At 60.6% G+C, this 55,695-nt stretch carries 65 protein-coding genes (2 of these 65 running past the window's edge); 40 read left to right on the plus strand and 25 right to left on the minus strand.

Translation table 11 applies throughout. The features are described 5' to 3' along the window. The 27 genes from YUA_RS0128705 to YUA_RS0128830 all read left to right on the plus strand — a co-directional run. Positions 1-544: the 3' portion of a DUF1441 family protein gene (locus YUA_RS0128705; RefSeq protein ID WP_198029524.1), read on the plus strand. 50 nt of this gene lie to the left of the window's left edge; only the last 544 of its 594 coding nucleotides appear in the window; the start codon falls outside the window, past its left edge; its stop codon occupies positions 542-544. 215 nt (positions 545-759) lie between these two features. Continuing rightward, complete coding sequence (locus YUA_RS45305; RefSeq protein ID WP_035972117.1) at positions 760-2,814, plus strand: phage terminase large subunit family protein; 2,055 nt, start codon at positions 760-762, stop codon at positions 2,812-2,814. Between the two features lie 9 nt (positions 2,815-2,823). Then, positions 2,824-3,036: a gpW family head-tail joining protein gene (gene gpW, locus YUA_RS45310; RefSeq protein ID WP_035972119.1), complete on the plus strand. Its 213-nt coding sequence runs from the start codon at positions 2,824-2,826 to the stop codon at positions 3,034-3,036. Further along, entirely contained in the window at positions 3,036-4,709 is a 1,674-nt protein-coding gene (locus tag YUA_RS0128720; protein ID WP_156947294.1) for a phage portal protein, read from the plus strand. The genes gpW and YUA_RS0128720 overlap by 1 nt, the downstream gene beginning before the upstream one ends. Next, complete coding sequence (locus YUA_RS45315) at positions 4,702-6,030, plus strand: S49 family peptidase (protein WP_051383428.1); 1,329 nt, start codon at positions 4,702-4,704, stop codon at positions 6,028-6,030. The genes YUA_RS0128720 and YUA_RS45315 overlap by 8 nt, the downstream gene beginning before the upstream one ends. Before the next feature lie 75 nt (positions 6,031-6,105). Beyond that, entirely contained in the window at positions 6,106-6,888 is a 783-nt protein-coding gene (locus YUA_RS47105) for a hypothetical protein (RefSeq protein ID WP_051383429.1), read from the plus strand. A 57-nt stretch (positions 6,889-6,945) separates the two neighbouring features. Further along, positions 6,946-7,995 carry a major capsid protein gene (locus YUA_RS0128735; protein ID WP_027533800.1) on the plus strand — a complete coding sequence of 350 codons (1,050 nt, stop codon included), beginning with the start codon at positions 6,946-6,948 and terminating at the stop codon, positions 7,993-7,995. A gap of 76 nt (positions 7,996-8,071) precedes the next feature. Beyond that, positions 8,072-8,410, plus strand: coding sequence for a hypothetical protein (locus YUA_RS45325; protein ID WP_035972121.1), 339 nt, complete (start codon positions 8,072-8,074; stop codon positions 8,408-8,410). A 110-nt stretch (positions 8,411-8,520) separates the two neighbouring features. Beyond that, the gene (locus YUA_RS0128740) at positions 8,521-8,793 is read left to right on the plus strand and encodes a hypothetical protein (RefSeq protein ID WP_156947296.1); all 273 of its coding nucleotides are present in this window, start codon (positions 8,521-8,523) and stop codon (positions 8,791-8,793) included. Beyond that, positions 8,793-9,401 carry a hypothetical protein gene (locus YUA_RS0128745; protein ID WP_051383431.1) on the plus strand — a complete coding sequence of 203 codons (609 nt, stop codon included), beginning with the start codon at positions 8,793-8,795 and terminating at the stop codon, positions 9,399-9,401. Before YUA_RS0128740 ends, YUA_RS0128745 begins: the two co-directional genes overlap by 1 nt. Further along, positions 9,398-9,898, plus strand: coding sequence for a hypothetical protein (locus tag YUA_RS0128750; protein WP_027533803.1), 501 nt, complete (start codon positions 9,398-9,400; stop codon positions 9,896-9,898). Before YUA_RS0128745 ends, YUA_RS0128750 begins: the two co-directional genes overlap by 4 nt. 45 nt (positions 9,899-9,943) lie before the next feature. Next, positions 9,944-10,744 carry a hypothetical protein gene (locus YUA_RS0128755; RefSeq protein WP_035972124.1) on the plus strand — a complete coding sequence of 267 codons (801 nt, stop codon included), beginning with the start codon at positions 9,944-9,946 and terminating at the stop codon, positions 10,742-10,744. 32 nt (positions 10,745-10,776) lie between these two features. Continuing rightward, on the plus strand, positions 10,777-11,232 hold the full coding sequence (locus tag YUA_RS0128760; protein ID WP_027533805.1) for a hypothetical protein: 456 nt from the start codon (positions 10,777-10,779) through the stop codon (positions 11,230-11,232). A gap of 104 nt (positions 11,233-11,336) precedes the next feature. Next, complete coding sequence (locus YUA_RS52380; protein ID WP_256375388.1) at positions 11,337-11,468, plus strand: hypothetical protein; 132 nt, start codon at positions 11,337-11,339, stop codon at positions 11,466-11,468. Between the two features lies 1 nt (position 11,469). Then, positions 11,470-16,359 (plus strand): tape measure protein, encoded by a 4,890-nt coding sequence (locus YUA_RS0128770; protein ID WP_027533806.1) that lies wholly within the window; start codon positions 11,470-11,472, stop codon positions 16,357-16,359. Beyond that, positions 16,356-19,739: a hypothetical protein gene (locus YUA_RS0128775; protein WP_027533807.1), complete on the plus strand. Its 3,384-nt coding sequence runs from the start codon at positions 16,356-16,358 to the stop codon at positions 19,737-19,739. The genes YUA_RS0128770 and YUA_RS0128775 overlap by 4 nt, the downstream gene beginning before the upstream one ends. After that, on the plus strand, positions 19,736-22,204 hold the full coding sequence (locus tag YUA_RS47110; RefSeq protein WP_156947298.1) for a hypothetical protein: 2,469 nt from the start codon (positions 19,736-19,738) through the stop codon (positions 22,202-22,204). Before YUA_RS0128775 ends, YUA_RS47110 begins: the two co-directional genes overlap by 4 nt. A 2-nt stretch (positions 22,205-22,206) precedes the next feature. Beyond that, positions 22,207-23,037, plus strand: a complete 831-nt coding sequence (locus tag YUA_RS0128785; protein WP_027533808.1) for a phage BR0599 family protein — start codon at positions 22,207-22,209, stop codon at positions 23,035-23,037. Between the two features lie 37 nt (positions 23,038-23,074). After that, on the plus strand, positions 23,075-23,311 hold the full coding sequence (locus YUA_RS0128790; RefSeq protein WP_245285284.1) for a hypothetical protein: 237 nt from the start codon (positions 23,075-23,077) through the stop codon (positions 23,309-23,311). Continuing rightward, positions 23,308-23,544 (plus strand): hypothetical protein, encoded by a 237-nt coding sequence (locus YUA_RS45335; RefSeq protein ID WP_035972126.1) that lies wholly within the window; start codon positions 23,308-23,310, stop codon positions 23,542-23,544. Before YUA_RS0128790 ends, YUA_RS45335 begins: the two co-directional genes overlap by 4 nt. Beyond that, positions 23,544-25,886, plus strand: coding sequence for a phage tail protein (locus tag YUA_RS0128800; RefSeq protein ID WP_027533811.1), 2,343 nt, complete (start codon positions 23,544-23,546; stop codon positions 25,884-25,886). Before YUA_RS45335 ends, YUA_RS0128800 begins: the two co-directional genes overlap by 1 nt. Beyond that, entirely contained in the window at positions 25,886-26,605 is a 720-nt protein-coding gene (locus tag YUA_RS47115; RefSeq protein WP_084292937.1) for a DUF2793 domain-containing protein, read from the plus strand. Before YUA_RS0128800 ends, YUA_RS47115 begins: the two co-directional genes overlap by 1 nt. 70 nt (positions 26,606-26,675) lie before the next feature. Beyond that, positions 26,676-27,650, plus strand: a complete 975-nt coding sequence (locus YUA_RS47120; protein WP_051383434.1) for a hypothetical protein — start codon at positions 26,676-26,678, stop codon at positions 27,648-27,650. Further along, positions 27,650-27,937 (plus strand): DUF6527 family protein, encoded by a 288-nt coding sequence (locus YUA_RS45350; protein WP_051383435.1) that lies wholly within the window; start codon positions 27,650-27,652, stop codon positions 27,935-27,937. The genes YUA_RS47120 and YUA_RS45350 overlap by 1 nt, the downstream gene beginning before the upstream one ends. Positions 27,938-27,939: 2 nt before the next feature. Then, positions 27,940-28,203 carry a hypothetical protein gene (locus tag YUA_RS0128820; RefSeq protein ID WP_035972128.1) on the plus strand — a complete coding sequence of 88 codons (264 nt, stop codon included), beginning with the start codon at positions 27,940-27,942 and terminating at the stop codon, positions 28,201-28,203. Beyond that, a complete protein-coding gene (locus YUA_RS0128825; protein ID WP_156947300.1) occupies positions 28,121-28,474 on the plus strand; it encodes a hypothetical protein in 354 nt (117 codons plus the stop codon). The genes YUA_RS0128820 and YUA_RS0128825 overlap by 83 nt, the downstream gene beginning before the upstream one ends. A 131-nt stretch (positions 28,475-28,605) precedes the next feature. Then, positions 28,606-28,896 (plus strand): hypothetical protein, encoded by a 291-nt coding sequence (locus tag YUA_RS0128830; RefSeq protein ID WP_156947302.1) that lies wholly within the window; start codon positions 28,606-28,608, stop codon positions 28,894-28,896. Here the strand turns inward: YUA_RS0128830 and YUA_RS0128835 are convergent. The 10 genes from YUA_RS0128835 to YUA_RS0128885 all read right to left on the minus strand — a co-directional run bounded on the left by YUA_RS0128835 (position 28,893) and on the right by YUA_RS0128885 (position 33,347). Continuing rightward, entirely contained in the window at positions 28,893-29,153 is a 261-nt protein-coding gene (locus tag YUA_RS0128835; protein ID WP_027533815.1) for a hypothetical protein, read from the minus strand. The two genes, YUA_RS0128830 and YUA_RS0128835, sit on opposite strands and share 4 nt — an antisense overlap. A gap of 210 nt (positions 29,154-29,363) precedes the next feature. Next, positions 29,364-29,681 (minus strand): hypothetical protein, encoded by a 318-nt coding sequence (locus tag YUA_RS0128840; RefSeq protein ID WP_156947332.1) that lies wholly within the window; start codon positions 29,679-29,681, stop codon positions 29,364-29,366. A gap of 23 nt (positions 29,682-29,704) precedes the next feature. Then, the gene (locus tag YUA_RS45355; protein ID WP_245285285.1) at positions 29,705-30,904 is read right to left on the minus strand and encodes a site-specific DNA-methyltransferase; all 1,200 of its coding nucleotides are present in this window, start codon (positions 30,902-30,904) and stop codon (positions 29,705-29,707) included. 2 nt (positions 30,905-30,906) lie between these two features. Further along, positions 30,907-31,239 (minus strand): hypothetical protein, encoded by a 333-nt coding sequence (locus YUA_RS0128850; RefSeq protein ID WP_027533817.1) that lies wholly within the window; start codon positions 31,237-31,239, stop codon positions 30,907-30,909. A gap of 2 nt (positions 31,240-31,241) precedes the next feature. After that, complete coding sequence (locus tag YUA_RS0128855; RefSeq protein ID WP_156947304.1) at positions 31,242-31,532, minus strand: hypothetical protein; 291 nt, start codon at positions 31,530-31,532, stop codon at positions 31,242-31,244. After that, positions 31,532-31,843 carry a DUF2312 domain-containing protein gene (locus tag YUA_RS0128860; RefSeq protein ID WP_084292938.1) on the minus strand — a complete coding sequence of 104 codons (312 nt, stop codon included), beginning with the start codon at positions 31,841-31,843 and terminating at the stop codon, positions 31,532-31,534. Before YUA_RS0128860 ends, YUA_RS0128855 begins: the two co-directional genes overlap by 1 nt. Positions 31,844-32,084: 241 nt before the next feature. Then, the gene (locus YUA_RS0128870; protein WP_027533821.1) at positions 32,085-32,279 is read right to left on the minus strand and encodes a hypothetical protein; all 195 of its coding nucleotides are present in this window, start codon (positions 32,277-32,279) and stop codon (positions 32,085-32,087) included. 8 nt (positions 32,280-32,287) lie between these two features. After that, positions 32,288-32,434, minus strand: a complete 147-nt coding sequence (locus tag YUA_RS50310; protein ID WP_156947306.1) for a hypothetical protein — start codon at positions 32,432-32,434, stop codon at positions 32,288-32,290. A gap of 89 nt (positions 32,435-32,523) precedes the next feature. Continuing rightward, entirely contained in the window at positions 32,524-33,018 is a 495-nt protein-coding gene (locus YUA_RS0128880; protein WP_156947308.1) for a hypothetical protein, read from the minus strand. Between the two features lie 53 nt (positions 33,019-33,071). After that, complete coding sequence (locus tag YUA_RS0128885) at positions 33,072-33,347, minus strand: hypothetical protein (protein WP_027533824.1); 276 nt, start codon at positions 33,345-33,347, stop codon at positions 33,072-33,074. Positions 33,348-33,679: 332 nt separating this feature from the next. Here YUA_RS0128885 and YUA_RS48830 point away from each other — a divergent pair, with 332 nt between their 5' ends. Together YUA_RS48830 and YUA_RS50315 are read left to right on the plus strand one after the other, a co-directional pair. Next, positions 33,680-34,348 carry a PEPxxWA-CTERM sorting domain-containing protein gene (locus YUA_RS48830; protein WP_084292939.1) on the plus strand — a complete coding sequence of 223 codons (669 nt, stop codon included), beginning with the start codon at positions 33,680-33,682 and terminating at the stop codon, positions 34,346-34,348. 119 nt (positions 34,349-34,467) lie between these two features. After that, a complete protein-coding gene (locus tag YUA_RS50315; protein ID WP_156947310.1) occupies positions 34,468-35,025 on the plus strand; it encodes a hypothetical protein in 558 nt (185 codons plus the stop codon). A gap of 1 nt (position 35,026) precedes the next feature. Here YUA_RS50315 and YUA_RS0128890 read toward each other — a convergent pair whose 3' ends face one another. The 13 genes from YUA_RS0128890 to YUA_RS47130 form a co-directional block, all read right to left on the minus strand. After that, positions 35,027-36,811, minus strand: coding sequence for a sialate O-acetylesterase (locus YUA_RS0128890; protein ID WP_027533825.1), 1,785 nt, complete (start codon positions 36,809-36,811; stop codon positions 35,027-35,029). Further along, positions 36,811-37,296 (minus strand): hypothetical protein, encoded by a 486-nt coding sequence (locus YUA_RS0128895; RefSeq protein ID WP_027533826.1) that lies wholly within the window; start codon positions 37,294-37,296, stop codon positions 36,811-36,813. Before YUA_RS0128895 ends, YUA_RS0128890 begins: the two co-directional genes overlap by 1 nt. Before the next feature lie 110 nt (positions 37,297-37,406). Further along, positions 37,407-38,015, minus strand: a complete 609-nt coding sequence (locus YUA_RS0128900) for a hypothetical protein (protein ID WP_027533827.1) — start codon at positions 38,013-38,015, stop codon at positions 37,407-37,409. A 292-nt stretch (positions 38,016-38,307) separates the two neighbouring features. Beyond that, a complete protein-coding gene (locus YUA_RS0128905; protein ID WP_156947313.1) occupies positions 38,308-38,715 on the minus strand; it encodes a hypothetical protein in 408 nt (135 codons plus the stop codon). A gap of 30 nt (positions 38,716-38,745) precedes the next feature. Continuing rightward, a complete protein-coding gene (locus YUA_RS48835) occupies positions 38,746-40,068 on the minus strand; it encodes a YecA family protein (RefSeq protein WP_084292940.1) in 1,323 nt (440 codons plus the stop codon). 29 nt (positions 40,069-40,097) lie between these two features. Further along, entirely contained in the window at positions 40,098-40,274 is a 177-nt protein-coding gene (locus tag YUA_RS50320; RefSeq protein ID WP_156947315.1) for a hypothetical protein, read from the minus strand. Between the two features lie 588 nt (positions 40,275-40,862). After that, positions 40,863-42,233 carry a helicase HerA-like domain-containing protein gene (locus tag YUA_RS45360; RefSeq protein WP_051383437.1) on the minus strand — a complete coding sequence of 457 codons (1,371 nt, stop codon included), beginning with the start codon at positions 42,231-42,233 and terminating at the stop codon, positions 40,863-40,865. Then, positions 42,230-42,454 carry a hypothetical protein gene (locus YUA_RS0128920; protein WP_027533829.1) on the minus strand — a complete coding sequence of 75 codons (225 nt, stop codon included), beginning with the start codon at positions 42,452-42,454 and terminating at the stop codon, positions 42,230-42,232. The genes YUA_RS45360 and YUA_RS0128920 overlap by 4 nt, the downstream gene beginning before the upstream one ends. Then, positions 42,447-42,620: a hypothetical protein gene (locus YUA_RS50325; protein WP_156947317.1), complete on the minus strand. Its 174-nt coding sequence runs from the start codon at positions 42,618-42,620 to the stop codon at positions 42,447-42,449. The genes YUA_RS0128920 and YUA_RS50325 overlap by 8 nt, the downstream gene beginning before the upstream one ends. A gap of 3 nt (positions 42,621-42,623) precedes the next feature. Further along, entirely contained in the window at positions 42,624-43,145 is a 522-nt protein-coding gene (locus YUA_RS0128930; RefSeq protein WP_027533830.1) for a hypothetical protein, read from the minus strand. Between the two features lie 39 nt (positions 43,146-43,184). Further along, on the minus strand, positions 43,185-43,631 hold the full coding sequence (locus YUA_RS50330; RefSeq protein WP_156947319.1) for a hypothetical protein: 447 nt from the start codon (positions 43,629-43,631) through the stop codon (positions 43,185-43,187). Positions 43,632-43,774: 143 nt separating this feature from the next. Beyond that, positions 43,775-44,428 (minus strand): hypothetical protein, encoded by a 654-nt coding sequence (locus tag YUA_RS47125; RefSeq protein WP_051383438.1) that lies wholly within the window; start codon positions 44,426-44,428, stop codon positions 43,775-43,777. Positions 44,429-44,601: 173 nt separating this feature from the next. After that, complete coding sequence (locus tag YUA_RS47130) at positions 44,602-45,639, minus strand: hypothetical protein (RefSeq protein ID WP_051383439.1); 1,038 nt, start codon at positions 45,637-45,639, stop codon at positions 44,602-44,604. 1,186 nt (positions 45,640-46,825) lie between these two features. Here YUA_RS47130 and YUA_RS0128960 point away from each other — a divergent pair. Next, positions 46,826-47,608: a hypothetical protein gene (locus YUA_RS0128960; RefSeq protein ID WP_027533832.1), complete on the plus strand. Its 783-nt coding sequence runs from the start codon at positions 46,826-46,828 to the stop codon at positions 47,606-47,608. Positions 47,609-47,705: 97 nt separating this feature from the next. Here YUA_RS0128960 and YUA_RS47135 read toward each other — a convergent pair whose 3' ends face one another. Further along, entirely contained in the window at positions 47,706-50,099 is a 2,394-nt protein-coding gene (locus tag YUA_RS47135; protein ID WP_027533833.1) for a DUF5906 domain-containing protein, read from the minus strand. Positions 50,100-50,108: 9 nt separating this feature from the next. Then, positions 50,109-50,411 carry a hypothetical protein gene (locus tag YUA_RS0128970; protein WP_156947320.1) on the minus strand — a complete coding sequence of 101 codons (303 nt, stop codon included), beginning with the start codon at positions 50,409-50,411 and terminating at the stop codon, positions 50,109-50,111. A 149-nt stretch (positions 50,412-50,560) separates the two neighbouring features. On the opposite strand from YUA_RS0128970, the gene YUA_RS0128975 reads away from it, so the two are divergent. The 10 genes from YUA_RS0128975 to YUA_RS45395 all read left to right on the plus strand — a co-directional run. Continuing rightward, positions 50,561-51,010, plus strand: coding sequence for a hypothetical protein (locus YUA_RS0128975; protein WP_027533835.1), 450 nt, complete (start codon positions 50,561-50,563; stop codon positions 51,008-51,010). A 164-nt stretch (positions 51,011-51,174) separates the two neighbouring features. Then, positions 51,175-51,432 carry a hypothetical protein gene (locus YUA_RS0128980; RefSeq protein ID WP_156947322.1) on the plus strand — a complete coding sequence of 86 codons (258 nt, stop codon included), beginning with the start codon at positions 51,175-51,177 and terminating at the stop codon, positions 51,430-51,432. Next, on the plus strand, positions 51,432-51,836 hold the full coding sequence (locus YUA_RS0128985) for a hypothetical protein (RefSeq protein ID WP_027533837.1): 405 nt from the start codon (positions 51,432-51,434) through the stop codon (positions 51,834-51,836). Before YUA_RS0128980 ends, YUA_RS0128985 begins: the two co-directional genes overlap by 1 nt. Next, positions 51,836-52,060 carry a hypothetical protein gene (locus YUA_RS0128990; protein ID WP_027533838.1) on the plus strand — a complete coding sequence of 75 codons (225 nt, stop codon included), beginning with the start codon at positions 51,836-51,838 and terminating at the stop codon, positions 52,058-52,060. Before YUA_RS0128985 ends, YUA_RS0128990 begins: the two co-directional genes overlap by 1 nt. 5 nt (positions 52,061-52,065) lie before the next feature. Further along, complete coding sequence (locus tag YUA_RS0128995; protein ID WP_027533839.1) at positions 52,066-52,302, plus strand: hypothetical protein; 237 nt, start codon at positions 52,066-52,068, stop codon at positions 52,300-52,302. Positions 52,303-52,472: 170 nt separating this feature from the next. Continuing rightward, positions 52,473-52,619: a hypothetical protein gene (locus YUA_RS0129000; protein ID WP_156947324.1), complete on the plus strand. Its 147-nt coding sequence runs from the start codon at positions 52,473-52,475 to the stop codon at positions 52,617-52,619. Further along, a complete protein-coding gene (locus YUA_RS45385; RefSeq protein WP_051383440.1) occupies positions 52,616-53,827 on the plus strand; it encodes a DUF2800 domain-containing protein in 1,212 nt (403 codons plus the stop codon). Before YUA_RS0129000 ends, YUA_RS45385 begins: the two co-directional genes overlap by 4 nt. Positions 53,828-53,847: 20 nt before the next feature. Continuing rightward, positions 53,848-54,492 (plus strand): DUF2815 family protein, encoded by a 645-nt coding sequence (locus YUA_RS45390; protein ID WP_051383441.1) that lies wholly within the window; start codon positions 53,848-53,850, stop codon positions 54,490-54,492. A 59-nt stretch (positions 54,493-54,551) separates the two neighbouring features. Then, positions 54,552-54,773 (plus strand): hypothetical protein, encoded by a 222-nt coding sequence (locus tag YUA_RS0129015; protein ID WP_027533841.1) that lies wholly within the window; start codon positions 54,552-54,554, stop codon positions 54,771-54,773. Beyond that, positions 54,770-55,695: the beginning of a hypothetical protein gene (locus YUA_RS45395; RefSeq protein WP_051383442.1), read on the plus strand. Its footprint extends 997 nt past the window's final position; only the first 926 of its 1,923 coding nucleotides appear in the window; its start codon is at positions 54,770-54,772; the stop codon falls past the right edge of the window. The genes YUA_RS0129015 and YUA_RS45395 overlap by 4 nt, the downstream gene beginning before the upstream one ends.

Raw genomic sequence — 55,695 nt, forward strand, 5'->3', positions numbered from 1 at the left:
CGAAATCTTCAACATGGATCTGCGCAACATCAGCCGCGGCGTGTCGATCACGTGGCTGATGCAAGCGTTCGAGATGGACCGCAACACCATCAAGAAGCGCCTGGCCGACTGTCCGCCGATCAAGATGGGCGCGGGTCAGCAGCCGTTGTTCAAGCTGTCGCAGGCCGCGGCGTATCTGGTCAAGCCGCGCTTCGACACCAAGACCTACATCAAGAATATGAACATCAACGATCTCCCGCCCTTCCTTCGCAAGGAAGTCTGGGAAGCTCGATTGAAGGAGCAGCGGTGGAAGGAAAAGGCCGGAGATCTCTGGCACACGGCCGACGTCACCGAGACTTTCGCTGAGGTTTTCAAGCTGATCAAAAACCAGATGCAGCTTTGGGTCGACAACCTAGCGCGCACGGAAGCGATGAGCGACGCGCAGAACAAGCATTTCGTCGGCGCCGTCGATCAGTTGCAGCAAGACCTTCATCGCGAACTGATCGAGCTGCCGAAGGCGCGCAAGACGAGTCCACAATCGGCTGATGCAGAGGACGACGAATGAGCGAGGGCGCAGAAGCAAAGCAGCAACGATACCGCGAGCGCGTCAGGGTACAGACCCTGACTTGGGCCATGGGGCGATCGGTTCACAACCGGGTCGACAACGAATGCTGCCCCGACTTCTCGTGCTGTCATCCCGATCTGTTCGAGCAGGACTCAGCCAAGCGCTGGGAAACCTACCACCGGGAACACGGGCAGCGATCCTGATCGAAATGTGCAATGCCTGAATTTCTCGAACAGATAATCGTCGAAACGGCCGAGATGGTCCGGCCGCCCGAACGCCTGACCGTCTCCCAGGCGGCTGTAAAGTATCGCAAGCTCAACAACCCGGGAAGCTATGTCGGAGATTGGGACAACTCTATCGCGCCGTACATGGTTGAGCCGATGGATGAGCTTACGTCGCTCGACTACACTGGCTTGATCTTCGCCGGGCCTGCCCGCTGCGGAAAATCCGACATTTATTTCAATTGGCTCGGCCACACCGCGATCTGCGATCCCGCAGACATGATGGTCGTCCACATGACGCAGAACACCGCGCGCGACTGGTCAAAGGGCGATCTACAAAAGGTCTTCCGTCATTCCCCTGATATTGGCGCGAAGGTGACGCACGGCCGACAGAGCCTCAACACCCACGACATCGCGTTCCAATCCGGAATGCGCGTGCTCGTGAAATGGCCGACCATCACGGAACTGTCGGGCAAGACGGTCCCTCGCCTGTTCCTGATGGACTACGATCGAATGCCGCTCGACGTGGACAAGGAAGGCACGCCGTTCGATCTCGCGCGCAAGCGCACCACCACGTTCCAGCGCTACGGCATGACGGTGGCCGAGAGCTCGCCGGGTTGGCAGGTCGAGAACCCGAAGTGGCTGTCGACCAGCCCGCACGAAGCGCCGCCGACGCCGGGTATTCTCGCCCTATATAATCGCGGTGATCGGCGCCGTTGGTACTGGCGCTGCATCAGTTGCAAGGAGGCGTTCGAACCGACCTTCCAGTGTCTCAGCTATCCCGACTCGGCTGACAAAATGGAAGCGGCCGAAATGGCAACGCTGAAGTGCCCCATCTGTTCGTTCGATATCGAGCACGAGCGCAAGCGGGAACTGAACTTCAACGGCAAGTGGATCAAGGACCGCATGAAGTGGCTGCCAGACGGATCGGTGGTGGGCACGCCGATCCGGTCGAGCATTGCTTCGTTCTGGCTGAAAGGCGTCGCGGCGGCGTTCGCCGACTGGAAGCTGCTGGTGCACAACTATCTAAGCGCCATGGAGGAATTCGAGCGCACCGGCAGCGAGGAGTCGCTGAAGACAACGACCAACACCGACCAGGGCGAACCGTACGTCCCGCAGAGCTCTGAGGGCGAGCGCCTGCCGGAAGACCTGAAAAGCCGCGCCTACGATCTCGGCGAGCGCGTCGTGCCCGAGGGCGTGCGCTTCCTGATTGCGACGATCGACGTGCAGAAGAACCGCTTCGTGGTGCAGATCCACGGCATCGGCGAACACGGCGACATCTTCATTGTGGACCGCTACGACGTCCGCAAATCCGAGCGCACCGACGACGACGGCGAGCGCTATTGGATTAGCCCGGGGTCCTATGAGGAAGACTGGCGCCTGCTCGTCGACGCGGTGATCTTGAAGACTTACCCGCTCGCGGATGGCAGCGGGCGACACATGCAGATCAAGGTCACGGGTTGCGACTCCGGTGGCCGCGAGGGCGTGACTGCGAACGCCTACAAGTTCTGGCGATGGCTCCGCGACAAGCAGCCCGGCAATCTGCATCGGCGCTTCCAGCTCGTGAAGGGCTCCCCACTGAAGTCGGTACCGCGGGTGCAGATCAGTTACCCTGACGCCGAGCGCAAGGACCGTCGCGCCGGCGCCAAGGGCGAAGTCCCGATCCTGATCATCAACTCCAACCAGGTGAAGGATCAGGTCAATAAGCTGCTCGATCGCGAGATACCCGGCGGCGGGCGAATCAGCTTTCCGGAATGGCTGCCGGATTGGTTCTATACCGAGCTCACGGTCGAAGTGCGCACCGCGAAGGGCTGGGAAAACCCGAAGAACCAGCGCAACGAGTCCTGGGACTTGCTGTGCTACGCCATCGCGGTCGGCCTGTCGCCGCGCCACGTGAACATCGAGCGAATCGATTGGGCCAACCCGCCGTCCTGGGCCGCCGAGTGGGACAAAAACGACTTGATACTCGCTCCCGGCGTCGATCAACGATTTGAATCTCAACCAAATAGTGATATTGGACTTGAGCGACTCGGCGCAGAATTGGCGTGATCCCCACATATGGCCTCGACTTCTGACCTGCTGGCAGATGCAAAAACCGCCTACCATTCCCTTCTAACGGGCAAACAGGCGGTGGAGTTTCGCGACTCCAATGGCGAGACGGTCCGGTACAACGTCGCCAACATTTCGAAGCTCGCGGCCTACATCGCGGATCTGGAACGGCAGTTGTCCACGACGTCGTGCACGTCGGGTCCGATGCGGGTTTGGTTCTGATGCAGGCTGACCCCGAAATCGACGCGCTGCTTGGGAATGCCCTCCCCGCGGTGGTCGCGCCTTCAACGGGCAAGGCGATGGGATTTGTCGGCGGCCCGTACGATGGCGCCAACAGGTATTCGACTGAGTTGGCGACCTGGCAGCCTTCGCTCGGGTCGGCCGATTTCGACATCCTGCCCGACAAGCCGGTTCTTGACGCCCGGGTCCGCGACACCCTGCGGAACGACTCCTACGTGCAAAGCGGTCTCGCGATGCACAAGGACAACATCGTCGGCTCGATGTTCCTGCTCAATTCGAAGCCGGACTTTAAAGTCCTCGGGCTCGATGAGACCTGGGCGGAAGAGTACCAGGAAGAAGTCGAGTCCAAGTTCACCCTCTGGGCCGAGAGCGACAACAACTGGCCCGACGCTGCTCGCGTCAACACGCTGACGTCGCTCGTCCGCCTCGCGGTTGGCGTTTACGGCATGGCCGGCGAGGTGCTCGCCTCGGCCGAATGGATGCGCGACGCCTCTCGCCCGTTCAACACCGCGATCCAGATGATCGACCTCGATCGTCTGTCGAACCCGAACGGCGTCATCAACAACCCGTTGCTTCGGGGTGGCGTGCAGCGGGATCGGTACGGCGCGCCGCTCGGCTATCACGTTCGGATGGCGCACCCGACCGACTACTTCAATCCCGACAGCTACATGTGGAAGTACGTTCCAATCCGCAAGCCGTGGGGTCGGTTGCAGATGATCCACATCGTCGAGCAGACGCGGCCGGATCAGACACGCGGCGTGGCCGAGATGGTTTCGGCGCTGAAGGAACTACGGATCACCAAGAAGTTCCGCGACATCGTGTTGCAGAACGCCGTCGTCAACGCGACCTATGCCGCCTCGATCGAGAGCGACCTTCCCTCCGACGCGGTGTTTCAGGCGCTCGGTGGCGGCAACCTGGGGGACACCGCGGGCGGCGCGATCAGTTGGGCGTCGTCCTATCTCGCCGCGATCCAGCAGTATGCGGGCGGCGCGAAGAACCTCAAGCTCGACGGCGTCAAGATCCCGCATCTGTTCCCCGGGACGAAGCTGCAACTGCGGCCGGCTGGCCAGGGCGGCCCGCTCGGTACCGAGTTCGAGCAGTCCTTGCTCCGCTACATCGCGGCGAACTTAAACGTCAGCTACGAGCAGCTCTCGCGCGACTACAGCCAGTCGAACTATTCGTCGATCCGCGCGGCGATGACCGAGACGTGGAAGTTCATGCAGGCGCGGAAGCGGATGGTCGCCGATCGCTTCGCCTCGAGCATCTTCCGTCTATGGCTGGAAGAAGCGATCAACAAAAACCAGATCACCACGCTCTCAAAGGCCTCGCCCTCCTTCTACGAGGGCCTGAACGCCGACGCCTACGCGAAGTGCGAATGGATCGGCGCCAGCCGCGGCCAGATCGACGAGTTGAAGGAAACTCAGGCCGCCGTGTTGCGCCTCGATAACGGGCTCTCGACGCTGGAAGACGAGCACGGGCGCATGGGCAAGGATTGGCGCGCGGTGATCCGGCAGCGCAAGCGGGAGAAGACCCTGCTGGTCGAAGCTGGTCTGTACGTCGACCCCAACAGCCAGAACACGAAGAACGCTTTGAAGCCGTCGACCGAGGCTGACAACCCCGACAACAAGCCCGCGAAGAAGAAGCAAAATGCTTAATCCCCTGATCGCGCGCTTCAGCGGCATCCCCGCCTTCGTCAACGGCGCATCAAACGTCCTGTTCGAGAGCTGCCTGCAGCAGGTCGTGGCGCACGAGCGCGCGTTCGAGATGCTGAACGAGGGGATGCAGGCCGACGACGGCTTCTGGCCGGCCGCCGACGACTGGCGCGCTGCGTATCGCCCCTACAACGTGCGCGACGGCATTCTGCTGATCCCCGTCAAAGGCGTGTTGCTACACGAATTCACCTTTGCCCTCGGCAATTGGGCCACCGGCTATCAGTACATCTGGCGCGCATTCCAGCGCGGCATGACCGATGAGGGCGTGAAGGGGATCGCCTTCATCTGCAATACGCCGGGCGGCATGGTCGCCGGCTGCTTCGATTGCGCTGACAAGATGTTCGCCATGCGCGGGACGAAGCCGATCCGCGCCTTCTCCCAGGAGAGCGCCTATTCGGCCGGCTACGCGATCGCGTCGGTCGCCGACCACGTCAACGTCTCGGCGACTGGCGGCGTCGGCTCGATCGGCGTCGTCACGATGCACGTCGATATGAGCGGGGCGATCGACAAGGCGGGCTTCAAGATCACCTTCATCCAGTACGGGAAGCACAAGACGGATGGCAATCCGTACGAGTCTCTCGGCAAGGACGCGAAGGCACGTATTCAAGCTCGGATCGACGAGCTCGGTGAGATTTTCGTGACCAAGATGGCACGAAATCGGGGATTGGACGCGCAGGTCATTCGAGATTTCGAAGCCCTGACGTTCACCGCCTCGGAAGCGACGTCAAACGGGCTGGCCGATTCCATCGGCTCGCTCGACGACGCCATGGCCGCATTCGTGGCCGATTGTTCCCTCGACGATGGAGATGATGAAATGAACGACAAAACTGCGGGGGTCGATCAGGCCACCCATACTGCTGCTGTCAACACCGCGCGCACCGAAGGTCACGCGGCCGGTCTCAAGGAAGGCACGAGTGCCGGCGCCACGGCCGCGAAGGAGCGCATCTCCGCGATCCTCGCGCTTGACGAGTCCAAGACCCGTCAAGCGTCCGCGCTCAAGATTGCGCTGACGACCGACATGACCGTCGACCAGGCGAAGGGTCTGCTCGGCACCCTGCCCGAGGAAAAGGCTGCCACGGCTGCGCCGGCTGCGTCGGCCGCCAAGCCCGAGACGCCGTTCGAGAAGGCGATGACCACAACCGAGAATCCGAACCTCGGCTCGGGCGATCAGAGCGAGACGAGCGCTGCGACCGATGACCAGTCGGCGGCCATCCTCGGGCACTACCGCGCCGCGACCGGCGCTCCCAAGAAGTCGGCAGCGTAACGCCGAGCTGTTCGCGACATCGGCGGCCGAAATGTCGCCGATGAACTCCAACCTCCCAGCTAGAAAGCCAATCCAATGACCACCAACATCCCGTATGACAAGGTTGGTATCGCGGACTTCGATACCACCGACATCTTCAGCCAGGTCGAGCTGTTCAACTCGACCATCCCGGACATCACGACCGAAGACTTCGAAGTTGCTGCGAACACCACGCTCAAGACCTACGCCGTGGTCGGTCTGAATGCGGCCGGTAAGCTCGTGATGGCGACTGACGACGTTGTCGGCGGTGCGCGCGCGACCAACGCCCTGACCCTCACCGCGGTCGGTACCGCGAACGAAACCGTCACGATCGGCAGCACGGTCTACAAGCTCGTGGCAGCGCCCGCCGCCGGTTACGACGTGAAGATCGGCGCGACCACCGCGGAGACCACTGCCAACCTGATCGCGGCCATCAACGGCGACCCGGCTGGTTTGGGAACGCTTTACGGCGCCGCCACCGTCGAGCATCCGAGCGTCGAGGCCCGCCTGAACGCGGCTGGCGTGATCGGCTTGGTCGCCGACGTTCCTGGTACGGCCGGAAACGCCATCGCGACCACCGAAACCAGCGCGGTCGGCTCTTTCGCGACCACCACGATGACGGGCGGTCTCGACGCGGTTGGCATTCAGGCCATCGGCGTCGCCGTCGCCGGCATCGTGACCGACGGTGCCAATCCGAAGCGAATCCCCGTCTATCGCTCGGGCAACTTCAACCCGGCAGCGCTGGTGTGGGACCCGTCGTTCGACACGCTCGCGAAGCAGTGCGCCGCGTTCCGCGGTGCGCCGACGCCCACCAACATCATCATCCGTCCGCGGCTCTAACCCTCGGGTTATTGACGCAACGACCCCGTCTTCACATCGCATCGAAAGAACCGCATCATGACTTGGACCAACTATCAGCTCTGGAACACGCGGACCCTGCTCGGGGTCTATCGCGACCTGCTGCCGCCGCAGAACTACTGGCTCAATCTTCTGTTTCCAAACCAGATGAACTCGACCGACGAGTACATCGATTTCGGCAAGATCCCGCGTGTGAACCGCAAGCTCGCTCCCTTCGTCGTGCCGATGGCGCAGGGTCGCCCGATCTACGAGGAAGCAGCGTACCTGGGCCGCTTCAAGCCGGCCTACATCAAGCCGAGCGATCCCGTGACCCCGAGCCGCGTCCTGACCCGCCGCGCTGGCGCCCTGCTCACCCCCGGCGACGACAGTCCGATGGCTCGCTACAACGCCATCAAGGCCGACATCGTCCAGTTCCATCGCGACGCGGTCGAGCGCCGCTGGGAATGGCTGGCGGCGAAGGCGATTCTTGACGCCAAGGTCGTGATCGAGGGTGACGACTATCCGAGCACGCTGGTCGACTTCCAGCGCGCGGCCGGTCACACCATCGTCCTGGGAGCAGGCGCGCGTTGGGGCGACGCTGGTGTGTCCATTTACGACAGCATTCAGTCGTGGATGGACATGATGCATCTCGCTCCGTTCGGCGGCGCCCCGAACCGCATTACGATCGGTACGTCGGTCTGGGCCGTGATGCGTAAGGACCCGGAAATCCTTGCCAACATGAACAAGTTCTACCGCGGCAACGAGACCGCTGTGAAAACCGGTTTGTTGCCGACCGGCGAGGCTCGCTTCGTTGGCTCGCTGTCGGCCAACTTGGACGTCTGGGTCTACAATGACTTCTATGCCGTCAACGGAACGGTCACGCCCTTCATGTCGCCGAAGGACATCGTTCTCAGCGGCCCGGCTGTTGCCGGCTATCAGTGCTTCGGCGCCATCATGGACGTTCACGCGCAGTTCCAGGCGTTGCCGATCTTCATCCGCAACTACATCCAGGACGGCGACGTCGCGCTCGAGCAGATCCTCACGCAGTCCGCGCCGCTGATGGTGCCGGTGAACCCGAACGCCACTCTGAAGGCGACCGTCCTCGGCTAACGGCCCGATCCCCTGACACCGGGCGGTCGCCGCCCGGTGTTCTCGACATCTCCGCAACAAAGCAGAAAGAACGACGATGCCCAAAGCACTTGCGATCCACACCATTCATATCGGCCGCGAACCCGGCACGGTCAGCGAACTCACCGGCAACATCACGAAGCCCGCCTTGGTCGACGAGTACAAGCCGGGCGATATTATCTTCGAATGCGCCGACAAGCAGTTCGCAGAGCTCGAAAAGTTGGGCGCAGTCCGCGAGGCCACGACCGTCGACGAAGCGAAGGCCACCGCCCGCGGCTATGTCGATCCTGCCGTTGCCCGCGCAGCCCAAGCCGGCGAGACGATCGCGGTGAAGCAGCCCGAGCCGCCCAAGAAGCCCGAGGGCGACGCCAAGCCCGCCGACAACCTGCTCGGCTGATCGTGGAGTCGCTTCGCACATTGAAGCGTCGAGCTCGCCGGGATCTGCACAATGCGTTGCAGGTCCCGGCGCTTTATCTGCTGGGCGACGGCCCGTGGCCGAGTCCAACGTTGATCCACATCCGCCTGCATACCAAATTTGTCGATCTCGGCGACTTGCAGGGCACGCATTTCCACTACGCCACCCGTCAGGAAGTCACCCCGACGATCGTTTTCCAGCGCTCCGAGATCGAGCCGCAGAGCGGCGCTATCATCTCGATCGAGCCGGGCGAGGCCTACAGGGTCGACAACGTTAAGCCGCCCGACGACGAGTTTGTTGTCGCCGAAGTCATTCGACTGTCCGAACGTCAGGCTGCAGGCCTTCCGGTCCCGGAGGGGGCCTGATGGCCGGTCTGTACGCCTTCGCAGTCGAAGGTCTGAGTACGCTCAGCAGTCTCGACGACCTCCCCGCCAAGATCGAGCAGGCCGCGCGACGCGCCGTCAATGCGGCAACCGATCGCGCCCGAGCTGCGGCCGTTCGCGGCGTGCGCCAGCAGGTCAACTTCCCCGCTTCGTATTTCACGGGCGACGACTCCCGTCTGCGCGTCTCAAAGCGCCCCTCGACGGGCGACCTAGAAGGCGTCGTGACCGGGCGGCAGCGGCCGACCTCACTTGCGCGCTTCACCACGTCGGGCTCTGTCGGCACGCGTGGCGGCGTCACGGTGGAAGTCAAAAGCGGCTCGGCTCGTTTTATGCGCCGCGCTTTCCTCATTCGGCTGCGCGCCGGCAATGCCGACCTCGACACCAAGTCGAACCTCGGTCTCGCGGTGCGCCTCAAGCCAGGTGAGAGCCTGTCGAACAAGCGCAACATGATCCGGATGAGCAACGGACTTTACCTGCTGTACGGACCGTCCGTCGACCAGGTCTTTCGCACCGTCGCTTCGGACATCAGTCCGGAGATCGCCGACTTTCTTGAAGCCGAATTCCTCCGTCTTGTGGGTCTCGATCTATGAGTGAAACCTACCCCTTTCGCCTGCGCGTGCTGCAGGCTCTGACCGATCGGCTGAAGCTGATCACGCCGGCAAACGGCTATAAGAGCGATTTGACCGACGCGGTCTTTCGCGGCCGGATCGCGTTCGGCGATAACGACCCGCTACCGATGGTATCGATTTTGGAGCCGCCGGTGCCGAACGACCCGCTCGATTCGCCCTCCGCGAGCGGTATCAACAAGTTCGATTGGCTCATGCTGTTGCAGGGCTTCGTCGAGGACGACCCGAAGAACCCGACCGATCCGGCGCATGTCCTGATGGCCGACGTTCGCCAGATGCTCGCCAAAGAGCGCCAAAAGGGGCTGCCCGACAACAACATATTCGGGATGAGCGGGGGCGTGGACGACGTGATCATAGGGATTGGCGTCGTCCGGCCGTCCGATGAAATTTCAGCCAAGGCCTACTTCTGGCTGAACCTCACCGTCAAAATCGTTGAGGACATGGCCGACCCATACGTGTAACCAGAGTATCACCCGTCCGTTGATTTATCACCCAGGAGAAGACTGATGACCATCCAGAAGAACTACACCCTCGGGCGCGGCAAGCTGTATTTTGCCAAGTTCCTGACGGGCACACAGAACGTCAATGGCGAGCGCTACATCGGCAACACGCCCGCGCTCGGCCTCAAGTTCGATGCGACCATGCTCGATCACTACGACTCCGATCAGGGCATCAAGGAAAAGGACAACTCGATCACCTTGCAGGTCAACCGCGAGGGCACCTTCACCACCGACAACGTGTCGCCCGAAAACCTGGCACTTCTGTTCTTCGGCACCAACGACGTCCTGTCCGTCACCGGCGCCACCGTGACCGGCGAGACGTTCATGGCCGTCCATACGGGTGTCACCTATCAGCTCGGCGTGACTCTGGCGAACCCTGCCGGCGCCCGCGGCATCGTCTATCCGGGCGTCTCGGGCACCCTGTTCAAAGTGACCGATGACGCCGGCAGCCCTGCGACGTTTACGGCGGGCACCGATTACAACTTCGACCCGGTCACCGGCCGTCTCGAGATTCTTGCGGGCGGCGCCATCGTGGACGGCACGACCAATATCAAGGTCAACTACACCACCCAGACTGCGACGCAGCAGCGCGTGATCTCCGGATCGACTCCAGTCGAAGGTCTCATGCGCTACATTTCCAAGAACCCCGCCGGCCTCGACATGGATTACCTGCTGCCCTGGGCGAAGCTGACGCCCGACGGCGACTTCACGCTCAAGAGCGACGAGTGGCAGCAGCTCAAGTTCAAGGTCGAGGTGCTGAAGCGCGTCGGCTATGAGGCGATGTACATCAACGGGCGCCCCGCCTAACCGACCTCTCCATAAGCAAGGACTGAGCGTCAATGGCTCTCAAGTACAACCATGTGACCCGAACCGTTGACACCCCCGGGGGACAGATCGTCCTCCGGGGTCTCAACATTCAGGACATCGCGGGGATCGTTGGTCGGCACAGCACCGATCTCAACGCCCTGTTCGCAACGATCCAAAGCGGCGCGGCCGGCGTGTCGGTCGAGAATTTCGACGCCGTGGCGGCGTTCTTGTTGCAGACCGTTCCCGGAGCAGCAGCCGACATCATCGCTTATGCCGCGTTTGACCCCGCGAAGGACGATCCGGCCGCACTGGTCGAAGATGCGCTAACCGCCTTCAAGATCGAAGCGCCGGTTCAGCTGATGCTCTTGGAGAAGATCGGCGAGCTGACGTTCGCGATGGTCGGCGTAAAAAAAGCGTTGGAGATCGTCGTCCGGATGATGCAGGGCACGACGTCCCTGGTGGCGGAAGTTCAGGGCCAGCCTCGCTGAGCGATTGGGTATGGGGGCTGCGCAGAATTGTCAGCCTCCTACTCGATCACGGTCACCCCGAAGCTCAGTCTTATCCGATCGGAATGCTTTGGGACGAGTCACTGTTGGTTATCGAGCGGCTCAACCGCATCGAAGTCTCGAGGGTGATGTTGTTCCAGGCGGCGGTCTCAGCCTTCTTCTCGAAAGACGCAGCCAGCGAATTTCAAAAACTCGTCAGTAAATTGACGGAGGACTGACGTGGCGAACAGAGACGTCGAGCTCGTGATCAAGGCTAAAGCGGAAGCCGCGAAAGCGGTGCAGTCCGTCAGCGACGCTCTCAAAGAACTCGCCACCGTTCAAGACCAGGTCGGCACCAGCGCTTCCCGAACGGACAATCTGCTCGGGAAGCTCGCCACCGAATTCGGCACCCTCAATAAACAGATCGCAGGCCTCGCCGCGCTTAACACCGTGGCCGAGAAGATGGACAAGGCGGCGAGCGCCATCGGCCGTCTTGAGCAGAGCACGGCCAAGGCTGCCGCCGACGCGACCAAATTGAGCGCCGAATATGAGCGGGCGACCACGTCCGTCACCGCGCTCACCGCGAAGGCGCAGGAGTCGGCAAGCGCTTTCAATACGCAGCGCGCCGCCCTGGCCGCCGCTCGTAGCGAACACACGTTGCTCAATGCGCAGGTCAAAGAAGCCGAGTCCAATTATTCCCGCCTCTATCGGGCCGTTCAGAGCGCCAAGGCGCCGAGCGACGCGCTGAAGCAATCGTTGCGGGATCAGCGGGACGCCCTGATTGCACTGTACGGTCAACAGCAGTCGTCCGCCGGCAACGTGGCCGCTCAACAGGGCGCGCTCGCTGCAGCACGGAACACCGCCCGTGAGAACCGCGAAGCGGCCAGCGCGGCTGTCGCCAATCAGTCGGCGCTTCAAGCCGCGCTCGACAGATCATCGCAGTCGGCCTTCCGCGAAGCTGCGGCTCTCGACACCGCGCGCGCCGGCATGGCCGAGATGTCAGGTGTCGCCGGCACCGCGGCGACCGCGCTCGGCGGCGTGGCAGTCAGTCAGGAACAGATTGCAGCCGCCTCGGCTCGCGCTGCGGCCGATCTGAAGAACGTCACCACGGCGCTCGATCAGCAGCGCCAATCCGGCTCCGGGAGCGTGACGACCGCCGGGCCGGCGGCAGGCGCGACGGCGGCCTATCGTGCCCAGGTCCAAGCCGTTCAGGACGCTAAGACCGCCTACCAAGCCGCCAACGCCGAGGCGACCCGGCTGGGCGCCGCTCTGCGCAATACGACCCAACCCACCCGCGAGCTTCAGACCGCCTTCGTCCTCGCTCAAGCGGCATCCGCCGGCGCCAAGCAGGCTTATTTCGACCAGGCCGCGGCCCTCAATCAGTTGCGCGGGCAGACCCAGGGCACCTTTGCCGCATTCAGCCAGGGCGTGGCCCAGATGGCTACGGCGAGCGCCCAGGTTCGGACGACCGCTTTCGCCGGCACCGAGGCCCTCCGCTCTGTCGCCAGCGCTGCGACCCAAGCGGGGTCTGCCGCGGGATCTGCGACCGCGGGAACGTTCTCCCTGCGCGACGCCTGGGAATCCCTGACCGGAAGCGGTCGGGAATCCCTGTCGGTATTCCAGCGTGTTCGCGGTGAGCTGCTGGCGCTGGCCGTCGGCTACCTCGGCGTTCAGGCGGCGATCAACCGGCTCGGCGATGTCGTCACGACCTTCCGCACCTTGGAGGCCGCGCAGAACCGCCTCGGCGCCGTGTTCCAGCAGGACAAGGGCAAGACTGCCACCGAACTCGACTTCATCGCGCGCACCGCGGACCGCCTCGGCTTCAGCTTCGGCACCCTGGCCGACGAATACGGCAAGTTCTCGGTGGCCGCCAACGCCGCCAACTTCACGATCGGCGAGACCCGGAAGGTCTTCCTCGCGGTCGCCGAGGCCGCTCGAGTCAACAAGCTCTCGACGTCCGAGACCGAAGGCGTCTTCCTCGCCCTCAGTCAGATGTTGTCGAAGGGCAAGATCCAATCGGAAGAACTCCGACGTCAGCTCGGTAACCGACTGACCGGTGCGTTCCAGATCATGGCCGATGCGCTCGGCATGACCTCGGCCCAGCTCGACAAGGCGATGCAGAAGGGCGAAGTCCTCGCCAACCAAAGCACGCTGATCAAGTTCGCCGACGAGCTGATCAAACGGTTCGGCTTGCAGCTCCCGGACGCGCTGACCTCGCTGACGACCGAATTGGGTCGCTTCGAAAACGCCAAGTTCATGAGTCAATTGCTTGTCGCAGCCGGCGGCTTCACGGACGCGTTGAAGAACGCTCTGAAGACCCTCAACGATCTCGCCGCGCAGAAAAGCACCCAGGACTTCTTCCTCGGGCTCGGCGCGGCGATGGGACGCGTGGTCGACGCGGGCGTGGTGCTGATCACGCATTTCAAGGCGATTGCGACGGCGGTCGAGATCCTGATCGCCGTCAAGATCGGCGCAGCCTTCGCAACCTGGGCGTCGCAGGCTGGACTCTTCTCCTCCGCGATTGCTGCCGTTCGCGCTGCGACCATCGCGGCGGCAGTGTCGATCGAACTGATTGGTCCCGCGGCGACGGCGGGCTCGATCGCGATGGGTGTTTTGCAGGGAGCGGCAGCCACCCTGCGCGCGGCTATGCTTGCGCTTTGGACCGCGGTCGGCGGCCCCATCGGCATCATTGCCGCGGCTACAATTTTCTTCGGTGGCAATCTGCTTGTGAAGTGGATGACCAGCGTCGACTCAGCCACGGGGGCAATGGCCGAGCACAAGCGGATCGTCGGAGAAGTCGCGTCCGCCTACGAGGCCGCCGCCGGGAAGGCCGAGGACTGGACCAAGCGTGTCAAGAACGCATCGTCAGTCGAGATCCTCAACAACTTTAAGCAACTTCAAACCGAGCTTGCCAGCGCGAAAGATCGCATTTCGAATGCGGCGACTGTCGATCAGACGCAGCTTATCGGTCGTTCCTCGCAGCAGAAGGAGATCGACAATCTCATTGCGGCGTTCAATCGGGGCGAGAAGTCTGCCACCGAACTGCGCGATGCTGTCGATCAGATTTTCAAGAACACGAACGATGACGACACTCGCGCCTATGCTGAGAACGTCATCAAGGCGGCGACCGCCTACGACAGTTTTTCCGTCGCGCTCGGCAAGACTGCCGTCATCGTTCAAGAGATGGGCATCAAGACCGACGGTCTTGACAAGGCGCTCGAGCAGAACCGCCAGACCATGCGGACGGTGGTCGGCGCCGTCGATCAGGTTGGCGGCAGCTTCCGCGGCGTCAGGTTCGATATCGACGCGTTCACCAAGGCTTTCGAAGCCGTTCAGAACGTCATCCCGTCGGTCGCCAAGCAGCTCGAAAACCTCAAGGTCCAAACGGACCTGAACAAGAACTCGTGGGCTGCGTTTACCCAGGCCGTCGCGTCCGGTGACTTCGATCGCATCAAGAACGTCCTCGACGCCACCAGCCGCGCGCAGACGGCTGCGAAGAACACCGCGGACCTCGCCTTTGAAAAGAGCTTGCCGTCGGGAAGCCTCGACGCGGTTCTCGAACGCATCATCAAGGTCGAGAGCGGCGGCAATCCCGCAGCAACCAATCCCAAGTCGAGCGCCGTCGGTGTCGGTCAGTTCACCGAAGGCACCTGGTTGGCTCTGTTCGATAAGGTTTTCCCCGCGCTAGCCGACATCAGTGACGCGGTGAAGCTCGGGTATCGGACCGACGCGGACATGTCGCGGCAAATGCTGGCCGCGCTGACGCAGCAGAACCAAGCGGCCCTGGTCAAGGCTGGGATCACTCCGGACCCGACGAACACTTATCTCGCTCACTTCCTGGGCTCCGGCGGCGCGATCAAGATGATCCTCGCCAACCCGAACGAGCTCGCGTCCGCCGTGGCTGGTCAGAAGGCTACGAATTCCAACCCGACCATTCTCGGCAACGGTCAAACCGCGGGCGACGTGGTCGAGTGGGCTCGCCGAAAAATGGGCGGTGGTCAGCAGCTCAACAACACCGGCGCTACTAACTCCGAAGTCACGCAAAAGTCGGTCGACGACGTCGTTAAGCAAAACCAGCAGGATCTCGAAATCCAGCGGTTGAAGAACGATGAGAAGAACCGCGAAGCCGCCATCCAGCAAAAGCTCAACGAGCTTCAGAAGGACGGCACCGTTCTCACGACCGACCAGATTGCGAAGGTTCGCGAGACGACCGGCGCGCTGTTCGATCAGCAAAACCAGCGCACGGCAGAACGTACGGCGGTTCAGGAAGCCAACGGTCTCTATGCCCGTCAGAAGCAACTTGTTGATGAAATCAAACAGGCCAACGCTCAAGGCGACATCGGCCGGGTCGGAACGCTCACGACTGAGCTGACCAATGTCAACGCCGAGCTGACGCAGGCTGTTCAGAAGGCCCTCGAGCTGGCGAACGCGCTGGGCGACAACAAGTCAATCGCTCAGCTCAACGCCATGAGCGCGAGCATCTCGAACATCGGCGTCGCGCTTCGCACCCAAGTCGTCAGCGCGCAGCAGATCAGTACGCAGCTCGCCGGCGGCTTGACCACGGCCCTCATGTCCTCGGTGGATGCGATCGGCCAGGCGGCCTCGGGCACCAAGAGTTGGAGCGACGCGCTGAAGGGCGTCGGCCAGGCGTTCCTCAAGTTCGCCGCGGACTTCTTGAAGCAGATCGCCGAGATGATCATCAAGCAGGCGATCCTGCGCGCCCTGCAATCCTCCGGCATCGGTGGCGGCATCTCCGGAGCGATCAACGGTCTGTTCAGCACCGCGCACACGGGCGGCATGGTCGGTGGACGCAGCGCCTCGCGAACGGTGCCCGTCGAGTGGTGGAGCAATGCCGCGCGCTTCCATAGCGGCGGCTTGGTCGGCCTCGCCCCTGACGAGCGTGCGATTATCGCCAAGACGAGCGAAGAAGTTCTGACCGATACTGATCCGCGTCATCGGTTCAATCTCGGTAAGGGTTCCGCGCCGGCCGCTCCGGCCAACATCAAGGTCGTCAACACGATCGACCCTGGCGACTTTATGAGCGCGGGCCTCGCCACTCGACCGGGTGAGCAGGCGTTCATGAATTTCATATCGGCAAATCGCAACGCGCTGAAGTCGCTACTGGCATGAGCCTGAAGTTTGCTCGCGATCTACCGGCGAAGCCGTTCAACACGACTCTGCCTCGGTTCGATCCGAGGTTTTGGACGGTCGACTTCAACAAGGAAATGCTCGCGACGATCATCCCTCTGACGGATGACACGTTCAAGGTCTTGGCGCAGTTCCGAAGCAATGCGGACTTCATCGGCGTCAAGTGGCAATCCGAAGATCGCTTCGACCACGACTATTTCAAGTACGCGACCGACAATGACTACACCAACACCATCCTCGCGTTTCGCCACAACCCGACGAACCCCAATCAGTTCACCGCGACGATCCGCGACAGCTCTTTTGCGTGGACATACCGTCTGGTGCCCTACGCCTTGGTCGGCGGGGAATACGTTCCTTTGGACCCGCTGTTCAACACGGGGCGCGCCTACCCCGCCAGCGTCATCAAGCCGGCGGCTGAGTGGACCGCCATTCCGGGCGGACTGGTGCCGTATCACGGGCGCACCGACTACATCTTCATTCTCGATTTCGATGACCTGCGCATCCTTCATTTCTACAAAGGTCGGCAGATCGACGCGCGCGGCGTCTTGGAAATCTCCTTCGACACGTTAATCGGCTCACACGGTCTCGGCGAAACGACCAATATCGAGTCAATCGTGCAGATCGGAACGAACCAAATTCAGCTCACGATGAGCAACGTCAGGATCGGCGCGAAGCTGGTACCCGGTGACAAGCTACAGGTCGTCTATAGGACCGCACTGCGCCTGGCTGGCCCGCACCAGGAAGAATACGAAGTTATCTCCTCGAGCGGATTCGGCACCGGGACGCTGACGGCCATCTGCAAGGGCAACGTGCTCGGCGGCTCCTTCCTGGTCGCCGACGCTTTCTACGGCCGCTTCTTGAAATCGATTTGCCCGGTTGCCCTACAGGACTACGAATTCTATTTCGCCGATCTCAATTGCGTCGGCAACCGCACCGCTGTCTTGAAGCTCAATCATCCGCAGCCAGCGCATTCGCTGATGATGACGAGCGGCTTCGACGACTCCTATTCGACGTCGGCCGAACGCCAAGTCGAGATGGTCCACGCGCTGGGCTATCGCGGCTTCTGGAACACCTACGTCGGCATGTCGCACTACTTCAACGCCCGAACAGTTTGGCTGGACAGCGAGACCGGCACTCACATCCCCGTGGGAAACGATACGGCGCACCAAATCCTGTTCGCTGGCAGCGTCGGCGCAGCGGCTCACTTCACGATCGGGAACGTCCCGAACCGCGGCATCGATCAATTCAAAACTGACCTCGGCGTCCACTACGGAATCCCGGGCGGTTTGTTCAGCGTCGTCAACGGGGCGGTCGCCAACTCGGTTGTCGATCGCGCGTGCGCTCCCGATCCGACCGACGCCGATGGTTGGTATTGGTGGGACATTGAAGCCGCCGTGCCGGGGCCCGCGCTCGTATATTGCGTGCTCAAGGCCGCCAAGAGCAACCTCACGGCTATTCTCTGGTCGGCCGGCGAGCTCGACGCAGCCGCGCTCGAGTCTCCCGCTGGTCGCGTCCCCGCCCCCAGCTATACCCGGCACGAGGCTTGTCTGCGGGCGATCTTCGCCTACATGCGGGCTCAATGGGGCGATCTCCCGATCATCATCCAAGACGTCGCCTGGGGCTGGACAGCGGCTAACCTGGCGGCCCCGAGCGGCCAGCCGATCTATCTGGACGCGTCGGCCAATTCCTGGGGCGATATCGTCCTGACCTGGCTGTCGTTGCGGTTCAGCCCTGTCGGGCGGACCTATACCGTCGAGATCCTGCCAGCGGTCGGCGAGACCCCGGTGCGGACGATCGTGGTGCCGGGGACGCAGATCGACGGCGGCCTCATCTATGCCGATTACCCCGTCGAGCTCAACGTTGTCGATTGGGGCTTCCCTCCGAACTTCCTCCGGTGGCGCGTCCGCGACGACGTCGGCAACGTGTCCGCGGATTGGGCGAACTTCCCGCAGATCGACAATGCCGCGATCGTCAAGCGCACGGTGCTGTTCGGCGGCCAGTCCAATGCGTTCGGACACTTCAGCGAGCTATCGGGCGCCACGAAGGCCGACTATTCGGCCGGGACCTTCCGCCGGCACCTGGCCGACCTGCTGGGCCTGCGCCACGTTCAGGTGATGCCGGTGAACGCGTCACTAGGCTCGTCGGCGATCGACCGCCAGGCCGACGACGATCCGGTGCACGGCGTCAACTACTGGTGGGACCTCGGCGACGCCAGCTACAATGTCGACGTCCCCGGTCCTCGCACGACAGCGCTGATCAACATCGTCAACGCCCTGGGCGTGCCGGTGGACGACCTGATTTGGTCCCAGGGCGAGAACGATGTCGGCGCGATGGACCCGATCGCCATGCCCCGCTATTCGACGGTGCAACGGTTCACGGACGCGACCTCGCGCGTGTTCGCCGCGATCTCGACGGCTTGCGGCGATGCAAACCTGCCGATTTGGATTCAGACCATCGGCCGCGGCTGGTGGGGCGATACCCCTCCCCCGCAACCAAGCGAGGTCGCGGGCATCTATTACAAGGCCGCGCGCGATGTGCAGAAGGATCTTGCGGCCAACTCGCAGCAAATCCGGATCGGCTCGTGGCCGGCCGGTCTCGCGCGCAGCCAGAACTACATCAAGGAGACTGGCAACTTCGGTTGGATTCACTACAAGAGCGCGGTCTATCATGCCGCGGCCACCGAGCTTGCCGAGTCGATTTTTAACGACGTCGATCTCGTCAACTCGGCGCCGGCATGGACGAGCTACGCGTCACCGCTCAACCTCCGTGTGACCAAGAGCGGCGCGACCGGCGATATTACGATCGCCTGGGACGATCCGAGCGGCTACGGTCGCACCTACGGCAGCAATTACGGGACGCTCAACGATAGCGGTTGGCGCGTCACGTCGCTCAACGTCGGTACCGGCGCAGTGGCTCGTGTTTGGACGACGAGCGGACGATCGCAGGCCTACACACTCGCCGAACAGACCGCCGACTACGGCTTTGGCGCGTCCTTCTGGTCGGGCAGTGTGCAGAGCTACGACGCGGTCAACGACATCCTCGGACCTGCGGCGAACTTCTCTGGTGCCGTCAGCGTGACCGGCGGACCGATGCCGACCGGGTTGTCCGCGACGCATTCGGGCAGCGACGTGATCTATGCGTGGAGCGGCACGCCTGGCGCGCAATGGCGCGTGCGCAACTACAACGTGGCGACGGGCACCATGTTCGCGGAGACCGTCGTTACTTCGATGTCCTACGACTTCACCGCAGCGATGCAGGTCGCCCAATACGGCTTTGCCGTGAGCTTCGTGCACTACAAGGTTTCGGAATTCGGCGCCGGTGAATGGGGCGCCGAAGCTGACTTTAGCGGGTCTGTGACGTGAAGTACCCGTTCGACCCCGCTACGCTCGTCACGCCCGGCGCGGCACCTGATCCCGAGTCGTCGTCTGTGCAGCAGCGTATTCGGATGCGAGAAATCGCGGCGACGATCGCGAGCGACACCGCGGATGTCATTGTCGGAGCTCATGTCGCCGACTATCCGATCACCGCCTACTTCCTTGACGCCAACGGGGATTTCACGGCGTTCAATGCTGACACCAACCGGCTGATCGGTAGCGACCTGGCGGTGGGCTACGAAGCCGAGGTCTTGACGCTGCCGCCCACCCTCATGCTGGATATCGACAACCCCGATCGCTACACGATCCTGGGTGAGCTCTATCCTGCGGCCGACGCTGATGCCGTCACCTCGCCGCCGGTCAACGCCGCGACCATGGCATGGTTCAACGCGTTCTTCGCGAAGCTCAATGAGCTCGGCTACGACTACATCAACTCGGTGTCGTACGAGATCATCGATTTCTATATGCCGCCCGAGTGGAAGCAGCGCGACTATCTCGGGCGCCCGGGGCTTTCCGGCTGGGTGCCGCCCTCGAGCTTCATCACGCCGAGCAACCCCGAGCCGCTCAACTACATGGTCGAGGTTCAGAGGCAGTTTCTGACCGCGGCCGTGGCAGCCGGTCATTCACCGCGCTTCCAGATCGGCGAGCCGTGGTGGTGGGATGGCGCCTATTCCAACGGCGCCCCCTGTCTCTACGACGACTTCACGCGCGCGCTGTACGCGACCGAGACCGGCCATACGGTCCCGACGCCTTGGATCGAGAGCATCTATCAGCCGGTGTCCCCCGATCAGGTGCCGTACCTGACTTGGCTTCGCGACAAGCTCGGCGCGAGCACATCCTACATCCGCGACCACGTAAAGGCCGCTTTCCCGACCGCCGAAGCAACGCTGCTGTTCTTCACGCCGCAGGTGCTCAACCTCAGTTCGGAAGTGACGAACCTGGTCAACTTCCCAATCAACGACTGGAAATACCCAGCCTACGAATTCATGCAGATCGAAGATTACGACTGGATCATCGCCTCGCGCCTGGATCTGGTACCGCTGACCTTCGACGCTGCGCGCAACATCCTGCTCTATCCGCAATCGGTGGTGCACTACTTCGCCGGCTTCGTGCTCAACGCTCAAGACTATGAAATCTGGAAGTGGGCCGAGACCGCAATTCGAATGGCCCAGGAGGCCGACATGGCTTACATCTACGTTTGGTCTTACACCCAGGCGATCCGCGACAGCATCCTCTATGACGATCTGCCGCCCGAACCGCTGAACGTTCCGATCCTGAACCTGCCGCCGAATTGGAGCGACACCTACAACGTGATCCTCGAATTCAAGACGGAGATCATCACCAGTAGGTCGGGTAAAGAACAGCGCCGCGCTCTGCGTCGCACGCCGCGGAAGTCCCTCGAATATAGCATCGTGCTCAACGGTGCCGCGGCGCGCCAGTTCAACGCCGCGCTGTCGGCCTGGCAGGCCGGCAACTTCTTCACGCCCGAGCTCACTCGCAGCTGCACCAGCACAGCGGCAATGGCCGACACCGGCTTGGTCATGAGCGTGGATGCGCTGCCCGGCTGGATGCAGCTGGGAACCGCGATCATCATCAAATCCGGCGACGAGCTCGACGGTCGGATCGTCGATCAGATTGCGGGCAACGTCATCACGTTTACGACCGCCAACGCGGCCGGGGACACGCGCGCCTGGCCGGTCGGTACCGTCGTCTATCCTGCTCTGTTTGGCCGCCTGGTGTCCCCGATGTCGACGCGCCGGCAGACCAGCAACGCGACCGAGGCGACGGTGCGGTTCGACGTCGCGCCGGCTTCGGAGCCGCCGCTGCTCAATCCCCCGGTGGCCGAGCAGACATTCAACGGCGTGGAGGTGCTGACCGTTCGTCCGAATTGGGCGAAGCCGCTGGACGTGGAGCGACGCTTCGACTCGGAAACAATCGACTACGGTTGGGGAAAGACCCAGAACTTTTTCCCGACCGATTTCTCACAGCGTCTCATGAAGGCTACGTTCCTCGGCAAAAGCCGCGCGGATGCCGAGAAAGTGGTCGCTACCTTTATTCGCATGAAGGGGCAGCGCGGCGTCTTCTACATGCCGACCTACGAACGGGACATGGAAATTTCCCCGCTGGCGGCGCCCGGGGTCAATCTGCGACTCAGCGGCACGGAAATCGCCGACTGGCTTTCCGACGACACGGTCTATCGAAACATCGCAATCATCACGCGCGACAAGCAGATTCACTGCTACAGCATCGCGGCTGTTGCCAAGATCACCACGATCGATACTCTGCTGACTCTCTCGACTGCGGTGACGTCCGATATTCTTGCCAACGCGGCGATTGCCTGCTGGCTGCCGCTGTGCCGCTTCGCTTCCGACGAGCTGACGATTGCCTGGGCCACTGACGGCGTCGCGCAATTCGACCTGTCCATCAAGAGCATGCAAAACAACGAGACCTGATCATGGCGTTTGACGAATACGAGGACAGTCGCCACGACGGCGAACCCATCAACCTCTACAAGTTCATCTTCGGCGACGCGCCGGAAGACAAGCTCGGCTACACCGACGCCGAGACCGTCCGCGTGTTCGACAGCCTGAGCTATAAGCCGGTGGCCGTCTCGCGCGACAACATCAATTCGAACGGCACGCTCGACAAGGCGACGTTGACGCTGCGAATGCAGGGCGATATCGAGATGGCGGATCTGTTTCGCGTCTATCCGCCGAGCTACGTCATCGGTCTCGTCATCTATCAAGGGCACGCCGACGACCCATCGAACGAGTTTCTCGCGATCTGGTCGGGGCGCGTTCTCAACTGCGCGACGGCCGACAGCCAGGTCACGTTTACCGCGGAGCCGACGACCACCGCCATGAAGCGAACGGTGCTACGTCGCAACTATCAACGCGGCTGCGGGCACGCCCTGTACGGATCGCAGTGCAAGGCGCCGAAGGTGCTGATCGACAAGACGGTCACCGCGATCTACACGCGGAACACCATCACCGTGACGCCGTGGACCGAGAACGTGCAAGAGTTCATCGGCGGCACCGTCGAGTGGACGTCGACCAAGGGACGTCGCGAGATTGTCACCATTCGCGCGGGGGACAATTCCGGTAATATCCAGCTTTTCGGCACCCCTTCCGAGCTAACCGTCGGCGACGTCATTCGTTTTGCCCGCGGCTGCGACCACACGATGGGGGCCTTGGGCTGCAATCTGCACGCCAACATCAACAATTTCGGCGGCCAGCCATGGATACCCTTCAAAAATCCCGTTGGCTTCAACTCGCCTTTCAGCTAAATCTCAACCATTAGGTGATTTTCCCGGAGATCGCGACGTGGGTATCGAGACGCTTGTCGGCCAACTTGTCATCGGCCTCGCCCTGGCCGCGCTGTCCTACGTTCTCACGCCGAAGCCGCAACAAGAGAAGCCGCCGGCCGCGATGGACCTTGAAGCCCCGACGGCCGAGGCCGGGCGAACGATCCCTGTCGTGTTCGGTACCATGCGGGTCAAAGGGCTCAACGTCCTCTGGTACGGCGACATTCAAACCTACGAGTATGACACCGAAGCATGAGCGACATCGAACCCCAGCTCGAGCCCGCCGATGACGAAGGGCTCATCACGGCAAACGACGCCATCATGGCGGGCCATTGCGCGACCGGTGTCTATCGGTGGTTCAAGGAGCACGGCTTCGACGCTCGCAAGGCGATGCGCGAGGGCGTTAAGCTTTCGGAAGTTCGCGCGGTCAATGACGCCTTCGGCAACCAGGTGATCGAAAGAACCCTCGCCCGCCGCGGGGGCAACTGATGGGCGGCATTTTCGGCGGCGGGAGTACCTCGCAAACTCACGTCGCCAAATACTTCATCTCGCTCCATTACGGCATCTGCACGGGCCCGGTGGACTCCATCAACAAGATGGTGATCGACGACAAGATCGTCGATTGGGGCGGCTTCGTCGTCAACGCGAATTCGAGCACGGTCATCAATCAGACCGAGCTTTTCGGCGGCGAGAAGAAGCAAGGCGGTTTGCAGGGCATTTTCGACTTCATGCTCGGCGGACCTACGCAGCAGCTGACTGCCGGCGCCGCCGGCAAACTCGGCGGCACGCCCGACACCCTGCCCGGCTTCCGCGGCATCGCCTCGATCTTCGCGCGCGGCAACCAGGGCGCGTTCGGCACCGGCACGCCCGGCTTCTATTGGACCGCGAACAATCCCTATCTGTCGCCGCCATCCGTCGAGGTCACGCGCGTTCCGGTGGGGCCCAACGGCAAGGCCGCCCTGGACGGTGACCAAGCGAATTTCGCCGACATCATCTGGGAATGCCTCACCGACACGGATTGGGGCTTGGGCTCCCCGGAAGGCCTGCTCGATCGCGATTCCTTCAAGGCGGCAGCGACCACGTTGGGCGGGGAGAACTTCTGGGGTTCGATGATGTGGACCCGCCAGGACGTGGTCGAGAAGTTCATCAACGAAGTCATCGATCACATCCAAGCGACGCTGTTCGCCCACCCTCGAACCGGGCTGCTGACGATCCGCCTGTTGCGCGACGACTACGATCGCGACGCCTTGCCGGTCTTCACGCCCGACAACTGCAAGATCACGAAGTTCCAGCGCAAGGTCTGGGGCGAGACGGCAAACGAAGTCATCGTCTCATGGACCAACCCCGAGAGTGAGGAATCGGAGTCGGTCGTCGTTCACAACAACGCGAATATCTCGATTCAAGGCAGTGTCGTCAGCACCAGCAAAAACTACTACGGCGTTCGCAATGCCGATCTTGCTGCGCGGCTCGCCCTGCGGGATCTCACGCAGGTCTCCGAACCTTTCCTGGCGCTGAACATCGAAGCCAATCGAACCGCGTGGACGCTCGTTCCGGGCGACATGTGCAAGATCCAATATCCCGAGCACGGCATCGGCGAAGCCTACATGCGCGTCGGCACCGTCGATTACGGCAAGCCCGGTGCCTCGATCGTCAAGGCCGCCCTGGTCGAGGACATCTTTTCGTTCGGCACCTCGATCTTCGTGCCTGTTGGCGAGAGCCTGCCGCCGACCATTCCCGTGCCACCGACCATTCCCGATCCCGATCCGCCATTGCCTCCGGACGTGCCCTGGGTCGATCCCGCCACCGTGCCGACCGCGCTCGATCATCTGTTGATCCGCGATGTCCCCTTCTTCGTGCTCGCCCGCGCGATCGGCGACGCTGCGGTCCAATCGATCGAATATCCGTCGACTGGCAACATGATCCTCGCCGCAGAGGATTCGACGAACGTTTCGGCAATCGGCTATTGGACCCAGATTTACGGTCCCACCGGCGAGGCCTCGCTTCAACACGTCGGGTTCCTCAACAACCGCAAGCGCGCGCTCCTCACCGCCCCGCTGGCAGCCGCCGGCACCTCGACACTTGCATTCTCATCGCCCTACGGATCGCCGATCGACGTCGGCAGCATCATGGAGTTCGTCAGCGTCAGCAACCCGAACGTCTTCGAAATGGCCGCGGTGGCTGTCGACAACGGCGACGGCACTTACCAGCTGACGCGCGGCATTCTCGACACCACGCCGCTTCGCTGGAAGATCGGAGACGTCGTCTGGAACTATCCGGCGAACAGCTCACCCATCGATCCGACCGGCCGAACCGACAACGTTGATGCGATCTACAAATTCACGCCGCGCACGTCGAAGGGCATGTACTCCGTCAGCTCTGCGGCGCTGATCACGCAAACCGCGCACGATCGCATGCATCTGCCGTATCGCCCTGCGAACGTGAAATTCAACGGCGACCTGTACAGCCAGCAGATCGTTGGCACGAGCGACATCGTCGTGACCTGGTCGCGCCGCAATCGGTTGACCGAGAGCTCGCAGATCCTCGCGTGGACTGACGCCGACACGACTCCCGAGACCGGGCAGACGACCGTCATCGAGATTTTGGATGGCAGCGGAACGGTCTCAGCGACCCATTCGGGGCTGACCGGCACGACCTACACGGTGCTCGCGTCCGAAATCGCAACGGCGGCCGGCACCGGCGGCAAAGCCTTCATTCGCGTCAAGTCGGTCCGCGATGGCTTCGAAAGCCTCAACCCCGTCACCCGCAAGGTCACGACGATCGGTCTCGGTGGCTACGGTCTCAACTACGGCAAGGATTACGGAGCAGTCTAATGTCATCGCGCGCACTACCAGGTCTCGGACTGAAAGGCTTTTGGGGTTCCGGCTTCGATGGCTGGGACGGTGAGATGGACACCAACCTGCTGACGTTGTCCGTCCTCATGAACGGCATCGTCAAATCGGCGACGACCACCCTGCCCGGCTCCCCGACGAACGGCGACATCTACATCGTCAAGGTCGGCGATACGAACGCGGGCAAGATCGCGGTGCGCGACAACGGGGCGTGGGTCTATTTGACCCCGGTCCGCGGCTGGCGGCTCTGGGTCGACGACGCCTTGCAGTATCGGACCTATGACGGTGCCGTCTGGATAATCGAGAACGAGCTGCTCTCGGCATCGGTGGTTTCCGGCTCGGCGGTCGCCCTGACGACGAACACGGCGGCGAACGCCATGAGCATCGCGAATGTCCCGAAAGGCGATTGGGACGTCTCGATCAACGCCGCCTTCTTGCCTGCCAGCGCGACGTCGGTCACGGAACTGCTCGCCTCGATCTCCGTGACCTCCGCGACACTCGATACCACGCCTGGCCGCTTCAACAGCCAGCCGATGGCCCCCTTTGTGCCGGGCGCCAATTCCATGAGCCTGATCATCCCGTCCTACCGGCTCACGCTGGCTTCGATGAGCGCGATCTACTTTGTCGCGAGGGGCAAATTCACCGTGAACACCCTCGGGGTCTACGGCGTCTTGACTGCGCGTCGCGCCAAATTGGGCTAGGGTCAATATCAACCATTAGGTGATTCGTCAGGAGACCACGCAAATGCTCACTACTGCAATTATGAGGCAAATGTGGCCGCACGCTCCCGCGACCACCGTCAACGCGATCGTCTCAACTTGCCAGGACGTCTTCGCAGAATACCAGATCAACAGCCCGCTTCGGGTCGCGCATTTCATGGCCCAGATCAGCCACGAATGCGGCCTCGGCACGATCGTCCGCGAAGACATGAACTACCGGGCCCAGCGGATCAGCGAAATCTTCGGCTACGACAAAGCCAAGCAGCGTTGGGTTCACTCTGCGCGCGTGACGGACGCTGAAGCTGCGCAGCTCGCCCACAATCCGAAGGGCCTGGCTGAGCGCGTTTACGGCCTGGGCAATCCGCCCAAAGCGAAAGAGCTCGGAAACACGCGGCCGGGCGACGGCTATTTGTTCCGCGGCAACGGTATGCTGCAATTGACCGGCGGCGGATCGCATCGTCGCATCGGCAGCCTCACGGGCTTCGATCTCTACAATCATCCGGAGATGCTTGAGGATGCGGGTACTTCCTTCCGCGTGGCAGCCGCCGAATTCAAAGCGTTAGGTGCGATGCCTTACGCTGATCGCGACGACGTCACTGGTGTCACGCTCAAGGTCAATGGCGGCCGCAACGGCCTCGCCCAGCGGACCGTCCTGCTCGCCAAGTGGAAGGAAGCGCTACCGGGAGTCGAAGAGCCGGTGCAGCGTCCTCGTGGCGCTCCGGAGCCGGCCGACAAAGCGCTCAGCCAGTCCAAGATTATGCAAGGTGCGACGGTTACCGGCGGCCTGACCCTGCTCGGAACCGGTGCGCAGGTTGCGCAGTACGCGCAAACGACCTCCGACGCGGTGACAACGGCCAAGGGCGCAGCCGACAACATGGTCAACGTTGTGCAGACCGTGAAGCCCTTCCTCGGCCTCGCACCCTCTGTGTGGGTCGGTGTTGCGATCGGTTGCGGCGTCGCCGCGCTCATCGGCTGCGGTTACGTCATGTGGCAGCGTTACCTCAAGCTTCGCGATCAGGGCGTCTAATGCCGCGGGTCGTCGCCACGATCGTCGCTGACGTCGAATACGCCAAGCACATCCCTGGCGCAGTCGAACTTCACGACGACGGTCTCTACTACGTCTGCCCCTGCGGTTGCCGCTACGTAGGCTATCTGCCGTTCAAGCCAGCGGCCTCGCCGTCGTGGCATTGGGACGGCAACCGCGAGCGGCCGAGTCTCGAGCCCGCCGTACACCATCGTCTGCGGAACGCCGACGGCAAGGAAAGCGGGACCCATTGGAAAGGCTGGCTACGTGCCGGCGTTTGGATGGATTGATCATGAGCGTGCTCATCGCGATTGCCGGCCTGCTCGGCATCAACGTTCCCCGCCTCATCGGCTACGCGATCGTCGCGGTGGCGGTGGTCGCGGGCGCCTTCACCATCAAGTTCCACTACATCAACGTCGGCCGCGATCAGGTCACCAATGAGATCGCCGCTGGAAACCGGGAGACGCTGAGCAATGTCAACGCTGCCAAGGGCAAAATCGACGACTGCCGTGCTGCTGGTGGTCAGTGGAGCACTGCTGACGGGATGTGCGAATAGCACGCGCGGCTTCGGCACGTTCAGCGGGCCGAGCGGTGGCGTCTGCGACGCATTCGATCGTCCGCAGTATCAGATCAAGGGCGCGACCGCCTACGACCAGGAATGGGCCGACAAGACGACCGAGGCTGGCGTCGCCGGCTGCAGTTGGGCGCGCCCTGAGCCGCGGCCGAAGCATCTCGACGTCGATCCCGCGGCCCCCGTCAAGTTTGTGCCGCCGGCGCCGAAGAAGCGCTCGCTTTGGAATCGCATCCGTCATCCGAAGTCGTCCTGAGCAGCGTGGTTATGGACAACGGAACTATTGCGATCTGCATCTCTGCGGCAGTCTTCCTGCTCCAAGTCTTTGACAGGATCTGGGGAGGCGGAAGCCGCGCTGCGACAACGCAATCAACGCTCAAAGAATATGTGAACACCGAGGTCGCGTCGCTCCGCAAAGACGTCTTTCTTAGACACGACACCAGCGAGGGCAATGTCGGCCAGGCGCTACAACACCTGAAGGACACCTGCCATCGCATGGAGCTCGAGGCGATGCAATTCCGTGCCGTGTCGGCCGAAACCTACATGCGTCGCGACAGCTATTACAAGGCGATGGGCGAGCTCAAGCTGGACGTCAAGGACGCCTTCGAAAAGATCGACAAGCGGTTGGAGCGCATGGAAGACACCATGGCAGCCAACCGCAAAGAGGATCGAGCCTAACGGATCGTAGCCTCGGCGATCGTCTGAAAGAAGCCGCACTCGATCCCGCCGATCGCCTCAGCCCGCCGCACGATCGTGTCGACGATCGTGAACAGGATGGCGGGATTTTTCTCACCCCGCATGAAGGCCACGCACGCCTCTCCGTGTGCGCGTCCCGTCTTGTTGTCAGCCGCCCAATCGCCCGACGGCAGCACATTCCAAAGGTTCAGCCCAGCGCCTTCGTCCTTGACGAATGGCAGTCTTTTTACCGCGTCCAAGTCCCCTACTCCCGGGATAAAAGTTACCCTATTCCGAATTTCCGACTTTTCGAATTTGACGCGGCCCGCGTCAGGAGTCAATTCATTTGTTCCTCCTATGTTCTTTTCCGGTTCCTGCCGCCGAAGTCATCCGCCCGACCGCTCGGTAGCAACTAAGTTATTGTTCCTGAAGCTAAAATGTGCGGTACCCGTAGAGACACAGTGAGGCGATTAGAGAAAACGCCGGTCGATCGGGATGCCCATGAATTCCGCCGCCCGAATAGCGGCCTCCATTCCAGGCGAGATACCGAGATCCTGGTAAACCACCATGCGATCGGCTTTGCGCAGCCAGGCGCGCGCTGCGTTTATCCCTTGAGCCCTTTGAACGGGATCGTTGTCGTCAAAAATTCCCGGCTGCGTGAACAACAGATGCGAGGCGATGGGAGCTTCCTGGCGGTCGGCGACGCAAGAGCGCACACACGCCCGTGCATATTCGATGTTACGGCCGATCTGCCCGGCGTAAGGGCTCTCCAAAACGACCAACGGCATGGCGTGCGGCGGCAGAAGTTTTGTCATCCTAGCAGTTCCTCTAAGTCGTTCGGAGCGCCGAGCAGCGTGCCGACATCGTCGGCCAGGCCAAGCATGTCGAGAATCTCGATCGAGCGCGGCTTGCCCAGGCCGAAGCGCCAACGGATGTCGTCAGCGTAGGTCGGCTCGCGCTCAATCAAAATCGAATTGAAGCCTTCCTCGATCGCCGCTTGGCCGGTGGTGCCGCTGCCGGCGAAAGGATCGAGCACTGTGCCGCCCGGTGGCGTCACAAGGCGGCACAGCCAGCGCAGCAGGCCTATCGGCTTGACGGTCGGGTGATCCGAGCCGGCGCGATCAACCTTGCCCGCCTTGCCGAAATAGCCGACCGGAGAGCCGTTTGGCGGGAAGCTGTTGAAGAAGCGCGCAGCTGAACCGCGATCGTCTCGCTTGGCGAATGGAGTGCGGCCGGCGAACTTTCCGTAGATCGCTTTCGTGACATCCGACGGCTCGCTTCCCTTCAGATCGCCACGCTGGCCGACCGATTGCGGAAAGACCGACAGCACGACATCAGAGCCGTCGTGCAGTAGGTTCGCCGGCCAGCGCCCGAGCTCGGCGCCATCGCTTGCAACACGACACGCTTCGATATTGATGGCGCCGACGCCGTGCACCAGGACGTTCCTGAACCCGCTGCTCTGATCAAAGGGCCGCTGGCCGAAATAGATCGGTTCGAGCGCCGGCTTGCAGCTCTGCGTTCCGTAGTACCAGCCTTCCCACTGCTCCACGTCGTCAGTGTCGGCGCCGGCTTTCTTGAGCAGATTGCTCACGCCTTTCGCTTTTGGCAGCCCCTGGCCGTAGGTCCAGCCGTAGAACGGATGCATGACGAAGCCGGCGTCTTCCATGGCGCAGGCTTGGCGATGGCCGGTGCGCGGCGAGGAGAACGCGAGCGCATAGCCGCCTGGCAGCAACACCTCGTAGACCAGTTTCCAGAACTCGGGATCTTGCGCGACGCGCTCGCCGTTCTCGTCGGCGCCGTCCCAGCGCTGCCCCATGAACCCCTTCGACACGCGGCTGAACCGGCCGTCGCTGCCGAACTTTGCCGGCGCGCTGTCCTGCTTGCCGAAGCGCTTGACGATGGACTCGAGGTAGTACGGACAATCTGTGACGACCGAGTGTACTCGAACCCCGGCCGCAATCAGCTCGCGTAGCACTTCTCGGCTGTCGCCCTGATGAAAATCAATATGCACGATCAGCCCAGCAGGTCATCCACGTCGGCCGCAGTCTCGAGCCCAAGCAGATCGTCCTCTGCCGGCTTAGGCTGATAGGTCTCCCAATTGGGCACCTTCTGCCTAGGCAGCGCCATGAACTCCTTCGACTTCCGTGCACCGGGAAACCGTTGGAGCGCGTTGTGCAGCGCTTCGGCCATCGCTTCCTGTGCAGTGCTGGCGATGGCGTACTCGTACAGCTTGGAATCCACCGATCGCACGTTGCCCAGCCATTGGCCGTCGGTGCGCCGAAACAGGTTGTTCACCCGGAAGCCGGCTGTCTCAATATCGGACACGATGTCTTCGAAGCTTTTCATGATCAGCCCAGCAGATCATCAACGTCCGCAGCCTTCTTGGCCGGCGGGCTCGGTTGCGTCTGCGCGGGCGGCACGACTGCGAACCCGTTGTCGAGATCCCATCGCTCGCACGACGGCAGCAGCGACAGCGCTTTACCGAGAGACTCGCTCGGGGTTTCCGCGCATTGCGACGTATAGCCGCTCGTTCGACCGAGCTTGATGTAGGTCTGCCAGGTGTTGCCCGTGCGAACGAGCATTACGCTGGTGATGCGCCCTTTTGCTGCGCAATCATCTAATTCTGCGCCGAAATTCATCAGATCATACCGAGAGCAAGGAGATAAGTTTCGAGGATCGTCTCAGCCTCGGCGCGTTCGTTCGGGTCCTGCTTGCGAATTTTGACGATCGCTCTGATCGCCTTGACATCGTAGCCGTTGCCCTTGGACTCCGCGTAGATGTCGCGAATGTCGTCGGAGATCGCTTTCTTTTCTTCGTTCAAGCGCTCGATCCGCTCGATGATCGATTTCAATTGTTCCTTGGCGAACTTCGTCGCGTTGTCGCCAGCGGGGATCTCATCGTCATCGAGAAGATCGCCGCCGCGCTCGTTAGACTTCTTGCTTGTCGCCATTGTTTTCGTTCCGTGACAATGTGAATTGATGTTGATCGCGCCTAAGTGACATGTCAACTCGTAGTTGATCTGTTCCGCATTAAACTTTCGCGGTTCTTTTCGATGAGCGCGGCTGAGTAGCCGGCGCGATGCAACGCGAGAAGCAACGCAGTCTCGCTGCGATCGTCAGAGCGAGCGCAATGCATGTCGAGGCAATGCCGCATCGCTTTCAGAAAGGTCCGGTTTTCTACGGAGACGCCGATCATTTCGGCTTCACCGTCAGCTCGAATTGTCGGCCAATGAAGTACGCGGGACGATTTTTATCCGTCAGCGGCAGAGTGATTTCGATCAACGTGCCTTCGACCCAAGCAGCGCGACCGACCGCGTTGCCTTGCGCAACGAGCTTCACTCGATCGCCGCGATCTTCAAGTCCGATGACGTGAGCTTTGATCTTCATAAACCGACCTATTCGAACAGTGAGCCTTGCGAAACGACGAGAGCGGGAATGCGTTTGCTGTAGATCGTCTCGCCGTGAACGCCCTTGTCGCTGTAGTCGAGCCCGTGCTTGTCGCAGAGCTCGCGCGCCAGCGTCGTCAGCTCGTGATGCGTCATCTTCATTGTCCAGTTGCCGGCAGTTGGTCGACGCCCGTTCGCTATCCTGCGAAGGCTGTCAACGACCTGTTGCGGCAACTCGTCGAACATCACGCAGCCGCTGCGGTCTCGGTGCCAACGATCGTCTTGAGCAACGTCTGATCGGCCTCGCTGAGATCCGCGGCCGGCAGCGTCGGCGCCGCCAGGGGCTTCGCGTATGCGTCGAGCGCCGGATCGTTCATGGTCGCCATGCGGGAGTCGTTGACGATGCGCAGCGCGGTCTCGCCGAAGTCGCGCAGCCGCACCGTCTGCTGGATCGATAGCGTCTTGAACGTGTCGCGTTCTCGGGTCAGCGTCGCGATCTGCTCGTCTCGCGCTGCGAGGGCGGTCGAATGGTCGGCGAGCATCTGATTGATCGTCTTGTCGTGTTCAGCCTTCACGCGGGTAAGTTCGTCACCGGCTTCGGTCAGCGCCGTATAGAGCCGGTCGTGCGCCTCCTTCGTCTGCGTGAGCTCATCGGTCGTGAGCACCAGGTCCTGGCTGACCTTGTCGAACTTCTGCTGAGCGGCGACGAAGGGGTTTTCGAGAGTGTCAGACGCAGTCATGCCAGCGGTCCTCTGGGGTTTGAACAGATTGAAAGGTGAGATGATCCGCATGTTCATCGGCTGAGCCTGCGGGTAATGAGGTATCCGGCCAGGATCGGGAGCCCGGCGGGCCAGAGCGCGGCAAGGACGAAATCGAGCTGCCTGCTGCCGGTGGCCGTGGCGGTCGGTTCCGCCCCAGGGATCGGATAGCCAAAGCGGCTGATCAGGCGCGCTGTGACGCCGAGCCCTATAGTCCAGATCGTGAAGAACATCAGAGCTTGGAAGGGCCCGACGTGGACCCCAACGAAAGCCGTGCAGATGAAAACCAGGAGCAACGTCGAAATGGTCATGCGCGGAGAGCCTTGAATCAACTTCAAGACATGACATCAACTATTAGGTGATATGTCAATCGACTAAATTAAGCTTGACTGCAGGCATCGGAACATCGGATAAATCTCAGGTTGTCTCGCGCCCCTGAGAGAGTGGACGGCCGCATTTCACTTGATCGACAAGTAGAGTAGTAGGGCCCCTACCGCTCCCGCCACGGCGTCCCCGATAGGCGGAGCCGGAGGCTTACCCGGGGGTCGTGTCGGGTGCCCCGGGGCCGTCCCTTGGTTTGCTCTGGTTGACTCAACCACCGCGAGAGCGTCAAAATGGATTTTTAGGTAAGTGGAGTTTAGTTATGCGGTGTGTGTTAGGTTGTATTTTAGCCACGCTTTTTGGTGCTTCAGCCAACGCCTCAGTTATTCAGATTGACTATACAGGCACGTACAGTGGCAGCGTCACGATCGGCAACCCGTCAATCTCACAATTTTCGACGTCGACTTTCGGTTCTGCGCCCTTCAGCCTCACCTTCGTCTTCGACAGTTCCTCGCCTTATGTAGATCAATACTCAACTCCTACAAGCTCGGCACTGGGTGGTTACCGGGCGGGATTTGGTAGTGTCGCGGGTGTCTACTCTTTTGATGTATCTGGCAATCAAAACGCGTCAGACAGCGCCGAAATTGGCTCAACATCACAGACAGTTATAGATGTCGACTTCAGCAAAGCTGTAACGCATCCCACGCTATCCATGAGTGTCAGCCATCCCGACATCCCAGCATCAATTTTCGAGCCCTTTACAATTCTCAACGGACTCACGGGACAAGGAAGCTACCTATACACAAGCGTGGGGAATTTCTCGTACTTTAGTATGGAAGCGACACTTGTTCCTAAAACGATCAGAGTAACGGTTGACGGCGTATCTGTTGCCGTGCCCGAGCCTTCGACATGGGCGATGCTGCTCCTTGGTTTCTGCGGCGTTGGATGCGTAACTTACCGGCGTCGCAAAGGGGCTTCGCTCGCAGCCTGACTTTGACTACTCAGAAATCATTGCAGAGGTCGCCGGCTTCGCGGTTTTTTCGATCGTCGGAGACCGGGCTCAACCCGCGGGAAGGCAGAAGCGTTCCTTATTGGTTTGGAGTACATATAATGTTGAGAGTGCTTGCGGTTTTACTTTGCGCTTTAGCGTTAGCTGCACCCGCAAAGGCTGACGTCATCGTTACGTATGACTGGCAATTTTCGGCTAAAGCCCCGCCCTGCGGAGGCGGCCCTGGATGCATTGGATATATCGGCGGCGCGCTTTTTCAAAGCGGGACTTTTGCAACGACGTCGGCCGGAGCAGACTTACTGGGTACGTCCGGCATTCTCTCTTCGACCGAAACGAACTTTGGTCAAATCGCCAGCTCGATTCATTCTGTCACGATCCTAGTCAATGAGTCACAAGTTCCTAACGACCCGACATATTCCGGATTTTGGGACGCAACCAATGGCTTTGTGGCGATTACGGTTGAATGGAATACAATAGGTTGCGACGGTCCGTTTTGCGGCCCGCCCGGAATTTATACCGGAGGTTCGGGCGGCTTAACTCAACTATTTTACACACTGAGTGTAGCCCAGTCCGTTCCCGAGACCTCCACCTGGGCTATGTTACTCCTCGGCTTCTGTGGCCTCGGCTTACTTTTGCATAGACAGCGCGCCGACGCATGAGCTACCGCCACGACGCGCCGACAAGCGCCATCGCTCCTGCCGCCGTGCAGGTTAGCGTAACGGTGTCCGGCGTCTGCGCCGTAAGACCGGATGCATCACCAACGACGTTCAGCGCGCCTGAAGCTCCGGCGTGAATGCGGCGAACCGGTGTTTCCCCGGTTGCCGATAGGGTGCCGGTGTTGGACGTGATGTTATTGCTGGCTCCGCAGACGATGTAGAAGCCTCCGGCCGAGGTGTTGAAGCTCGCGTTTACGACGGTGCCGCCGCTGTTGACGGTCCCCCCGTTGCTGGCTACCGGCGTCGGTGACGAGAGGTCGCCGCTTGGTACGGTGTACACGGCCACCCGGCGCGATCCGAACGGATTAGCCCCGCCAAAATCGAGCGTGACTGTGACTGATGTTGCCGTGTCGGCGTCGGCATCAAGCACGCACGAGGCCATGCCCGCGCTGCTATTGCCTGCCGCCCCCCTGTAGACATTCCTTGTCGCGGTCTTCGCCGTTCCGACGTTTGGTGCGACGGTAACGGTCACTGGCTCAAGATCGGTCGCGCCCGTATATGTTACGATCACTAGGTTCCTAGCCGCGGCCGGGATGGCAACGGCGGCCAATTGCTGCGTGGCTCCTCCCGAACTGGTTTGGCCAGACGACGACGACCATGTCGGCGTCGGTAGCGAGGCAAGCGGCGTCGGCGCGATATTGCCGCCGGAATTGTCCAGCGGAAGCGCCAAACTGGAATTGTCCAAAACTGGCGCTGATGCATCGGGATTTCGCCCGTACTGATAGCGAAGCTTTCTCGCACTGGTCGTGGCTAGCGAGGCGTGCGTAAGCCGCAACACGATCGCCGACTGCCGGGCGCCAGCCGTTGCCGCGGCCCACGTTCCGCCGTTGTCGCCAGAAAGCTCGAACCCGCTCGGATTGCTGGTGGGCGTGAAGTCCGAACCGAGACCGCGCACGAAAGTGACATCGGTGTGAGTGGCATCGACGATCGCCGCGCCCACGATATGCCAATTCGGGAACGCCGTGGTGCTGGCGAGGAGCGACGCGATCGTCTTGGCGAACCGCTTGCCCGAACGGCCAAGGCTGGTCCCGTCAATGTGGATTTGGTCTCCCGATGCCAGCATGGCGTCGCGATTGCTGTGCGAATAGTAGACGTTCGGCAACTGCGTTGCGCCCGAACCACAGCGGATCAGCACGCCTTCCATCAAATCCCAAGATGCATCCGTGCCTGCACCGGTCCCGGTGTCGGTGGTGTTTGCCAGACTGCAAAGCACTAGCGGACAAGCCGCCTTCGTGGTGCCGAGATCGGCCACGATATCGGCATGAAGCTGGGACAGTTGCGCCCGATAGCTGGCTTCCGTGTTGCCGTTGGCGCTATCGCCCTCACCTTGGTACCAGACGATGAAGTCGAGCACGCCTCCAGATGCGACTATGGAATTGATGAAGTTCGTGTAACTGGCGTTCCCCTTGCTCAACAAGCTGATCGCCTGGCCGGACACGGCACCGCCGAGTGCCCCAACCGTCTTTCCGGCAGCACTGTTGATGCCGTTCATCAGCTCTCGAATGCCGTTGTAGTTCGGGATTGTCGTGCTCCACGACGTTCCGTCAAACCATGACGTTCCGGCATTAGCAGCCGGAGGAGAATTCGAGAACAGCGCGCCACCGCCGTAATGATGGAAAGCGTTTGACTGCCCATAGATGCCAATCAGCACCTGCGCATTGCGAACTTTGGAGTTTCCGTTCGTCTTCCGAAGCAGACGCTTTGGCCGAACCGCTACGAGCGGAAACATCAGGCCTCGCTATGATAGCTGGCTTGAACGGTGATGTTGCCGGCGACGCTGGTGACGACCTGCAGCTTCTTGTCGGCGGTACCGAGTTTCTTCTTGCCGCGCGGCGTCACCTGCATCGGACCGCTCTTGGCCGTGACGTACCAGGGTCCGAAGAAGACGTTGCCGGAGGTCTCTTCCTTGAACGTCACCGTCATGTCGGTGTCGGTACTGACGATCAAATCGTCGATCACCAGCTTCTGACCAACGGCCGGTGCGTCGGTGACTGAAGCCACGGCGCTGTGCTGATCGGCGCTGGTAAAGGGCACGCCACCTACGCCCCAAACGCTCGACCATGACGGACCGCCGTCGAGACTGGTACCGTTGCCGCCTCCGCTACTTCCGCCGCTGTCGACGATGACATGGGGCACCACGGAGTTCGTGTCGGTGTCGAGCGTGAACTTAAACCGAACGCGGTTCCAGTAGTCGAAAAAGTCAGAAAGCGCCATCGGTGCTCCTCGCGAGTCGGTTTTGCCGCACTATTCTCCACTTTCAGGTGATATGTCAATAACTAATTGATCAGAAGCTAAGACCGATTTTGAGTTCTCAGAGGTGGAGTTCACTTCGAGAGAAAGCCGGGCGATCCTCCAATCGACTTTAAGTAAGCAACGATGGGATCAATCGCCATTCGAGCCACTTTCATCGCATGTGTGCCTACCTCAAACTGGCCAGGCCCCTGGATCATGCACTGCGAGGGCGGAGGAAACGGAATCGCTTCGAACTTATGTGGGTGGATCTGCATGAGGTAGGATGAATAGTAGGCCGGCGGTTTTGCAATCGGGAGCGAGTAGAAAGTGAGCACATCAACAATAGTGAACAAGTTTCCGATCATTGTCGCATAGACGTGCTTAACGAGATCGGTCACTTCTTTTCCGTCGGCCTCCTCGTGTCCCATGCGAAAGGGGGCGTGGTTGAAAGCGAGGACGCGTGGACCATCGTAGAAACCCGCCCCGACATACCAATGGGCTGGCGGGCGCTTATGTTCAAAAAAATAGGCAACATCAGAAGCTGGAAGCTTTAACGGGTGTTTGGTGATCTGGTCGGCCATCAGCGCGGACAGAGCTATCCAAGTGGAGAGCGCCTCCTGACCTGCTATGTCGAGTAAGTGCGTATCGCCAACGATTAGCCTCTTTGCGTAAGGTTTAGCATCCTCCACGATCTTGCTCATCCATGTGCCATTACAATCTCGGCAAACAGCACGAACCTTCTTAGTTCGTACATGCCCTTGGCGAATGGTCCACTCGTGAGGTCGCGTCTCAAAGTTGCGCGTATAGCCCTCGGTTCTTAGCTCAATCGTAGGCAAGATTTCGCGCAGCCAGTCTGACCAGATGTGCTCTTTGCTCATCTTGATGAGAGGCGGGCTGCGTCCGCAGAATATACATTTTCCCTGAGGCCGCTGCGTTTGTTTGCTCATGAAGCAGCCCCCCGGGATTGTCGAGACTTCTCGGCGTCGTGACAGCTCATCTCAAGAGCACGCGCCCGGCCGCGGCGGCTTCGTCGATCTTGTGCTTGAAGCAGTTGAACTGCTCAACCCAATCGGTCTGATCCGGCGACAATCGATTGACCTTGTTCTCGCACACCTTGTCGAACAGTCGCATCGTGTCAGAGAGCCGACGATCGGATGCGTCGCTGCTGTAGTGAAGATGCCACATCTCACCGCGGAGCCTGTCGACGCCGGCCTTGCCGATGCGCTGCTTCTCGATACAGATCTCGCGCAGATGGTTGCTGTAGGGATGGCGGTCCTCGCATAGGCTGACGATCTGCTGCCGTGTCAGCGCCTCGATCGCAGCGCCGGCATCCGCCCTCGCCTGGTTGCCGCTCGCGAGCACGAGGAATCCGATCGCCATCGAAAGCCGGAACCCGCGCATTTTCATCACCCCGGTCATTCGCGGCCCAGTTTAGGCCTTCGCAATTGCGTGCTTGCCAACCCGCGCGAGATATTCATCCATCGGCTCATTCCAACCCCGAGGCATCTGTCCGAATCCCGGGTTGTTACAAACGCGACATGGCGCGCCGGATGCCCCACAACTACACGCACCATTGCCCTTCCAGGGGCGATCGAGGTGTTCGTCACAAACCCATCCCGAGTTACTGCACAAGGGGCACTCGTCAGGCCTCTCAGACCTAAGTTGCTCAATCCTTGCCATTGTTTTCAGCGCGCGAGACTCTTCTCTCCTCAATCGTCTTTCCGTCCGTCTAAATTCGCGGTCGAATTCTTTCTGCCTGTTCTGCAGTTCGATGGGATCGAGAACCTTCTGTCCGCCGGCGCTGTTAGGATCTTCCGCGCGGAAATCGATCATTACCGGCGTTGAAGCTTGGGCAGAGTGGCATAATTTGTACTTGCGCCTCGAACCACAAGGGCAGGGTTTATTGCGGCCAGCTAATGGCGTTCGGATAATCGGTGGGGCGCCGCCGTCAAGGGGCTCAAAAGTGATGCTCGCCGCCGAGACTACGCCGACCGGCGAGCGGGTGGCATCGATTTGCGCTACGAAGTAAGATGAAGTTTGATTGGATAGAACACGATAATCTGCAAGAGCAGGCGATGCAAATTTGCGTGGAATGGTCAAGCTGCTGACCTGGCCACCAATCACTCCGCTCGGATGTGCCGAGGCGCAGTGAACTAGCCGTGTCAATCGCGCGGCCACCGCCCGCGTGCGCAGGTTTGGCGCCTCGAGAACTAACTCTTGCATTGCTTGACGGTCCAGGCCCCACATGAAGCCTATGCCGAGTCCGTGAGAGGGGATCTGTTCTGGGAGGTCGGCCAGAAATGGTCGAAACTCGGGCCATGCGACGTCGGAGTATTCGCTTGTCTCGAGATCTTGAAAATTCGAGATCATTCCAAATACAGGATAGTCAATGTTCCATTGCCGGCGAAATCCAACAACTATGAGTGTAAACCTGCGATCAGCTGGCCTGATGGCCCTAATATCGGGATGCGGAAGAAACTCCTTGTTGAGCGTGGTTGTCATTCTTTTAATCGTCTCGAAAAGAATTAGATCTGGCTGAACGCAGGCGACCAGAGTTTCGATGAGTTTAACTTTCGAGTTATAGCGACGATGCTCGGCAAGGCCGGTAAAGCTGATGGCAACGCGAGCGTCTAGCGTTGCAAGGTAGCAAATTTTGTCGAATTCGTCGTTTGGTGTCAGCCCGGCGCCTGTGATCCGCCGGTCAGAGACGATACTCGCAAACTTATGCGTTACAATAGCAAGCCCCAAGGTCACGGCACTAATTCCTCCTGCAAAGAGTTTGCTTAAAATTCCCGCGTCGTCGCCGCCAGCGCTAGCAGGTCGAAGGCGTAGATTCGCACCACCGCATCGTGCTTGCGCGAATGCGGGACGTTGAAGTCGGAGATGCAGTCGACGCCGAACACCGGCGCATTCGCCGTCGACAATGAATTGCTGCTCGCAATCTTCGCGCGCTGATCCACGGAAAACGCCTAGCCCCATTTAACAACTATGGGTTGGCGCGTCCAGAATATAGGATTCTTGAATAGAAAGCCCCAAAGTCGATTCTTGAGTCCAAATCTCTGAAGTAAAAGCGCCGTCGCGGTGGCCGGTGGTCCCGCCGATCGGCTCGTTCGGTGTGCGCGATCGAGCGACCTTAGGAATGTCCCAGGTCCGGCGCCCGCGCTCACGCGCTCGTGAATGCAGATGCATGGATTTTTTCTCGAACAAAGAAAAACCCCGCTAGGTTAGGACGGGTCGCGATCGGACTTGCATATGGCGGGTTCGCACGGGCACTATCGCCGCATTGCAACCTAGAGAGAAGTGGCGATGAAATATTTGATCTGCGCTATTCTGTTAGTCGGTACCGCAAGCGCGGTGTTAGCGCAAAACCGAACCTGCAATGTTCAGTCCTGCAGCATCCAACTCAATCAGTGCATGGCCGTTGTCGCTAACACGGTGGCCGGAACAGCAGACTCCCGCAAAACAGCCACTCAGCAAAGTGGCGATGCGAATTGCAGGGCGTCATATGAGCGCTGCGTAGCCACTACATGCCGCTGAGAGGGCTTAACTCAGAACATCAGGCGCCACGCGGCGCGCAGGCCGTAGAATCCCAAGCCCGCGCCCGCGAATAGCACCAGGCCCGCGCCAGCCCAACCCGCGACGATCGCAAAGACGGCTTGCGCGTAGCGCCAACGCGACACGGGGCGCGGCTTGGCGCCGGGAGCGGCTGCAAAGTGCTTCGCCCTCTCCTCGTTCGATATCGCACCCAGCTTGCAGGTGGGGGCGTGGATGCGCGCCAGCTCGCAGGGTTGCGGCGTGCCCGTCGGGCCGATGAGCGAAACCAGGGCCTGCCCTGGTGCCATGGTTGCGATGAGCTCGGCGGCATTCAAGGCAGGGTTACGCGGCAACGACTCCGCTGCGGCGCGGATCTCTTTCGCGTCTTTGCCGGTGGCCGCGCGCAAGGCATGCTGAATGCGGTTGCCGAGCTGGCCGGCCACGGTCGACGGGATATCAGCGGGCGATTGCGTGGCGAAGTAGACCCCGACGCCTTTGGAGCGGACAAGCCGGATAATCTGCTCAATCCGTTGCAACAGCGCGGGAGGGCAGTTGTCGAAAAGCAGATGGGACTCGTCAAAGATGAAAACCAGGCGCGGCCGGTCAAGGTCGCCGACCTCCGGCAAGCGGTCGAATAGATCGGACAGCAGCCAAAGTAAAACCGTCGCGTACACGTCCGGTGTCTTGATCAGCTCATCAGCCGCTAGGATCGATACCAGGCCTTTGCCGTCACGCGTGCCGAGCAACGTCGCAGGATCGAAACCTGGCGGCTCAAAGATGCTGACGGCCGAACTAAGCCGCAACAGCGCGCGTTGGATGACGCCAATCGATACCGGCGAGACCTGCCCCAACGTCGCGGAAATCGCCTCACGGTGCGCCAGCAGCTTGCCGAGCACTTGGCGAAAGTCGCGGATGGACTCGAGCGGCAACCGTTCGGCCGCGGCATAGGCAAAAGCGATATCGACAACCGACGATTGGACGTCGCTTAGGCCTAACGCGCGGGAAAGCACCGCGGGCCCCATTGCTGCGATTGACACGCGCAACGGGCTGCCCTGCTTTCCGTAGCAGTCGAGAAATTGAACGGGACTCGGGCCGGTGGCGAGTCCGGCAATGTCCCCTTTGACGTCCGCCAGAAAGACGGGAACTCCGATCTTAGAGAAACCCTCTGCCAGCGTTTGCAGCGTCACGGTTTTACCGCTACCCGTCGCGCCCGCGATCAACCCATGGCGGTTCGCGTAGCGCCCCCGCAAGCGCGCATTCGGTGCGAGTTCAATCGAGATGCCGTCTTGAATCGCGGTAACAGCCGACTCGCCGCGTGCAACGGCTAGCCGGCTGTTGTCGTGCGCGACCTTTTCGGCGACACTCTGGAAACGCTTGCGCGTCATTCGTCCCAACTCACTTCGTTTGGCAGCGCACGCCAGTCGCCTATCCACATGCCCATGTATTTGGTTCGGACCGCATGGAAAAGGCCGTTAGCTTCGTCGCGTGAACCATCTTTAATCGCAGTCATCGCGAGCGCGTCAATACGTCCGCTCGAGTCCATGTCACTTGCATGGGCAAAGACAGTAATTCGCGTTGCCGGGGTGAAGAAGGTCTTTTCACTCATGGTTCACCTTCCGGAGTTTCGAGGCTTCCAGCCTAAGCCGTTCGGCCTCTGCCCGGCAATCCCTTGCGTCGTCGTGCTCGGCGAAGCGGTCAAAGTTTCTCGCCCGCTTCTCCAATTCGTCGGCCTCGCGCATCATGTCGCGCGGATCTTGTGCCAGCGCGACCATGGGCTAAGCCAGATAAACCAGGCCGTCGTCGCCGACGTAGGAGTCGGTTTGCTGAAACGGTGTCCGCCAGCCGCAAGCCTCTTGCAGCGCTTTCAGGCAAGCCGCGTTCCCGTCATCCGTAAAGGCGACGCCATGGCCGTTTCGGGCGTACCAGAACAGTTGTCCAAGCCGCCTGTCATCCAAGGCCTCGCGCGCATAGCGGAGTTCAGTTGAGCCCGGGACAAGCTCGGCAGCCTGGTCTAACAGCGCGCGGTTGACGGCTTGGAAGCGCTGGCAATCGGCAACGATGCTTGCGAGCGCGACCGGAGCGAGATCCGCGAACCCGAAAGAGTCGCCACCTTCAAAGCGAGACTCCATCGTGGCCCTGTTGATCACGACGGCCGGCATATCGCGCTTGCCTTCTTCGCAAAGCCGTTCCTCATCCGTGAAAAACAGGCATTCGATGTAACCCTGCGTAAACGCGTCGAGCCCTTGGAAAGCGCGGGCTGCCTCTGGCGAACCCTGGTCTAAAACGAATTCCGGCATAGTCGATTCCTCATTTGATGGTTGAGATTTTGGACGTGCTTAGGCCCGTCGCAGCTCGGCAACGCGGGTCTGATGGAATTCGTGGCGGATGCGCCGATAGACCTTGAGCCGGTAGCTGTAGGGCGTGATTTCCAGCTCGCGCTTCAGATCCGCGTACTCATCCGGAGTCGCGGCGCGCGTGGTTTGGTACCAGCCTAGATCGCAGGCGCTGTGCTGCCCGACGTGCGAATAGCAAGCCATGCTAAATTCGTGGTTGGCACCAGGTTCGCACGGAAACACGGCCGTGACCTGCCCTGCGAACGCGCCCGACTTATCGGCCCGAAACAAAACGGGCGTGATGGTTTCGGACTCCCGGTCAAGCTGACTATAAGCCGCGTCACGCGTTCGGTGCGCCGTGATGCCGCGCTTTGTGACGCACAGCCAGCCGCCATTCCATCGGCCGGGTATTTCGTGCGACTGGCACACGTAAGGACGTTTCTTAGCCATTGGCCTACCCCTTCAATCCGATCGCCCAAACCGCGATCATGCTGATAAATCCAACGATGGCCGCGAATTCGATCGCGTCGAAAAGCCGGTCAATCGCGAAGTCGAGAACGTGACGCATCTTGAATCACCCGTTAGTTGATCTTCTAGGCAGCGATCGTCGCAGCGTAAATGCGCTCAACGACTCCATCGGACGCGATGCCCTGCCCCGTGGTCGTGCGCGCCCAAACGTTCAGGCCGCAGAAATCATCGTCAACTTTCTCGCCCTGCTCTTTCAGCTTTTCGGCAAACCAGGTCGAGACGGCCCAATGCTCAAAGACTTCCCATTCATAGGGTTCAATATCGTGATCGCTGCAGAGCGCTTCCCAATTCGCACATGCCCATGTGGTGCCGTCTTTGTTGCTGAAATAGGTCGCGCCGAAGTCATCCTCTAGCGGGCCGGACCAGCCTTCCTGTTCCGCGGCTTCCTGGAAATCGTCAATCGGGCGCGCCAGCTCGAAAGCCTCCTCAACCACGTTTGCCAGCTCGCGCATATCATCGGATTTGCGATAGTCAGTGGCCGAAAGCGAGTTGCCGTAATTCTTGGCGAGCACCGAAACAGCCGACGACATGCAGCAAAGAACTTCGCGCGTCACCATCTGCTCAATCGTGATCACGGTGCGAGTCTGCGGTGCGTTCAGCAGCCACGCGACCTTGTCGGCTAGAGCACGATCGGAAAACGTCGCGGACGGACGATCGGTCGTTTCGTCATCAGCAAGCAACGCGATGTAGTCAAGACCTTCGTGAACGATGTACGGCATTGGTGATTCCTCATTTGATGGTTGAGATTAAGAACGGAATTCAGGCGTCGATAAAAGCTTGTCGGTGTCCGAAGTTGTCGATTAGCTCGGCACGCTTTGCCCGCATGCTCTGGATATCGTCATAAAGCGCGTGCACCTTGTCCGCGATTACGCCGCAGATGGTCGGGAAGGCTTCAGTTTGCGGGGCCCAATTGATTGAGCACCGCGCGACGTTCGGCGAGCAACGCAAGGGCCTGTTGGCGGGCCTTGCTGATATCGTCGCCTAGTTCGGTGTAGCGAATGCCTGCGCTGTTGGCTTCCCTATATTCGCGCTCATCATCGGCGACCCATTCGGCAAGTTGATCGGCGCGGCGGGCAGACTCAATGGCGCCGTCGTGATCAACGATCGCATAGGACTCCGGATCGCCCTCGAAAATCTCCTCAAAGCAAACCGCGCACGGGCCGTTGCTGTCGGCGGCGCCGTTGATGCTGTTGTCATAGCCTGGGACGAATTGCGGCTTGCCGTCTTTGCCGGCCAGCTGAAACACGACGCCGCGAACGGTTTCGTCCTGGTGCTCATCGGTAAACCAGCCTTTGTGCCGCAAGCTGGCGATCTTGTCAGAATAGCCGACAAAGCGGAGGCCGGCTGCACGCGGGTTTTCGATCCAACGGACATTCTCGAATGACCGAACCCTGAAAGGCGCATTGCCCCATGCCTGAAGGCCGAGCGGGTAGCGCGTGCGGCCCGCTTCAATATCTTTGCGGGCGTTAAACAGCGCCATTTCGGCAGTGCGCGTGCTCGCCTGTTGGCGCCAATAGCGATAAGACCAAACCAGGCGCGACACGGCCGGGGCTTCCGCGGCGACATAGTACGGAGATTTGAAAGCCTCGCTAATAGGCGAAGCCGCGACAACGCAAAAAGTCTCGCCCTCATAAAAGAACGTTCCAGCGGGCAACGGCCGAACGTCATATTGATGCGCAGTCTTGGGATTGCCGATACCGCAGGAACGTTCAGCGGCTTCTTTGGTCGCGAACCCTTCATAGGTCAGAAAGGCTTCGCCATTCGCATAGGCTGCAACGATCTTGGCGCCGTCGGCATAGTCGCCGCTGGTAAGGCTGCCGTCGCCATCGATCGTATAAGCTTCGCAGGGATAGACGCGACCCGTTGCGGGTTCGGTCCAAAAGACGCCGAACGCAGCAGCGACACGACGCGCAGTCTTGACTTGGTGCATAGTCGACTCCTCGAAAAAATCCGGTCCCCCTTCATACGCCGCAACGGCATAATGTCAACTGCGAGTTGACAAAATACCTAACCGTTTTTCGAGGTTTCTTAGAGCTCGCCAACAGCTCGAGTTGCGGCAACAGCAGGCCTTGTGATCGGATGGACTCGAGCGGCCGATCGTGTGCAGCGCCGGCGCATGGTCAAAGCGAGCTCGCCCTGCAGGCCCTTGCGCCTAGTCGAGATCCCCGAAACGAGAATCACCTTTGCCGTGAGAACGGGCGTTCCTGGTGAAGGCCCTTGCACGTGGTCGCAGTGGCAGGGTGGCCGCTCAATCGAGATGCAGGGCAGGCCGACTAGCGGGGCTCGCCTATGCGTTAATGCGTGGCCGGCCCTGCCTTGCCCCAAAAGGTCTATGGGCGGGGCTGCTAGCGGGCCTCTCGCCTGCCCCGCTCTGCCTGGTCACGTGTGCAGTGCACTAGCATAGCCGGGCTCTACCAGCGTGCGGACAACATGAGATCATGCATGTGCATAGTCTCATTGGGTATCGATGCATTGCGAACAACCTACCTCATGACAGTCTAAGTCAGTGTCATCGGGTATCAGGTTGGCTACGGGTCCCTCCTCAGGCTGTCTCGTGCCGCGGGGGGCGCAGAGCCCGGGATCGGGGGAGTTTTGACATTTTTGATATAGCACACCGGCGATTTCATCGGAAACTTCAGCCTGCTGTCTCACAGCGTCTCGATTACCGAAGAACATCAAGATTGCGAACTGAGCCAGATTGAGACGACCGCCCCGTGGTCACAGTCGGCCACAGCTAAATCTCGACCTTTATGCCACTGTGACCGGCTGCAAAGGATTGTTTTTATTGTATAATTTATATCTGGTCAAAGTGGTCATGGTGGTCATGGCACATCCTCCGTATATGCGCGCGCTCATGGAAGGCATCGATCAGTGAATTTTGTGTCTGCGCATCTTTGGTCGATTTGCCGGTGCTTTTCCCTGACCACTGTGACCAGCAGAGCATTTCGATGGATTTACAGCTAGTTGGACCGGTCATAGTGGTGAAATTCCACCATGACCGGTCATAGGTAGAAGGGTGACCACGGCCACTCTGGCGGCAAGCTAAGGTCGGAAGACGAAGTTTGACGGCGCTAGCGCCCCGAAGATGATCATCGACAAATTGAGCGGAGCAAATATTGTCGCGCGAAACGTTAATCAACCCACCTCGGCTCATCAACGTCGATCAGCGTGTCAAGTACGGTGCGGTGCAGGCCCTCACAGGCATGGCTGAGACAGCCTTAGCTGATCTTGAGCAGTTAGCTTCCCAGATGATCGGCGAAAGCAATGACTCCACTCGGGACTTGGTCAATCATCATCGCGCGTTGATGTTAGCCTGGAGCATTGTCGACCAAGCAGATCTTCTCCGCCATCTAATTGCATCAGAAGGAAACAAAATAGACCTTCCGGAGAAAACGCAGTTTCTGGCCGCTGCTAGTGACGTGCAAAAGGTTCGAAACTGGATGCGGCATATTCCACAGCGAATAGACGCATTTAAAGCCATGAAAGAGCCTATGCCGCCAATCCTTGGTGCGCTTTCATTTGCGACCGTGGTTAGGGCGAGTATCGATTTAAAGGCCGGAGCGTGCGTAGATGACCGTCATGTTCTTGAGTACCATGCGGTCATACTCATCAATACGGCGCTAGAACGTTCGGTGCAGTTGAAGGGCGCGCCGATGCCATTCAGACAGTTCCGGATTCCTGTTGACCATTTCGTGCTGCAAGCCTTTGGCGTTTTGCTGCCTCTCGGCGATATCGTGGCGCTGATGAGTAAATTTTGCGACGCATTGGCAGCGGGAGTGGACAGGTGGCTTGATGAGCAGCGCGCCGAAATGAGCGCAAGCGCTACCGATGTGTCAGAAATGTTCGACCCACAATTCGGCCCCGGTCACATTTATCGAATGATAGCAAAGCGGGACTAGGGCGCTCCGGTGCGTTGGCGGGAGAGAGCCAGAGTCATCGCGCCTGCTAAACTCAGGCATCCGGTTTGGCGGAACTCTCTGCACAACGTATCGTGGCTTAGCCGAGCAAGTCGTCAGTTTCGCTGAACTCGGAAGCCCAGTCGACTTCGCAGCCTAACATCTTTTCGAACTCTGCGCGACACTTCGAGAGGCACGGAATTACATAGAAGAGCTGCCTTTTTCCGTCTGATCGAGGCCTGATTTTGGCGATCGAGGGAAAAATCTGATGCACGCGAGTTCCAAAACGTGCAGCGTTGAGCGGATCGCCCTGATATCGACGTCGCCTCAGCCAATCTTCGTAATTCAGGCGGAAATCGTCTGTGGAAACCTTGATTGGTGCTTCGTCCCACGACAGTTCGACGTCCTCGAACATGGGGTCGCCCGGCGCGCGGCCGGATGACAGGACCTCAAATAGCCATTGCTCTACGCCGCGGAGCGAGGCAAGCTTCTGGTCGCGCAAGCCAGTGGTCATCGGTGGGTTGCGCACGTCGAAGCCGGTCAGGTCGAGCGACAGCAGATGGTGCAGCAGCGCGGCGCGCCCGCCGTTGTGCATCTCGTCGCGGAGCTTGGCGAAGTAAACGGTGTCTTTCGCCCTGGTATCGGCCACGTTGAGCACGCAGAAGCGGCGCTCATCGAACGTCGCCGGCACGACCCAATCTTCGTTCGAGCTGATCATGATGCGTAGCACCGACGCGACCTGAAATGCGTTGATGCCTTTGCTCTCGATCATCACCTGTTCGGACGTGATGACGTGCTTAAGCTGCCCCTCGGCCTTCTTGTCGCCGGCCCAAAAGCCTTCTTCGACGTGCAGCAGCAGCGTCTTTTCCTGGTGAGCGTTGAAGCGGCCGACCAGATGCTCGGGGTTGGAGATTTTCGTGTGATGCGACGGGAACAGGCCACCGACGTAATCGCCGATCGTGTCCTTGCCGGCACCCTTGCGGCCTCGCAGCACGAGCGCGGTACCAGGCTTCTCCCACGGCCGCTGAATCATGTGCGCAAGCCAGCGGATCACCCATTGATAGGCGGTCTCGTCGCCGGCACAGACGTTCTCGCGCAGGTGGTCGAGGAAGCGCGCGCACGATGACGATGGATCGGGCTCGACGGCAAAACCTTGCCAGTGGTTGTAGGCTCCTTCGGGTCCGCCCTGCGGTGCGAAGACGATACCATTCGGATAGCTGCGGCGTGCCTTGTGGCGCATCCACGCTTTCGTCACCGGCTCGGTGGACTTCTCGGTGGCGACGCGATCGTTCTCGTAGAAATTATAGAGGTCGTGCACCGAGCCGTAGGACGTCGTGCCATCATGCTCAAACGTCAGGATCACGGTTTTGCCTTTGACCGCCGCGCAGGCATAGCGCTTGTTCAGCTTCGCGATCCGCTTCGGAACGTGGCCGAGATCGTGATGCACTTCAGCTTGTTTTAGCTTGCGCACGCGCTCCGGCTGCTCGCCCGCGGTGTCATCGGCGCCGAGCAGATTGTCTACGTCATCAGAGATGGGATCGGTTTCGCCGAGGGCAGCGCCATCGTCGTCATCGTCGCCGAGATCGTCGAAGGCGCTCATCAACCGCACTTCTTTTGCGGCCGATAGGAGCGTCGCCATGCGAACCGGCTTGCCCGATTGGCGGAATGATCGCCAAACTCGCCGTTGATCTTCCGGATCGTACTTGTCAGAGGCAGCGGAGAACTCAACCCAGAGCTTGAAGCCTTCTTTGCTGCCGCTGAACTCGTGATGCAGCGCCATGCCGACCTGCAACCACCCATCGCGGTCCTCGCGCCAGGTGTCGGTGGGCAGATCGGCGAGAATATCCTTCGCATCGGCGACGGAAAGGCCGAGCGGATTGGTCCGGACGTCGGTTTCGTCGCGGCTCGGCGGCTCCCAGGACGCGACTCGAGCGGCGGAAATGACGGGGCCGACGCCGAGCTCGACGAGATCCGCGGGCCACTCACGCTCCCATTTGTACCGCTTGCCGGTGTCCGGATGGACCGACGGTGGCACGACGACTTGCTTGCCGGTGCCAAACCGCTCGATTTCCCATGCCCAATGGCTCTTTTTGTCCTTCCCGATAATTTTTTCCGACGAATGCCGCAGCTTTTTCGAAGGAAATGGTCGTTCGGTCAGGAAATACAGGTGGCGACTCTCACCGAGCGATCCGGAGATGACGGATGGCAGTGAGCGCGCTTCGGGAATCAATTCGAGCAGCGCGGCCCTGGCCTCATCGGTCTTGTCGGCGTCGCGGATGTCGAGATCGATGCAATGCAGATAGAGATCGTGAAGAAACGACGGCTCGCCGAGGCGCACACCGAGGTTATACCCTTCGCGATAGGTCTTCTTGAGGGTGGCGAGTGAAGCGACGCGCTCTGTCGACCAGCTATCGTTGACCGGCGCCTTGGAGCGCGGTCGCAGCCAATGTAGAGCGAACCCCCAACTCGACAGCCGTTCGGCTTGGTCGAGCACGCGACAACCTTATTTCTTGAAGACGAACGGATAGAATTCTTCGATCGAGACGCGACCGCGCGCCTTTTCCACAACAAGCATCGCCAGCGCCGGCACACAGCGATTCGTGCGGACGGGTTTGCAGATGCCCTCGTGCGTGTAGCCGAGCTTCTCGGCGACCGCGCGCAGGTCGAGCATCTTCTGCCCGTTCTTGCGCACCAGATGAGGGAAGGCTTTTTTCAGCACGTCATAGAGCGGACCGCGCGAATATTCGCCGGTCTCCGGGTCTAGCGTGACGATCGCCACCAGCCCGCCCTTCTTAGGTTTAGACATTCCCGACTCCTCGATAATGCGTGAGACGCTAGTTGAACCAAGCCGCGAGAGTCAACCTCGATATTTTTTCTCATCTGTTAGTTGACATTGCGTATGAGGCCGTGATTTTGTTGTCTCACTGCAAATCACCCATTCCGGAGAAACGGTGCATGTCCCTTGAGGCAGCGATCAAAGAACTCAACGAAAATATTGTGAAGAACAACGCCCTGCTCGCCGCGGCCAACGCGCGCGGCGACAAGGCTCTCGCGACGATCGCGGGCGGCAAACCCGACAAGGACGCGAAGCCGCCGAAGGACGCGAAGCCGCCCAAGGAGACCGCCAAGGAAACGAGCGGCGACGAGATCCCCGAGGACAAGTTCAACGCGGCCCTCGCAAAGTTCCTCGGCACCGACGACGAGAAGCTGCTTGCCACGCGCAAGGCCTTCTTCAAGTCGGTCCTCGCCAAGGTCGACGCCGCCAACGCGAAGAAGATCGCGGCTTCCGATCGCGCCCAGGTCATCGAATGGGTCAAGGCGAGCATCAAGGACCCCGACTTCGCCATTTCCTCGGACGATGCCGGCGAGGCCGAAGGCGAGGAAGAAGACGATCTCTTGTCCTAAGTCTCAACTGTTTGTTGAGATCGAACGGTTCCCCGGCTCAGCCCGGGGGACTTTTCGGCGGAAGGTCGGAAGCCAAATGCGCAGCACGCCGGTCCAGCCCCGGGCGAGCGCCGACAGTAGCGACGGGCCGACCTTCCACCGAAGAGTCGTAGGGAGACGATAGAATGAGACGCATTCTCAGCCTCGGCAGCGGTTTAGGCCTCGCGGCAGCGGCGGCAATGACCGGCGCGGGCCGCATTACAGACGATGTCGTGACGTCGACTATCGATCCGAAGGAGCGACCGTTGAGCCGTCCGGCGCCGAAGCCGCGGCCCTCGCGCTTGCCGCGCCCCGGCCTGAACCGCTCCCGCAACTGGCGTTATGCCCGCACCTACGCAGAAGCCCGCGCCAAGTCGCCCTTTCCAGATCGTCCGGTGCGCTGATGGCAGCGCGCGGGGAATTCTGGATCGTCGAGTACGCTGGCGAGGTCAATGTCGCCAAGTGCACCGGCGCCGATGGGCAGAACTGGCGGGTGCTCGGTTTCAAAGAGCACGTTGGCGGCAAGACGCCCGGCTTCCGTGCTGTCCGAAAGCTCGACATCGGTGCCCTGCTCGACGCACCGGCTCCGACTGAGCCGACCGACATCAAGCGGCTCACCGATAGACAGATCCTCGAGCTCACGCTTGCGACGACCCCGTTCGCCGAGGCCAGGCGTCAGGTGAACTATGGCATCGCGACGATGGAGCAGGCCTGCGAGCAGAAGGTCAAGCCAGACGTCTATCGCATGCGCCGCATGGAATTCGAGACCACCCAGAAGGTCGCGAAAGCCCTGGGAGTGATCGTCTGATGGCACGGATCAGCGTCAAGAAAGACCCCGCGCAGCCCGAGCGCAAGGAAGTTCTAGCCGAGGCCATCGTTCGGATCGGCGAAGCCCTTGAGTCGCTCAAGAAGTCGGGCCTCAACGAGCACGCGATCGTCGTGCTGCTCCATCACGAAACCAAGATTTCGATGCGCGACATCCGCGTGGTGTTCGCCGGCTTGCGCCAGTTGCGCGGGCGGTACTGCCGATAGCAGCGATGACGCCAAAACAGCACTACGACGCACGTCAACAACTGAAGAAGGAGCTTCGCATGGCAATGGAACAGAAATACCAGGAACGCGCGGAACGGGAGGCAAAATTCGACGCCCTCGCTGATCGCGGCATCCTAGTCATCGGCGCGCTGCTCAGCGGCAAGGCAGCCATTGTCGTCTCCGGATCGGCGAGCAGCCACGACAACCCGCTCTCGATCCGCATCAAACTCGACGGTGAATAGAAATTAGGCGCCGGGGGCAACGCAGGAGCCGTGGCCGGAGCGAGCAGCACAACCTGTACCGGATATCACTGGCTGAATACAGGCAGCTAGAGCGGTATGCGACCCCCGTCGCCTGAGAGATTAAAGTGAACGCGCAATGGAAGAAGCAACTATCGAAGCTCGAACGGCTGATGCGCGAGCTGCGCGAAGTCGAAACCGCGGCTTCGGAGTTGCTGGCGCGCGAGGAATGCAAGAACGGCGTCGCGATTGCCAAGGCCCGCAGTCGGATTCGGGATGCGGCTCTGCTCGTGCAGTCGTCCATTGAGGAAAGCAAATGAGCGAGGGTCATTCCGAACACGCACCATCGGGCGCCGACTCGTGGATGGTCTGCCACGGCTATATCAACGCCACCCGCGGATTGCCTGACAAGACGACCATCTACGCGGCCGAAGGCACTTGCGCTCACACGATCCATGAGACCTGCCTGCTGCTTGGCTGCGATCCCGACATCTTCCTCGGTCGCAAGATGTCAGCTGACGGGTTCGATTTCGAGGTCAAGCCCGAATGGATTCGCGCCCTTCAACCTGGTATCGATCGCGTCCGTGAATTCGCCGGCAAGATGTTCGTCGAGTATCGCGTCGACACGACGAGGTGGGTCGGTCTCGATCGTAAAGGTCGTCGCCAGGGCGGCACGCTCGACACCGGTATCGTCGGCAAGAAGCTGATCGTCATCAAGGATCTCAAATTCGGCGCCGGCGTCCCCGTCTCGCCGAAGCGCAATCGTCAGATGATGATCTATGCGCTCGGGTTCTGGGACAACGTCGCACGCCATCTGACCGATGCCACGAATTTCCTGCTCATCGTCGATCAGCCGCGCTGCGCAGGCGGTGGCGGCGAGTGGGAATGCACCCTTGAGGAGCTGCTTGAATTTGGCGAGGAAGTGAAGGCGGCCGCCGAAGCGACCCGCGATCCGAACGCACCTCGCACCGCCTCCGAAAAGGGGTGCTACTTCTGCCCGGCCGCGAAGACCGGCTGCGACGAATACGACCGCTTCCAGCTCGACATCATCAGCCAACAATTCGATGATCTCGACGCCGAGCTTGACGATAAGCCGGATCTGCCACGTCGGCTCACACCTGAGCGTCGCAGCTACGTGGTCCGGCACGCCAGCATGTTTACGAAGTGGCTTCAGCAGCTCCACACCGACTGCCTTGCTGATGCCCTGGCAGGCGATCCCACACCAGGGCTCAAAGCTGTAACAGGCCGCAAGGGCGATCGCCGCTGGATCGACCCGACGGTTGCAGAGGGTTTCCTTCTGAAGCGGCTTTCGCGTGAGAAGGCTTTCACCTCCAAGTTGATATCCGCACCGCAGGCCGAGAATTTGCTGTCCACGAAGGATTGGGGCGCTGCGAAGAAGCTGATCACCCAGGACGACGGCAAACCCATGCTCGTCCCTGACACCGATGAGCGGGAGGCGATTACGCCGACCGCCGATCTGTTCGACGACCTCGACGATGTCGGCGAAACGAGCGATCTGCTCGGCTAAATATGAAAGGTATGGCCCCTATGGCTAAAGAAAACACCAATGTTCAAGTGCGTCTCGAAAACGTCCGTCTGTCTTTTGCTCATGTGTTTCGTGCGCAGAAGCCGAAGCCGGACAAGGACGGCAATGTCGGAGCGGCGAAGTTCAACTGCTCAGGTTTGATCGATAAAAAGACCGAACAGGGCAAGAAGAACATCGCAAAAATGAAAGCCGCGATGACCGAAGCGCGCGACAACAAGTGGCCGAAAAACCCACCCAAACTGAAACCCGAAAAGCTCTGTATGCGAGACGGGGATCAAGAGGATTGGGACGGCTACGAAGGCATGTACTACGTCTCGGCGTCCAACTCCAAGCGACCGAAGATCATCGATCGGGATAAAACCCCGTTGACCGAAGAAGACGGAAAAATCTATTCCGGCTGCTACGTCAACATGATCGTCAACGTTTGGGCCCAGGACAACGAACACGGCAGACGCATCAATGCCTCTCTTGAAGGCATCCAGTTCGTGAAAAACGGCGAAGCGTTTGGCGCGGCTCCCCTCGACGACGATGCATTCGATGATCTCGGCGAAGGCGAGGACGACGATGAGGAGAATGGCGGGAAGCCGGCGCGGCGGGGCCGGTCTCTCGACGACGATGACGACGATGGTGACGACCTTCTCGGCTAAGTCGAACCTCGGGGTGTCGGGCGACCGGCACCCCTCTTTCCCTTCATCGGAGCAATGCCATGAGTGAAAAACGGGAACTGTTCGCCACGGCGCGTGTGTCGCTGACAGTTGAGGTCGACGCCGCCTGTTGGGATGTCGGCTCGTCGGCCGAACAGATTTTCAACGCCGCTGGTCGCGAGGCGAAAAACAAACTGGATATCCTGTTTCAGAAGGAACGCGATGTCAGGGTCGTCGGTCAGCCCGTCGTCACATTGATCACGGGCCTACAGAAGACTAGATGAAGACATCGCTAGCCGACGCCGCGCTGTTCGACACCGAGGTCTACTGGAACTACTTCCTGGCGGCCTTTAAGTCGATCAAGACCGGCAAGGTGCTTCGGTTGGAGAAATCCGACCGATGCGTGCTTGACCGGAAGAAGCTGCGCCAGGTGCTCGACGAATACTGCACGGTCGGCTTCAACTCGATCCCCTTCGACATCCCCGTCGTGTCGGCCGCCCTGGCCGGCTTCAGCAACAAGGCGCTGAAGCAGATCGCCAACGAGATCATCAAGGATGACGCGAAGCCATGGGAAATCTCGCGCACCTATGATTTCGAGCTGATCCAGTGCGACCATGTCGACCTGATCGAGATCGCACCAGGGCAGAACAGCCTCAAGATTTACAACGGCAAAATGCACGGCCGGCGGATGCAAGACCTGCCGGTTGATGAGGATGCTGTGCTCACTCATGCCGAGATGGATATCGTCTCGGACTATTGCGTCAACGACCTGGCCGCCACCGGCCTGCTGATGCAGACGCTTCGCGAGCAGTTGGTCCTTCGCGAGACGATGAGCAAACAGTACGGCGTGGATCTGCGCTCGAAATCGGACGCGCAGATCGCCGAGGCGGTGATCAAGAAAGAGCTGAAGCGGCTCACCGGAGAGGAGCCGAAGAAGCCCAAACTCAAAGCCGGCGCGACCTACAAGTATCGCGTTCCCGACTTCATTCGCTACGAGACGCCGGAGCTCAACGCCGTTCTCGACAACGTCCGGAGCGCTGACTTCGCCATTTCCGCGAGCGGCAAGGTGCTTATGCCGGACGTGTTGAAGAAGGCAAAAATTAAGATCGGGCAGTCGATTTATCGGATGGGCATCGGCGGTCTGCACTCGTCCGAGAAGTCGGTTGCGCACCTTGCCGACGAGAGTACGAGGCTCGTGGATCGCGA

The sequence above is a fragment of the Bradyrhizobium sp. WSM3983 genome (assembly GCF_000473045.1).
Classification (GTDB): Bacteria; Pseudomonadota; Alphaproteobacteria; order Rhizobiales; family Xanthobacteraceae; genus Bradyrhizobium.

Excerpts from the sequence above, each read along its gene's own strand:
- YUA_RS45305 (WP_035972117.1), top strand. The coding sequence starts at position 760 with ATGCCTGAATTTCTCGAACAGATAATCGTCGAAACGGCCGAGATGGTC.
- gpW (WP_035972119.1), top strand. The coding sequence starts at position 2,824 with ATGGCCTCGACTTCTGACCTGCTGGCAGATGCAAAAACCGCCTACCAT.
- YUA_RS0128720 (WP_156947294.1), top strand. The coding sequence starts at position 3,036 with ATGCAGGCTGACCCCGAAATCGACGCGCTGCTTGGGAATGCCCTCCCC.
- YUA_RS45315 (WP_051383428.1), top strand. The coding sequence starts at position 4,702 with ATGCTTAATCCCCTGATCGCGCGCTTCAGCGGCATCCCCGCCTTCGTC.
- YUA_RS47105 (WP_051383429.1), top strand. The coding sequence starts at position 6,106 with ATGACCACCAACATCCCGTATGACAAGGTTGGTATCGCGGACTTCGAT.
- YUA_RS0128735 (WP_027533800.1), top strand. The coding sequence starts at position 6,946 with ATGACTTGGACCAACTATCAGCTCTGGAACACGCGGACCCTGCTCGGG.
- YUA_RS45325 (WP_035972121.1), top strand. The coding sequence starts at position 8,072 with ATGCCCAAAGCACTTGCGATCCACACCATTCATATCGGCCGCGAACCC.
- YUA_RS0128745 (WP_051383431.1), top strand. The coding sequence starts at position 8,793 with ATGGCCGGTCTGTACGCCTTCGCAGTCGAAGGTCTGAGTACGCTCAGC.
- YUA_RS0128750 (WP_027533803.1), top strand. The coding sequence starts at position 9,398 with ATGAGTGAAACCTACCCCTTTCGCCTGCGCGTGCTGCAGGCTCTGACC.
- YUA_RS0128755 (WP_035972124.1), top strand. The coding sequence starts at position 9,944 with ATGACCATCCAGAAGAACTACACCCTCGGGCGCGGCAAGCTGTATTTT.
- YUA_RS0128760 (WP_027533805.1), top strand. The coding sequence starts at position 10,777 with ATGGCTCTCAAGTACAACCATGTGACCCGAACCGTTGACACCCCCGGG.
- YUA_RS0128775 (WP_027533807.1), top strand. The coding sequence starts at position 16,356 with ATGAGCCTGAAGTTTGCTCGCGATCTACCGGCGAAGCCGTTCAACACG.
- YUA_RS0128785 (WP_027533808.1), top strand. The coding sequence starts at position 22,207 with ATGGCGTTTGACGAATACGAGGACAGTCGCCACGACGGCGAACCCATC.
- YUA_RS45335 (WP_035972126.1), top strand. The coding sequence starts at position 23,308 with ATGAGCGACATCGAACCCCAGCTCGAGCCCGCCGATGACGAAGGGCTC.
- YUA_RS0128800 (WP_027533811.1), top strand. The coding sequence starts at position 23,544 with ATGGGCGGCATTTTCGGCGGCGGGAGTACCTCGCAAACTCACGTCGCC.
- YUA_RS47115 (WP_084292937.1), top strand. The coding sequence starts at position 25,886 with ATGTCATCGCGCGCACTACCAGGTCTCGGACTGAAAGGCTTTTGGGGT.
- YUA_RS47120 (WP_051383434.1), top strand. The coding sequence starts at position 26,676 with ATGTGGCCGCACGCTCCCGCGACCACCGTCAACGCGATCGTCTCAACT.
- YUA_RS45350 (WP_051383435.1), top strand. The coding sequence starts at position 27,650 with ATGCCGCGGGTCGTCGCCACGATCGTCGCTGACGTCGAATACGCCAAG.
- YUA_RS0128820 (WP_035972128.1), top strand. The coding sequence starts at position 27,940 with ATGAGCGTGCTCATCGCGATTGCCGGCCTGCTCGGCATCAACGTTCCC.
- YUA_RS0128825 (WP_156947300.1), top strand. The coding sequence starts at position 28,121 with ATGTCAACGCTGCCAAGGGCAAAATCGACGACTGCCGTGCTGCTGGTG.
- YUA_RS0128840 (WP_156947332.1), bottom strand. The coding sequence starts at position 29,681 with ATGCCGTTGGTCGTTTTGGAGAGCCCTTACGCCGGGCAGATCGGCCGT.
- YUA_RS0128850 (WP_027533817.1), bottom strand. The coding sequence starts at position 31,239 with ATGAAAAGCTTCGAAGACATCGTGTCCGATATTGAGACAGCCGGCTTC.
- YUA_RS0128855 (WP_156947304.1), bottom strand. The coding sequence starts at position 31,532 with ATGAATTTCGGCGCAGAATTAGATGATTGCGCAGCAAAAGGGCGCATC.
- YUA_RS0128860 (WP_084292938.1), bottom strand. The coding sequence starts at position 31,843 with ATGGCGACAAGCAAGAAGTCTAACGAGCGCGGCGGCGATCTTCTCGAT.
- YUA_RS0128870 (WP_027533821.1), bottom strand. The coding sequence starts at position 32,279 with ATGAAGATCAAAGCTCACGTCATCGGACTTGAAGATCGCGGCGATCGA.
- YUA_RS50310 (WP_156947306.1), bottom strand. The coding sequence starts at position 32,434 with ATGACGCATCACGAGCTGACGACGCTGGCGCGCGAGCTCTGCGACAAG.
- YUA_RS0128880 (WP_156947308.1), bottom strand. The coding sequence starts at position 33,018 with ATGACTGCGTCTGACACTCTCGAAAACCCCTTCGTCGCCGCTCAGCAG.
- YUA_RS0128885 (WP_027533824.1), bottom strand. The coding sequence starts at position 33,347 with ATGACCATTTCGACGTTGCTCCTGGTTTTCATCTGCACGGCTTTCGTT.
- YUA_RS48830 (WP_084292939.1), top strand. The coding sequence starts at position 33,680 with ATGCGGTGTGTGTTAGGTTGTATTTTAGCCACGCTTTTTGGTGCTTCA.
- YUA_RS50315 (WP_156947310.1), top strand. The coding sequence starts at position 34,468 with ATGTTGAGAGTGCTTGCGGTTTTACTTTGCGCTTTAGCGTTAGCTGCA.
- YUA_RS0128890 (WP_027533825.1), bottom strand. The coding sequence starts at position 36,811 with ATGTTTCCGCTCGTAGCGGTTCGGCCAAAGCGTCTGCTTCGGAAGACG.
- YUA_RS0128895 (WP_027533826.1), bottom strand. The coding sequence starts at position 37,296 with ATGGCGCTTTCTGACTTTTTCGACTACTGGAACCGCGTTCGGTTTAAG.
- YUA_RS0128900 (WP_027533827.1), bottom strand. The coding sequence starts at position 38,015 with ATGAGCAAGATCGTGGAGGATGCTAAACCTTACGCAAAGAGGCTAATC.
- YUA_RS0128905 (WP_156947313.1), bottom strand. The coding sequence starts at position 38,715 with ATGCGCGGGTTCCGGCTTTCGATGGCGATCGGATTCCTCGTGCTCGCG.
- YUA_RS45360 (WP_051383437.1), bottom strand. The coding sequence starts at position 42,233 with ATGACGCGCAAGCGTTTCCAGAGTGTCGCCGAAAAGGTCGCGCACGAC.
- YUA_RS0128920 (WP_027533829.1), bottom strand. The coding sequence starts at position 42,454 with ATGAGTGAAAAGACCTTCTTCACCCCGGCAACGCGAATTACTGTCTTT.
- YUA_RS50325 (WP_156947317.1), bottom strand. The coding sequence starts at position 42,620 with ATGGTCGCGCTGGCACAAGATCCGCGCGACATGATGCGCGAGGCCGAC.
- YUA_RS0128930 (WP_027533830.1), bottom strand. The coding sequence starts at position 43,145 with ATGCCGGAATTCGTTTTAGACCAGGGTTCGCCAGAGGCAGCCCGCGCT.
- YUA_RS50330 (WP_156947319.1), bottom strand. The coding sequence starts at position 43,631 with ATGGCTAAGAAACGTCCTTACGTGTGCCAGTCGCACGAAATACCCGGC.
- YUA_RS47125 (WP_051383438.1), bottom strand. The coding sequence starts at position 44,428 with ATGCCGTACATCGTTCACGAAGGTCTTGACTACATCGCGTTGCTTGCT.
- YUA_RS47130 (WP_051383439.1), bottom strand. The coding sequence starts at position 45,639 with ATGCACCAAGTCAAGACTGCGCGTCGTGTCGCTGCTGCGTTCGGCGTC.
- YUA_RS0128970 (WP_156947320.1), bottom strand. The coding sequence starts at position 50,411 with ATGTCTAAACCTAAGAAGGGCGGGCTGGTGGCGATCGTCACGCTAGAC.
- YUA_RS0128975 (WP_027533835.1), top strand. The coding sequence starts at position 50,561 with ATGTCCCTTGAGGCAGCGATCAAAGAACTCAACGAAAATATTGTGAAG.
- YUA_RS0128980 (WP_156947322.1), top strand. The coding sequence starts at position 51,175 with ATGAGACGCATTCTCAGCCTCGGCAGCGGTTTAGGCCTCGCGGCAGCG.
- YUA_RS0128985 (WP_027533837.1), top strand. The coding sequence starts at position 51,432 with ATGGCAGCGCGCGGGGAATTCTGGATCGTCGAGTACGCTGGCGAGGTC.
- YUA_RS0128990 (WP_027533838.1), top strand. The coding sequence starts at position 51,836 with ATGGCACGGATCAGCGTCAAGAAAGACCCCGCGCAGCCCGAGCGCAAG.
- YUA_RS0128995 (WP_027533839.1), top strand. The coding sequence starts at position 52,066 with ATGACGCCAAAACAGCACTACGACGCACGTCAACAACTGAAGAAGGAG.
- YUA_RS0129000 (WP_156947324.1), top strand. The coding sequence starts at position 52,473 with ATGCGCGAGCTGCGCGAAGTCGAAACCGCGGCTTCGGAGTTGCTGGCG.
- YUA_RS45385 (WP_051383440.1), top strand. The coding sequence starts at position 52,616 with ATGAGCGAGGGTCATTCCGAACACGCACCATCGGGCGCCGACTCGTGG.
- YUA_RS45390 (WP_051383441.1), top strand. The coding sequence starts at position 53,848 with ATGGCTAAAGAAAACACCAATGTTCAAGTGCGTCTCGAAAACGTCCGT.
- YUA_RS0129015 (WP_027533841.1), top strand. The coding sequence starts at position 54,552 with ATGAGTGAAAAACGGGAACTGTTCGCCACGGCGCGTGTGTCGCTGACA.